Genomic DNA, 57,671 nt, shown 5'->3' on the forward strand with positions numbered 1-57,671 from the left:
CGGTAGTTCAGTTGGTTAGAATACCTGCCTGTCACGCAGGGGGTCGCGGGTTCGAGTCCCGTCCGTTCCGCCACTTATTAAGAGCCCTGAGCATTAGCTCAGGGCTTTTTCTTTGCCTGCATTTAATTATTGCTGAATCCGCAAAAATCCTCTGCATTTATCACTCTTTTTCTATAAAGAACTGATGGTCATAATCCTCTTAGTTAACGAACATAGTGATTAAAAAGAGGAATTCTATGACTATCCCTGCATTCGGTTTAGGTACTTTCCGCCTGAAAGACGACGTAGTTATCGCTTCCGTTAAAACGGCGCTAGAGCTGGGCTACCGTGCTGTCGACACTGCGCAAATCTATGATAATGAAGCGGCTGTTGGTCAGGCGATTGCTGAAAGCGGCGTACCGCGTAACGAGCTGTATATCACCACCAAGATCTGGATTGAAAATCTTAGCCAAGACAAATTGATCCCAAGCCTGAAAGAAAGCCTGAAGAAACTGCGTACAGATTATGTCGATCTGACGCTGATCCACTGGCCATCTCCGGGCGATGCGGTATCTGTTGAGGAGTTCATGCAGGCGCTGCTTGAAGCCAAACACCAGGGGTTGACTCGTGAAATTGGTATCTCAAACTTCACCATTCCGTTGATGGAAAAAGCCATTGCCGCAGTAGGCGCAGACAATATCGCGACCAACCAGATTGAGCTGTCTCCGTATCTGCAGAGCCGTAATGTGGTCGACTGGGCGAAGGCGCACGGTATCCACATCACCTCTTACATGACGCTGGCTTACGGTAAAGCACTGAAAGATGAAGTGATTGCGCGCATTGCCGCTAAACATAACGCAACCCCGGCGCAGGTTATTCTGGCATGGGCAATGGATGAAGGTTACTCCGTTATCCCTTCTTCTACCAGGCGTGAAAATCTGGCAAGCAACCTGCTGGCGCAGGACCTGCATCTGGATGCCGAAGATAAAAAAGCGATCGCGGCACTGGATTGCAACGATCGCCTGGTTAGCCCGGAAGGCCTCGCTCCTGCCTGGGATTAATTGCCCAATCCTTTGTACTCTTTAACCCTCTTTCACAGCTCCTTCGGGAGCTGTTCTTATATATTCACTTAAAAAATCTATAAATGCCCTAATACGTGTACTGACCGCACGATCGCTGTAGTAAACGGCGCTGAAAGGCATTTCTACTGGCAGACGCTTATCCGCCAGCAGTTCCACCAGTTCTCCCTGCGCGATCTCTTTATCAATCATATAATCTGAAAGACATGCGATACCGTTACCACTCAGACAAAGCTGTTTTAACGTTTCCCCACTGTTGGAAGAAATCCCACACTCGACCTCATGGAGCTGTCCGTCACTACAGGCAATCGGCCAGGTATTGAGTGAAACGGGTTCGGAAAATCCCAGACACAGATGCTGTTTTAACTGTTCGACGGTCTCTGGCTTGCCAAAACGGGCAATATAGTCCGGTGAAGCGATAATCTTACGATAGCTGGTAAATAACGGACGTGCACGCAGACTCGAGTCAGTCAGCGTACCTGCTCGTATCGCGACATCCACTTTTCGTTCAATAAGATTGATGAACGTTTCTGAGGAGACAAGAGACAATGTCATCTCGGGATACCGCTCACGGAACGGTTTGATCAGCGGCATCAGGAAATGCAGCATTACCGGCGTTGCCGCATCAATACGCAGCAGACCGCGCGGGGTGTTGCGCGACTCCATGATTTCTGTTTCTGCTGCTGCCATCTCTTGCAGTATCTGCTGCACACGCCTGAAGTAACGCTCTCCTTCTTCAGTGAGGCTCAGTTGTCGGGTCGTGCGATTAAGCAGACTTACGCCCAGCTTCATCTCCAGCTTTTTTACCGCCCGACTGACCGCGGAATTAGCCTGACCGAGCTGTTCTGCCGCCCGACTGAAGCTGCCGCTTTCCACAACGGCCACAAAAATCGCAAGTTCTTCTGAGGTTGCCTTCATTTTTGCACCTGACGCAAAATTATATTGAGATTTTGAATATTTTTGTTATTAAAGCATCCCGGCATACTGCGTGTCATCTGATTACTGATGTTACGGAGTTATTTATGCCTCTCGCTTTATTTGCACTAACAATAAGTGCCTTCGCTATAGGCACGACTGAGTTTGTGATTGTGGGCCTGGTGCCGACCATCGCTCAACAACTGGCGATCTCGTTACCTTCCGCCGGGATGCTGGTTTCAATCTATGCGCTGGGTGTGGCGATTGGTGCACCGGTACTGACCGCTCTGACTGGCAGCCTGCCACGCAAACAGTTGCTGGTTGCGCTGATGGTTCTGTTTACGGCGGGGAATTTGCTGGCATGGCAGGCACCCGGGTATATGACACTCATTGTCGCTCGTCTGCTGACAGGGCTGGCACACGGCGTATTCTTCTCGATTGGCTCTACTATCGCGACAAGTCTGGTGCCAAAAGAGAAAGCGGCTTCCGCCATCGCCATTATGTTCGGCGGCTTAACGGTGGCGCTGGTAACCGGCGTACCGCTGGGTACGTTTATCGGTCAGCACTTTGGCTGGCGTGAGACTTTCCTGGCAGTATCAATGTTAGGTGTGATTGCGCTGATTAGTAGCCAGCTACTGATCCCGGCTAACATTCCCGGTCGGGCTGCCGCCAGCATTCGCGACCAGGTGAAGGTGCTGACTCATCCTCGTCTGTTGCTGATTTACGCCGTTACGGCGCTGGGCTACGGCGGCGTGTTTACTGCATTTACCTTTCTGGCACCGATGATGCAGGATCTGGCCGGATTCTCCCCGGCAGCAGTAAGCTGGATCTTACTGGGTTACGGTGTATCAGTCGCTATCGGCAATATCTGGGGCGGTAAGTTGGCGGATAAGCATGGTGCGGTTCCGGCGTTGAAATTCATTTTCGCCGCGCTGTTTGTTCTATTGATGGTCTTCCAGGTGACAGCCTCCACGCAGTACGCCGCGCTGGCTACCATTCTGGTTATGGGGATCTTTGCCTTTGGTAACGTACCGGGGCTACAGGTCTACGTGGTACAGAAAGCGGAACAATTTACGCCTAATGCTGTTGATGTGGCCTCAGGGCTGAACATTGCGGCGTTTAACATCGGTATTGCACTGGGTTCAGTGATTGGCGGACAAACGGTCGAGCATTATGGTTTGGCGCAGACACCGTGGATTGGTGCACTCATTGTTCTGGTGGCTTTCCTGCTGATGGGGCTCAGCGGTCGTCTTGATAAGCCCACGCGCGTTGCTCTGGGGTAAATCACGGATGTAAGCGCCCACTTACAAAACAAACTGCAATTGTTCGTTGAAAGTGAGTGCTAAAATCCCTATAACAGAAGAACCAGTCCGGCTGCGGACTGGTTGACGTTACAGAGGTTTGAAAGTCTAAAGTGCGAAAAAACACCTATGCCATGCGTTATGTTGCCGGACAACCCGCCGAGCGGATTTTACCGCCGGGGTCGTTTGCGCATATTGGCCAGGCATTACCTGCAGGCGTACCGTTAAGCAGTGAAGATCGCATTCGCGTGCTGGTATGGAATATTTTTAAACAGCAGCGCGCAGAATGGCAGTCGGTGCTGAAGAATTTTGGCAAAGACGCGCATCTGGTGTTATTGCAGGAAGCACAAACCACGCCTGAACTGGTGCAGTTTGCGACCGCTAACTATCTTGCTGCCGACCAGGTTCCCGCCTTTGTGTTGCCTCAGCATCCCTCTGGCGTCATGACGCTCTCTGCTGCCCATCCTGTTTACTGTTGTCCATTGCGCGAGCGTGAGCCTATTTTACGGCTGGCGAAATCGGCTCTGGTAACGGTGTATCCGCTGCCTGACTCTCGGTTATTAATGGTGGTGAATATCCACGCGGTTAACTTTAGCCTTGGCGTTGATGTTTATAGTAAGCAGTTACTTCCCATTGGCGATCAGATTGCTCATCACAGCGGTCCGGTGATCATGGCCGGTGATTTTAATGCCTGGAGCCGCCGACGGATGAATGCGCTGTACCGCTTTGCGCGTGAAATGTCGCTGCGCCAGGTGCGCTTTACCGACGATCAGCGCCGCCGCGCGTTTGGTCGTCCTCTCGACTTTGTGTTCTATCGCGGTCTGAACGTGAGTGAAGCCTCTGTGCTGGTCACCCGCGCCTCCGACCACAACCCGCTACTCGTTGAATTCAGTCCCGGCAAACCTGAACAATAACGGTGTGTCAGGTCTGCCGTAGGGCAGGCCTGTGATGGTTGCCCTTCCTATTTCACAACAACCGAAGGACAACACAATGACAACACGCTCTCACCATGACAATGTCGAAAAACAGTTTGGCTCTCAGGCGAATGCCTACTTAACCAGTGCGGTGCACGCCTCTGGCCGTGACTTGCAACGTCTGGGGGAAAGGTTGTCGGCATTTCCGCGAGCCCACGTTTTGGATATGGGATGCGGAGCGGGGCATGCCAGCTTTGTGGCCGCGCAACACGTAAGGCAGGTGGTGGCGTATGATTTATCCTCGCAAATGCTTGAGGTGGTCGCTGAGGCGGCAAAAGGCAGAGGTCTGGATAATATCGCCACGCGGCAGGGATATGCCGAAAGTCTGCCATTTGAAGATAACGAATTTGACGTGGTGATTAGCCGTTATTCTGCGCATCACTGGAATGATGTCGGTCGCGCCCTGCGGGAAGTGAACCGCATTCTGAAGCCCGGCGGTGTGCTGATTGTGATGGATGTGATGTCGCCGGGCCATCCTGTGCGTGATATCTGGTTGCAAACTGTAGAAGCGTTACGCGATACCTCACACGTACGCAACTATTCCAGCGGAGAGTGGCTGTCGTTAATCAACGACGCTAACCTGATTGCCGATACTGTGTTAACCGATCGTCTGGCGCTGGAGTACAGTTCGTGGGTGGCGCGGATGCGCACGCCTGCAGCGTTGAGCGACGCGATTCGCGTATATCAACAAAGTGCTTCTGCACAAGTGAAAGCCTACTTTGCGTTACAGGAGGATGGCTCATTTACCAGCGACACGATAATGGTTGAGGCACATAAAGCGGGATAAATAAAAAAGGCACTGGGGGGAAACCAGTGCCTTCATTTCTACAATGCTATCAGGAGTCCGGCATGTCGTTGTTTTTCACAAACAACGTTAGCTGATCGCCAGGCTGTAGATTATTCGTATCGCTATTCCAGCGCATCACATCCTTGATGTTAACCCCGTGGCGTTTGGCAATGCTTGACAGCGAGTCGCCTTTACGCACACGATAGGTGATGCTATCGCTGTTGTTCGCCAGACGCTGTGCGCTGGTACCTGCGCCCACGGTCAGATTCTGGCCCACTTTCAGCGACGACCCGCGCAGATTATTCCACTGCTTAAGGTCATTGGTGCTCACGCCAAGACGTGAAGCGACGCCAGAAAGCGTATCGCCAGAGCGAACTTTGTAGCTACGGCTGTTCAGCGGCGTGTTATCCGCAACCAGCGTTGACTGCACGGCTGCAATTTCGCCTGAAGCCAGAGACTCACGCAGCTTCTCTGCATGCTTCTTTGGCACCATCACATATTGCGGGCCGCTAGCACCCAACGTGGAGCCTTTCACGCCTGCATTAAAGGTCTTCAGCTTGCTGACGGAAATCCCCGCCATATCCGCAACCTGAGCCATTTCAACCGGGCTACTCAGGCGAACACGCGCCAACGCGCGGCTTTCGTCTGTTGTTGGCAGACGCACGCCATAGCGTTTGCTGTTTTTGAGTATATCGCTCAATGCCAGCATTTTGGGCACGTATAGCTTCGTTTCCTGAGGCAATGGCAACGACCAGAAGTCAGTGGGTTTTCCACGGGCTTTGTTCGTTTTAATTGCCTTCATGACACGACCTTCACCGCTATTATAAGCAGCAACGGTCAGCAGCCAGTCGCCATCAAACATCTTGTTCAGACGCTGCATCATGTCCAGTGCGGCGGTGGTGGAAGCCACAACGTCGCGACGTGCATCATAATTGCGGGTCTGTTTTAAACCATAATTGCGCCCCGTGCTCGGAATGATCTGCCAAATACCTGCGGCATTGGCGCCAGACGTTGCGTGAGGATCAAAAGCGCTCTCCACTATGGGTAGTAGTACCAGTTCCATTGGCATGTTACGTTTCTTAACCTGCCCGGCTATCCAGTACATATACGGCTCTGCCCGTAAAGTTACATCGTGGAGATAGCTCTTATTGCGTAAATACTTCTGTTTCTGTTCGCGAATCCGGTTGTTTTCCGGAATTCCCATCTTTAGCTCGTCACCAATGAAAGCCCACAAATCTTGATCAGCAGCGATAGATGTTCCGTCGTCCATCCATCGCGCCTGACTTGTAAACTTTCCTGCTTCCCCTTGACCAGCTGCAGAAAGGCTCTGTGCGTGTTGTTGGACGTTACCAGTATTCTGGCACCCAACAAGCAGGACAGAGGCGAGTAATATCGCTTTTGCCTTCATGTGTGTGTCAATAGTTGCTTAAAAGACGACCGATCATAACGGCGAAGTTTTCAAAAGGCAACCCGGAATTGTCAGAACGTATCTTTCTTTGACCTTAACCAGGCAAAACGCTCTTCAGGTTGTTGCAATATTGTTTCTTTGTTGATTTCATCAATTAAATCAACATCTTCTGTTCTCAAAAAAAGATTAATTCGTCGCTCATTTTTCAGAATTACGGGTAGTGTCATTTGTTTTTTTACGCGTAACTCATTAACTTTACGATAATATTCATTTATGAACGAATCGTGCGGCAGAATGCTTAAAGCAAACTTCATATTTGCTAATGTGTATTCATGTGCGCAACAAATCAATGTGTCGTCAGGAAGTGAGTTTAGTTTTTTAAGTGATTGATACATTTGGGATGGGGTGCCTTCAAAAAGCCGGCCGCAGCCTCCAGAAAAGAGCGTGTCGCCACAAAACAGATAAGGATGACTAAAGTAACAGATATGTCCTAAAGTGTGACCCGGAGTGGCAATTACCGTAAATTCATGCCCCAAAACGAGTGCAATATCGCCATCTTCGACTATATGCGTCGTTCCCTTATCTTGCGTTTCAGCTGGTCCGTATACCACTATGTGTGGGAAATGTTGCAGTAGCTCTTTTACGCCGCCCACGTGATCCTGATGATGGTGGGTCAGCAGAATGGCTTCGGGAACCCAGTTATGTTCTGCAATGGCTTTCAGCACGGGAGCTGCTTCACCCGGGTCCACAATCAGACAATGTTTGTCATTATTCGACAGGACCCAGATGTAATTGTCCTGAAATGCAGGAATACTGTTAAGATTCATAGATTACCTCTCAATGCGTAACGGAAGGTTGTGATGAAACCGGCAAGGATCCCTCAAACTGTCGTAGCGCCCGTTAGCTGGGGTGATTTACCCTGGGGCGAACACTATCGTCAGGCGCTGGAGCATCAGCTTAACCCGTGGTTTGCAAAAATGTACGGATTTCATCTGCTTAAGATTGGTAATTTAAGCGCAGAAATCGATTCTGAAGCGTGCGCGGTTTCTCATCAGGTAAATGTTTCTTTGCAAGGCTCTCCCATACAGGTAACGGCCGATCCTTTACATCTTCCCTTTGCCGATAAGTCCGTAGATGTCTGTTTGTTAGCGCATACGCTACCGTGGTGTTCCGATCCGCATCGCCTACTGCGTGAAGCCGATCGCGTGCTGATTGATGACGGTTGGTTGATTTTGAGCGGCTTTAACCCGTTAAGCCTGATGGGACTGCGTAAGCTGGTACCCATATTGCGCAAGACATCACCCTATAACAGCCGGATGTTTACCCTCATGCGCCAGTTGGACTGGCTCTCATTGCTGAACTTTGAAGTGCTGCATTACAGCCGTTTTCATGTCCTGCCCTGGAACAAGAAGGGTGGGAAAATGTTAAGCGCCCATATTCCTGCACTGGGCTGTTTGCAACTGGTGGTTGCGCGTAAGCGAACCATTCCGCTTACGCTCAATCCGATGAAACAAAATAAAAGCAAAGCGCCTATCCGCCAGGCCGTTGGCGCTACCCGGCAATACCGTAAACCGGACGCTTAAGCCTCAGCCTGATATCCAATATCATCCTGAGAGGGACGCATGGCTGCGGCGCGCGCAAGCTCATCGCAGCGTTCGTTTTCCGGATGGCCCGCATGGCCTTTAACCCATTCCCATTTGATTTGATGCGGCCCCAATGCGGCATCAAGACGTTTCCACAGATCGACGTTCTTCACCGGTTTTTTATCTGCTGTTTTCCAGCCGCGCTTCTTCCAGTTGTGGATCCACTGCGTTATGCCCTGGCGCACATACTGGCTGTCCGTGCTGAGTATCACTTCACACTGTTCTTTCAGCGCTTCCAGCGCAACGATTGCCGCCATCAGCTCCATGCGATTATTGGTGGTGAGGTTGTAGCCTTCGCTAAAGGTTTTTTCGCGCCCGCGATAACGTAAAATCGCCCCATAACCACCTGGCCCTGGATTTCCCAGGCAAGAACCATCGGTGAAAATTTCTACCTGTTTAAGCATCTCTGGTAGACTTCCTGTTTTAGCAAATCGAAATCAAACGATAAGTCTGACATAAATGACCGTTATGAGCACTGGAATTACACGACAGATCGTCCTCGATACCGAAACCACCGGTATGAACCAGATTGGCGCCCACTACGAAGGCCACAAGATCATTGAGATCGGTGCGGTTGAAGTGGTCAATCGCCGCCTGACCGGAAATAACTTCCACGTTTATCTGAAGCCGGATCGGCTGGTGGATCCGGAAGCGTTTGGCGTACACGGAATCGCAGACGAATTCCTGCTTGATAAACCTACGTTTGCCGATGTAGCCGATGAGTTTCTCGACTACATTCGCGGCGCGGAACTGGTCATCCATAACGCATCGTTCGATATCGGCTTTATGGATTACGAATTCGCTAAGCTCAGGCGGGATATTCCGAAGACGAACGAATTCTGCAAAATAACCGATAGCCTGGCGCTGGCGAGGAAAATGTTTCCTGGCAAGCGAAACAGCCTTGATGCGTTGTGCTCGCGCTATGAGATAGACAACAGTAAACGAACCCTGCACGGCGCATTGCTCGATGCCCAGATTCTGGCCGACGTTTATCTGATGATGACCGGTGGGCAGACCACGATGGCGTTTTCAATGGAAGGTGATAGCCAGCAGCAGAATGACACGGGGATCCAGCGCATTGTCAGACCGTCCAGCAAACTACGCGTTGTTTTTGCCACTGATGAAGAGTTAGCGGCTCATGAGTCACGTCTTGACCTGGTGCAGAAGAAAGGCGGAAGTTGCCTCTGGCGGGCATAGTTTGTACGTTTACCTTAGGAAAATGGCCATTCGGGCGATTTTTGCAGCAAACGATTAAAAACGTGAGAAAAAGCGTTGACGAGGTGCGAGGCAATCCGTAATATTCGCTTCGTTCCCAAGCGGAACACAACGCGGAGTGGTAGTTCAGTTGGTTAGAATACCTGCCTGTCACGCAGGGGGTCGCGGGTTCGAGTCCCGTCCATTCCGCCACTATTCAGAAAGCCTGAATCAGAAATGATTCAGGCTTTCGTCGTTTCAGCCCGCAAAAAAATTCCATTATCATGCCTTATATCGACCGCGCCTGTGCTTTCGGGCGGGCAACACATCAGGTCATCCTTAACCCGACGCATATCCAGAAGGCGATCAACCCGCGAAGTGATTCATCACGCAGGCGAAGCGGGGTGAAAAGTTATCGCCGATAAGAACCGTTTCCTCATTCAGGTGTTTTAGCATATACAGCTTGTCAGCACGTTCGTAAGCGTCGAAGAAAAGATAATCGATGGCATCCGTTGCTTCATCATCCGGGGATTTTTCGCGTCCGTCGGGGGTGAGCATAAAAACGCCGGCGGTATGGCCGAGCGGACGGGCATAGCGAAAGAATAGTTTACGGTTAACAGCAAACTCGCCGTCATCACTTTTGAGTTTCCCTTGTACTGACAATGAGAGGTGCCCGGAGTTGTAGCTGGTAATCAGCATTATTCCGTGGAGTTCCTTTTTGGTATTTTGGATGTCGAGTATCGACGTGAATTCCGAAGAACAGGAAAAACTGATTTCTTGTTTTTTCGCATTCCCGATAATAATAAAAAAAGCGATAGCCGCCAGCCCAAGAATGGCAATTACGACTGACCATAGTAAAGGAGAGTGATCGCTTTCCTGCTTCATATCATTCCTCATGGTGGCGATACTGGCTGATGCAATGGTAATAGCCGAGGTTTAGCCCGCATTCAGCGGCAAACGACCACTCAACCAGATTATGGTTGCTCGCCCAGGTATTAAGGTACAGATCTTTTGGGTGCGAACAGTCGGGGTTGATACCTACGGACTTGAAAATATCCAGCGCTTTTTTTTCGGTTATGGTGTCAGTGAGAGCGTTTCCTAATATATGTACACGGCATTGCTCGTAGTCAATTGTTCGCAGGATCGCCGCGTCCGTCATGGCAATTTCATTGGGTATCCATGTTAACCACGCTGTCGCTACTACGGCGATGCCGGTAATTAACGCTGTTATCGCGACAGGCCACCGGTTTCGTTTCTTTTTGCTGGGCGTCGATGCAACATGGGCAATTCTGGTAGGCGCTTGTGCTTCTTCCAGTAGCTGAATATTGATATTGGCGTCGCCCATCCGAAATCCCATACGCGGAATGGTGACGATGAGTTCTGCAGGATGGCCCGTAGACGTTATTGCTTTGCGGAGAAATGAAATGTGCTGGTTGAGATTCGCATCCGTCGCTCTGGCGCCATTATGCTGGAAAACATTCAGCAGAATTTCATCGCGTGAGGATATCTCTTTACCATTTTGCAACAGATAGAGCAGTAATTGTGTTGCCGCATTGTTCAATGTGGCCATTTCACCAGATGCCAGGTCTTTTAGGGTATTTTTATGTGGTCTGAAAACTAAGCCATCACCAATAATTACGGATTTAATTTTGTTTATTGGTATATGAGAAATCACTGATGTCTCCTTTAAAGCAGGATATCTCGCATTCGAGTGGGGGAAGCAATAGCATAACATAATTCATTTATAAAAAATGGTTGTACCATAGATCGCTTTATTAATATTTATATAACAATCCTTTAATATCTCTTATAGACACCGCCAATCTCCTTCCCCTCATTCACTATCTTATTGTCATTACTCGCTTTTGATATCCAAATTCATTTTTACAAAACTTTCATAAATACATTTTGCCCATTATTTAGCATAAATAAAAAAATAGTTGATAGATAAAAACTCTATAAAACCTATTAATAATAGATATTAACACTGGATTTTGCGTGTTTTATGGTTATTTTTTAGGTAAACGATCGGTCCTCAGACAGTGTTACAACACGATTCCCTGAGTTTGATTAATACCGGATTTTTGCATTGTGTCATTTTTTCGTCGACTTAATATAAGCCCCGAAACAGCGTAAACACCTGTGGACGGTATTTCGGATGGAATACCAATGAAGTTCAAAATACGGGGTGGCTTGAGATGGATTGTTTGCAAGGATATGCACTACCGCCGCCTGCAGATCAGGGTTTCCCTTGCATAAATTGTTTGCGGAAATAGATCGTCGGAATAACCAAAAAACAGATATAAGGTTAAGTAGTAATATGAAAATGAAAAACGTGGCTGTGGCCTGTGCGCTGATGGCGGGAATGACTTTTACTGCATCTTCTGCTTTCGCTGCAAAAAATGTTGAACCGACTAACGGTAAAATTCACTTCACTGGTTCTCTGGTTAATTCCGCGTGCGGTCTGGCCCCAGAATCCAGCCCGGTGCAGGTAAATTTTGGCGAAATCCCAACTTCTCAGTTAAAAGACAACCAACGTGCTGGCGTTAAGCATGCCAAAATCGTTCTGCAGGGCTGTGATACGACCGTTGCAAAAACGGCTACCGTGACCTATACCCCGGCAACAATTGATTCCGATAACAACGCGCTGGCTGCGTTCACCTCGGGTACTGCAAAGGGCGCGGGCATTGGTATGGTTGACAGTGGCAACCAGGACGTGGAATGGGGCAAAGCGGCCTCTCAGGTCAACATTACCGATGGCGAAACCGACATTGATTTCGTCGCTTACCTGCAGGCAAACAACGCATCTGCAGCGGTAACGCCGGGTGATTTCGAATCCACCGTTAATTTCCAGATCGACTACCAGTAACGATCTGCTGCGGGCGCAATTATGCGCCTGCTTAACCCTTCCTGCGAATAACTGAAAGGAAATGCGGTGATGCCTGGATGGCGTATTTTACTGCTTTTTATCTTCATATCGCCTGCATGGGTTTTGGCTGACACCCATCGTCTTGTCAGTACGCCCGGCAAAATGCGCATGCGGGGAAATATTATTGAGGCTGCCTGTTATGTCGATCCACGCGACCGGTCGCTACTGGTTGAATTTGATGACCTCTCTGCCAGAGATATTTCCGGAAAACCTGAAAAAGTATCTGCGCATGATTTCAGCATTCATTTGCTGGGATGTTCATTAGGGGATTCTCAACACCCCGGGAATCTGTTCCAGCGCGCCAATATTACCTTTTCCGGCGCAGCGGATAATGACAATCCTGATTATCTGAGCGTGCAATCGGAAACTGAAAATTTAGCAATAGAAATATATGACGGCAAAGGACAGCAAATTCATCTGGGCAAGCCATCACCGGACTATCTGCTTAACCCAGGAAAAAACACGCTCAACTTTACGGCTTATTTGATCTCGCGCGACGGAAGAATGACATCCGGCGAATTTACTGCGGTCACGCATTTTGTTGTGAATTATCTCTGAGCTGCACTGCAATTCGGGTATCTGAAGGTTTGCGAACGAAAATGATCACGCTGAAAACAGATAAAAAACGTCTGGCGCTTTTTATTGCTCTGGTCTGTGCCTCTTCATTGGTTGAAGCGGATGAGGCCATTGAATTTAATACCGACGTGCTGGATGCCAGCGACAGGCACAATGTCGATTTGCAGCGTTTTTCCGAAGGCAACTTTGTGACTCCCGGAGAATATCTGCTGGATGTTCGTATTAACAGCCAGGAGATTCCTCAGCAGTCGATCCGTTATATCGTTGATCCTGCCAACCCGCATAAATCCATGGCGTGTCTGACGCCGCAACAACTCGAATTACTGGCGCTCAAGGAAGAGGCGCTAACCTATATTCATCCGATTAGCGCGACCTGCTATGACATTTCCCGTCTGCCGGGTGTGGTGCTGAATAATAGCGCAGGCGTGCTGGATATTACCGTGCCTCAGGCATGGATGAAATATACCGATCCTGACTGGACGCCGCCAGAACGCTGGGATAACGGCGTCGCGGGGCTGATTTTTGACTACAGCGTCTCGGGCCAGGCCACACATTACGAGCAGGGCGGGGATCGCTATCGCTCTCTGTCCGGCTATGGGCAGACAGGCTTTAACCTCGGCGCGTGGCGTTTTCGCGGCCAGTATCAGGCCAATTACGCTTCGGATGATAATCGTGGCCGTATCGACTGGGATCAGATTTATGCCTATCGCCCGTTACCGATGCAGGCTGCAAAACTAACGGTCGGCGAAATCTATCTGAATTCTCAGGTTTTTGATTCGGTGCGTTTCACCGGGGCGAACCTCGCCAGCGACGAGCGTATGCTGCCACCGAATTTGCAGGGCTACGCGCCCGAAGTGCACGGCATCGCCCGCAGTAATGCGAAGGTCACCGTCAGCCAGCAGGGCCGTGTTATCTATCAAACTACCGTTCCTGCGGGGCCATTCAACATTCAGGATCTGCACGGTTCGGTACGCGGCACACTGGATGTTCGCGTCGAAGAGCAGGATGGCAGCGTACAAACCTTTCAGGTTAATACGGCTGATATACCTTACCTGACGCGCCCGGGCTATGTTCGCTACAACGCCGCGGTCGGTAAGCCATCGCGCTATAACCATGATGTTCAGGGGCCTGCGTTTTATAGCGGTGATTTCTCCTGGGGGGTCAGCAATGCGTGGTCGCTGTACGGCGGTGCGTTGCTCACTGGCGATCGTTATAACGCCTGGTCGATGGGGATTGGTCGGGATTTGAGCTGGCTGGGTGCGCTGTCGGCGGATGCGACGCAATCCGTGAGTCGTGTGAAGCATCAGGATGAACAAAAAGGGATGTCCTTTAAGCTCAGCTATGCCAAAACCTTTGATGAGTACAACAGCGCCATCACCTTTGCCGGTTACCGCTTCTCACAGCGTAACTTCCGCACTTTTTCGCAGTTCCTCGACGAGCAGTATGAAAATAACAATAGCGCTGGCAGCGAAAAAGAGATGTACACCATCACCGGCAACAAAACCTTCTTTGCCGACGATCCGCATTTAGCGACCACGCTGTACCTGACCTATACCCACCAGAACTATTGGGATCGCGGTTCGCAGGATCGTTATGGGTTATCGATGGGACACAGTTTTTCGTTCGCTGGCATTCAGGGCGTCAGCGCCAACCTTGCGGCTTACCGCTCTGAGTATCAGGGCAAACGGGACGACAGCCTCTCGCTTTCAATTTCGGTGCCATGGAGCGATGGCCGCTCTATGGATTATGAATTGCAGAACAGCGGCAACCAGACCAGCCAGATGGTTTCGTATTCAGATAACCGCGACCGTAACAATCCATGGCGTTTGCGCACAGGGGTTTCCGGTGAAGGACACACGGCGTTTGATGGTTATTACAAGCACCGCAGCATGATGGCGGAACTGGAATCTAACGTCAGCTGGCAGCAATCACGCTATTTCTCCGTTGGCGGCACGATGCGCGGCGGCTTTACCGCGACGCGTCATGGCGCGGCGCTGCACAACAGCCAGGCGTCAATGAACACTGCCAGGGTGATGGTTGATACCGATGGTGTGGCGAATGTGCCGCTGAACGGCGAACAGGCGCACTCAAACCGCTTCGGTATTGCCGTGGTACCGGACGTTGTCAGTTATCACAGCTTTGATACCCGTATCGATGTGGACGCAATGGACGAGGACATTTCCGCGACCAAAGCCATCATCACCAACACCCTGACGGAGGGGGCGATTGGCTACCAGCGTTTTGCCGTGGCGCAGGGGCAAAAAATGATGGCGCTGCTGCGCCTGAAGGATGGTTCGGTACCGCCGTTTGGCGCCGAAGTGTTTAACGCCAACGGCGTCAGCGTCGCCATGGTGATGGAAAACGGCATGGCCTGGATTGCGGGTGTGAATCCGGCCGAGCGTCTCTCTGTTGCCTGGGCTGGCCGTGCGCAGTGTCACTTACAGGTGCCGCAACAAATCAACCCGGAAGGTAACGTGCTGTTGCCTTGTGAATAATTTCAATAACCTGAATGAATTTTGTCATGAATAATCAAGCTTTTTACTCCGTGCAGCGTTGGCTGAAACCCGTGGCCTGCGGCCTGCTTTTTATTGCAGAGATCAACGCCTCATGGGCAGGTATCGCGCTCGACCGTACCCGCATGATCATCACCGGTGATGCGCGATCTGTCAGTGCGAACTTAACCAATACCAGTCCGAGCATTCCATTCCTGGCCCAGTCGTGGGTGGAAGACGCCACCGGAACAAAAATTACTTCGCCGCTGATGGTCTTACCGCCGCTGCAACGAATTAACGGCGGGCAAAAGGGGATTGCCCGGGTGACGAAAACCAGCGGGATTAACGCTCTGCCCCAGGATCGCGAGAGCCTGTTCTACCTGAACGTTCGTGAAATTCCGCCAAAGCCGGATAAGCCGAATGTGCTGCAACTGGCGATGCAGTCGCGCATCAAATTGTTCTACCGTCCGACTGCTATCGTGCCGGAAACACCTGGCGCCGTGTGGCAAAACCAACTGGTCTTTCACAAACAGGGCCAGCGCTGGAGTGTGGACAACCCAACGCCTTATTTTGTCACCTTAATCGGCTTAAGCCGCAAGCCAGAAACGCAGGGCGGCGGCAGATTGACCGACTTCCCAGGCGTTATGGTTTCACCAAAATCCTCTCTCGATTTCAGCGTGAACGACGGCAGCGTCAGTCAGTTCAGCATGATGTACGTGAACGATTTTGGCGGCCATCCCGAACTGAAATTCAGCTGCACAGGCAATGTGTGTAAAGCATTGCCGATGGAGCAGCAGCCCCGGTAACAGGAATCGTAAATGAAAAAGATGCTTTGCGCCCTGCTGATGGCGGGTATGGCCTGCCAGGCTCAGGCTACCAGTGGTCGCCAGGATATGAGCAACGTGTCCGGCGAGTATGGCAACGTCCGCTTTCATGGCCGGGTCTACGTTTCGCCGTGCGTGCTGGATATGGCTTCACGCGATCAGACCATCAATCTTGGTGATATTTCCGCCAGTCGGTTTCGCCAGGGCGGCGATCGCAGCGAGCCGGTGCTGGTTACGCTGTATCTGAACGGCTGCTTAAAAGGTTCCGGCCACACCTTAAGGGATTTCCCCGGACAGACCAGCGAAATGCCTGAGCTGGCGCACAGCACGGTGGAACGCGGCGTTTCGATGACGCTGATGGCTGAAGGCGCACCGGAAAACAGCGATCTGGGTCGTATTCGCGGTGATGTGCGCGGCGCGGGCATTCGGTTACTGACCGAACGCAACCAGTTGCTTCACCTGAACCAACCGCAACGCATGTGGATCCTCAAACCGGGCGATAACGCGATCCACTTTCTGGCCGCGCTGGAATCTTTTGGTCCAGAGGTGACCGCCGGAGAATTTAACGGCCTGGTCAGACTTAAGCTGGAGTATCTATGAGCATATTGCGCAACACGCTACTGTGGACGGCCCTGGCTGGTTGTCCGCTGGCCGGGCAGGCATTCACACAGGGGGAAGGTGAGCCGCAGGGAGGATCGCCGCATCAGTACGATATTGAACTGAACTCGCTGGATGTCAGCAAAAACCACGTGGGCGGCAGAACGGAGCCGTTCCCGTGGAATCTGGGCAGTTGGTATGTAGTGGATTTTCACTGCGAACAGGCTGACATCTCCCGACAACCGATTTACTACACCACCACGACCACGATGCCGCCTTCCAATCAGGGGGCGAACCGTTTTCGTTTAAACGAGTATCTGGATGTGGAAGTACAGGTGTGGGTCGCCGGGCGTTATAACAACTACGTTCAGGCGCCTTTTACCAATTTTTCAAATCGTTACAACGATCATAGCTGCAAAAAGCGCAAAGGCTACGAACGGGCTACCAACATAGAAAGTGGTTCAAAAGGGAAAGTGACGTTTATTGTCACTAAACCCATTATTAATGGCATCAATATTACCTCCCAGTCGCTGGTGGAGGTTGCCGGGCGCCTGGGGGATGCTGGCCCTACGCCGACAACGCCTATTTCCCGCGTGGTGATTAAATCCGGGCTGATTACCGTACCGGACAAATGCACCTTCAATCGGGGAGACAAAATCAGCATTGAGTTTGGCGATCTGCCTGGATCCGCTACAAAGCTCAACGGCACCAACTACAGCAAGCCAATCCCTATACATGTGGTGTGTGAAGGCGGCAGCTTCGATCAGGGCGCGCTGAATATCGATCTTGGCGTGCAAACGACCACGGCCTCAGGCACGGCGGGATTTAACGGTAATCTCCTCGGCACGTTAAGCGGCGGACAAAAACGCGACGATCTCGGCATTATGCTTAAAGACGAGAGCGGCGGCGCCGTCGTGCCCAATCAATTCTACAACGTGAAGGGGTTTTACCAGAATCAGGGCGACTGGAATCTCACCGCCGCACCGGTGGCTAAGCCGGGCGTGGGAAGCGTTAAGGAAGGTGAGTTTGAAGCCTCAGCCACCGTTGTTGCGCAGTTTCAGTAGGGGGATGCCATGAGATTTACGGCGTTAATCGCCATCGGAGTGCTATTGCTTGGCGGCACGGCGCAGGCCGATACCAAACTGGTCGGCGGCGATATGTATTTTCACGGCACCATCAGAGCGCTGGCCTGCAGCCTGGTCCCCGGTGGCGACAAAATCGAGGTCGATTTCAAGCAAATCGCGACGCAGGATCTCTATCTCTCGGGGCGCAGTAAGCCAGAAAAATTCAGTATCCAGTTACGCGACTGCAACCCTGAGGTTTTTCGCGGGATCTCGGTTACCTTCAGCGGTCGTGAGGATGCGGAGCTGGCCGATCATCTGGCGCTGGATAGCAGTGAACAAGGCGGCGCGTCAGGGATCGGTATTGGGATGAGCGAAGAGGACGGCACGGCAATCCGCCTTGATGAGAGCACGTCAGTCAAAGAGATAACGGAAGGCTCGATGACGCTGAATTTTTTGGCGTGGGTCGCGGCGGAGCCATCGGCGATAAAAAATCAGTCTCTCGAATACGGTCCGTTCAGCGCCAGCGGGACCTGGATACTGAACTACCAGTAGCATGATGAACGCACTGAATCGTATTGCGCCGCTGCCTGCGCAAAAATTATTGCTCGGTATTAGTCTGTTTTTCTGGTGCGGGGCAATGCATCTCTACTGGCCGAATAACGGCGGCAGCGGTCTGTCGTTACCGCTTAATATCACTAGCTGGATCTACGCCGTTGTGCTGGTTGCATGCGCATCAGTGCTGGTGCCTCCTCAACGCTGGCGCATCACTGTACCTGCCACGGGGTTTACGATGGGGGCGCTCATTCTGACGCTGCTATGCCTGCTGACGCCTGATGTCTGGCAGTCCGAGGCCCTGCTGGTCGCGGGAGCCTTACTGGGAGGCGTTCTCGTCTATTTGGTGACGGTGCAAATTCCGCTTGCGGCACGATCTCTGACGACACTGCTGGCCTTGCTCTGGGGGGCGTGCGTCATCGAATGTCTGGCGTTTATGTATCAGTACTGGCATTGGCCGGGCGTTGATTACTGGGAGTTTGCCTGGCGGCGCAGCACGCGGCCCTACGGTATTTTTCAGCAGGTTAATCTGATGGCCAGCTTCACGGCCTGTGGCGTACTGCTGTCAGCCACGCTCTTTTTACGCCTGCGCGACGGGTATCGAATTGTCATCGGGGTTGGCCTGGTGATGATGGGATTTGTGCTGCATGAATCCCAGTCGCAAACCGGTTACCTATCTGTGGCGGTTGGTGAAGCGCTGCTGTTGATGGTTTTCCCGACGCAGCGCCGTCCGTTGTTGCTACTCCTGTTGCCGCTGGCGTCAGGCATGGCGGCGGGGTCGCTCGCCCGCCATTTTTTGTCCGTCGCTACGGTCGATCACTTCACCACTTCCCAGGTGCGCTGGACGGTGCTCAAAACGTCGCTGGCATTATTTGCCGAACGCCCGTGGACGGGGTGGGGCGTGGGCAGCTTTGCTTCTGTGTTTCTCGAACGCGCGGGGCCATTGGGGCTGAGCAGTATCTCGCATCCGCACAACGAACTGGTGTTATGGCTGGTGGAGGGCGGTCTGGTTGGGCTGGTGGGCGCGCTGTGTTTTATTGCGAGTGGTTTCTGGCTCTGGATGCATGGGAATCGTTGGCGTCGCGCCTGTCTGGTGGCGGCGCTGCCGGTGGTGATTCATATGCTGACGGAATACCCCGTCAGGCAATCAACGCCACACTGGTTACTGCTGATCCTGCTGCTTCGTTGCGCAGACCTCCCGTTAAAAGAGGCTCGCCTGACGCTTACGTCAACGTCGTTGTTGCGCGGACTGGCACTGATCTCGTTTTTAGCCTTCACACCATTGTTGCTTCTCTCGCTGCGCACGCAACAGCAACTGACGCTGGCGGAGCGGCAGTCAGCGCAGTGGCGTCTGGCTGAGCCGCTCCCTGTGGGAGGCTGGCTCCTTGCCACTCGCTACCGGTTTGATGTCCAGATGGGATATCTGCAACGCTATCAGCGCTCCCGGGATGCTCACTGGCTGGAAGCGGTCCGCCGCTGGGCGCCTGACTATGTGCGTGTTCACCCCGATCCGAACGTCTCTTTCACGCAAATCTTACTGGCGTTGCAGCAACGCGACCTGGTCGAGGCGCATCGTCTGGCGAGGCGCTTTTACCTGACGTATCCGAATGATCGCCGTATCCCGTGGCTGCAGGATGCACGACGTCCTTTTAATCAAAAAATGGAATGATATGAACAGACTCAGCGAACAGGCCCGCTATGTACCAGAGCTTCCCCGCAACGCCGAACTGCTGCGGATCACCGGGATCCGTTTGCAACGCATTCATTTTTTTGATGATCCATCGCTGGATGTCTGCGAGGTGTTAAGCCAGGTACGTACGCCGCTACCACTGGATCTTTTTTTCAAGCATCTTTCTATCACGGCAAAACAGCAGCTATTCCTGTGGCAAATGCGGCGGGTGTTGGCACTCTCAGGAAGCTTTTCGCTGAATTTATCCGTCAGGATGTTGACCTGCCTGCCATGGATTGCGCAGCTCGCCCGGCAGGCGCATCAGGGGCGGATTGTTATCGAGATTCAGGATCCAGGCACCATGATGCGCCTGGAAAAGGCAGAACAGCAGACCGTATGCATGGCCGTAAAAACCCTGATACGCCATGGTTTTCGCATGTGGCTGGATGACGTTTCACCCGAGCTATTTTTTGTCTGGCGGCTGTCTGGCATCCGTTTCGATGCCATCAAAATTGAAAGCGAAATGTTTCATCAGTTCAGGACATCAGAGTGGCAGTTGAGGGTACTGGTCAATCAATTTCGCGGGCTGGGAGACCGGGTTGTTGTCGAGGGAGTGGAAACGCCGCAGGATTATGCCATTTGCCGCATGAGCGGCGCAGACGCGGTGCAGGGATTTCTGTTTGAGCAGGAAGTTTTACCGAAAAGCCTGAACCATTGCTGATTCAGGCCCTGGTCATTACTCGCTCAGCGTCTGTGCGATATCTTTTTGCACCTGCTGGCGCTGTGCTGGGGTCAGCACTTTGTTCAGATCAAAATAGTATTTCACGCGATAATAACGTGCCTGTTGTTCGATGTTGCTGAACGCAGAAAGCTGTTTCTTGACGGCAGCTTCATCCCATTTCCCGGACTTGATGACGTCAATCAACGCGCCGTCTTTAACATCTTTCACCGAAATCTGGCTAACGTTGGTTTCAAGCTGCTGGTGCAGTTTTTTAATCTGCGCAACCTGGTCGGTGCTTAACTTAAGGTGCTGAACTATCGGATCCTGGGCGGGAGCCGGAACATTAGATGTCGTTGCTGCAAGCGTGCTAAAAGAAGCGCCAGCCACGGTAACTGCCAGCAAAGTCATGCGTATGAAGTTCTTCATTATTGAAATCCTGATAAGGGAATTATCGACATTGTCTGCCACTCGCTGGTTACGAGTGATTATCCTTTGCAGAATACGATGCCCGCCGCATGTCGCCACGCGAATTTGTTTTGCGGTTGGTTACGGAGTGAAACAATCCCGCCACGGAAAATGTTGTGCAGCGGGAGTGAAGGCGAGAGTTATAGCGTGAACGGGTCGGCGTCTTGCCAGGCGGGAAACTTCTCGCGATACTCGCGCAGCGCCGAGAGTGACAGTTCTGCGTCAATGCGTGTGGCCTGATGCGGCTCGGCGGTGGCAATAATCTCACCCTGCGGATTAATCACCCGGCTGTCACCGCGATAATGATGGCCGTTCCCGTCAGTGCCCACGCGGTTACATCCTGCTACATAAGCCTGGTTCTCAATCGCCCGTGCTGTGAGCAGAACCTGCCAGTGCAGCGAACGCGGCGCCGGCCAGTTGGCGACATACAATGCCAGGTCGTAATCGTTGCGGTTGCGCGACCACACTGGAAAACGCAGGTCATAACAGACCAACGGTAGAATACGCCAGCCGCGCCATTCAAAAATAACCCGCGCGTCACCTGCCTGGTAATACTGATGCTCATCCGCCATGCGGAACAGATGGCGCTTATCATAGAAATGGACATGACCTTCGGGTTCGACCAGTAAAAAGCGGTTGACCGGGCCGCGTTCAGACTGGAGAGCGGCGCTGCCTGCAATGAGGGCGTTGGTCTGCTGCGCCTTAGCGCGCATCCAGCTTACAACCTCTTCCTGCGCCAGCGATTTACTTGCCGCTTCCATGGCAAATCCACTGGTAAACATCTCGGGCAACACAATGACATCACGTCCTGTGACGGTTTCCAGTTGACGGTCGAAATGGCGCAGGTTGGCCGGGCCATCCATCCAGATCAGCGGTTGTTGCAGCAGAGTAATTTTCAAACCAGGCACGATCGAGGCTCCTCGTTGAACAACATTTTGACACTGTAACATGAGCTTTAACGAAAATGTGGCAATAAAAAGCCCCGCATTAAGCGGGGCCCGGCATTGTGCGTATGTCGTTATGCGGCTTCGACTTTACGCACCTTCTCTGGCAACTTTACCGGCTGAGTTGCCAGCTCCTCGGGTTCAAAGTCATCCACGTTGATGCTGCGCAGACGGCTCGCCTCGGCTTTCACCAGAATCGCGGCTTCGTCTTTATCAATCAGTCCTTTAGCCAGCGCATTGTGCGCCAGTTCATCCAGGCGGGTAAACGGCAGGTTCTTACCCAGCTCTTTGCAGATCCGCTGGTGGATAGGGTCAGCTGCAATCACATCCAGCAGAGCCTCTTCCAGCAAACCAACCGGGTTATGCTCGCTTGGCGTCAGGTATTGACCACGACCAAGACGAGAACGGGTGGCGCTTGGAACCTGCAAAATCTTCGCGACTTTATGATCCAATTTGTCTGACGGTGCATGGTAGTGGCGACCGGTAGGGAAGATAACCACATTCAGCAAGCCAGCGACCAGACGGTTCGGGAAGTTAATCAGCAGGTCGTCCATCGCCTGTTCCGCTTTGTACAACGCATCCTGAACGCCCCAGTGAACCAACGGCAGGTCGGCTTCATTACGGCCTTCATCGTCATAACGTTTCAGTACCGCGGAGGCCAGATACAGCTGACTTAACACATCGCCCAGACGCGCGGAGATACGTTCACGGCGCTTCAGGCTACCGCCCAGTACGGCCATGGATACATCTGAAAGCAGTGCCAGGTTGGCGCTCAGACGGTTCAGGTGCTGGTAGTAACGTTTGGTCGCATCGCCGGTTGGCGTGCTGCTGGTTAAGCCACGCGTCAGGCCAAGCCAGAAGCTGCGTACTTTGTTACTGCCGACGTGACCGATGTGTTTGAACAGCAGCTTATCGAACGCATTCACATCGTTACTCTGTGCCGCAGCCATCTCTTCCAGTACATACGGATGGCAGCGAATTGCACCCTGACCGAAGATCATCATGCTACGGGTCAGGATGTTAGCGCCTTCAACGGTAATGGCGATAGGCGCGCCCTGATAAGCACGGGCGAGGAAGTTGCTTTCGCCAAGCATAATGCCTTTACCGCCAGTGATATCCATGGCATCGATGATTGACTGCTGCCCACGGTGGGTACAGTGATACTTCACGATAGCCGACAGCACCGCCGGTTTTTCACCCAGCATAATACCGTAGGTAATCAGCGACGCCGCAGCATCCATCACGTAGGCGTTACCCGCAATACGCGCCAACGGCTCTTCAATACCTTCCATCTTGCCGATAGAGATTTTGAACTGGCGACGAATATGCGCATACGCGCCGGTTGCCATCGCGACGGATTTCACGCCGCCCGTCGAGTTAGACGGCAGGGTAATACCGCGTCCCACGGACAGACATTCCACCAGCATGCGCCAGCCCTGACCGGCCATTTTCGGACCACCGATGATGTAATCAATCGGTACGAACACATCTTTACCGAGGGTCGGACCGTTCTGGAACGGTACGTTCAGCGGGAAGTGGCGACGCCCAATTTGTACGCCCGGCGTTGAGGTTGGGATCAGCGCACAGGTAATACCGAGATCTTCTTCACCACCCAGCAGTTTTTCCGGGTCGGAAAGTTTAAATGCCAGACCCAGTACGGTAGCGATAGGGGCCAGCGTAATATAACGTTTGTTCCAGGTCAGGCGCATACCCAGCACCTGCTGGCCCTGCCAGTCGCCCATACAAACTACGCCGGTATCAGGGATAGCACCTGCGTCGGAGCCTGCTTCTGGGCTGGTCAGAGCAAAGCATGGGATCTCCTGACCACGAGCCAGGCGCGGCAGGTAATGATTTTTCTGCTCTTCGGTGCCGTAATGCTGCAGCAGTTCGCCTGGGCCTAACGAGTTAGGTACGCCAACGGTGATCGCCAGGATCCCGGATACGCCGGAGAGTTTCTGCAGAACGCGTGCCTGAGCATAGGCGGAGAATTCCAGCCCGCCGTACTCTTTCTTAATGATCATCGCGAAGAAGCGGTGTTCTTTCAGATACGCCCACAGTTCCGGGGGCAGATCCGCGAGTTCATGGGTTATCTGGAAGTCGTTCGCCATGCGACACGCTTCTTCCACCGGGCCGTCAATAAACGCTTGCTCTTCAGCAGTCAGATGCGGCTGAGGGTAGTTATGCAGTTTTTTCCAGTCTGGCTTGCCCTGGAACAGGTCGCCTTCCCACCAGGTCGTACCGGCATCAATCGCTTCTTTCTCGGTGCGCGACATCGGCGGCATGACTTTACGGAAACCGCGGAACACCGGCGCAGAGATCATGGATTTGCGCATCGGCGTAAAGTTAAACGGTACGAGGATAATGGCCAGAGGAACCAGCAGCCAGACTGACCACAGGCCAGCCACGCCAAGCGCAGCCGTCCAGGCGAGCAAAATTAAGCTGCTGAGGAATAAGCTCACGCGGTGATAAAACAGAACGCTGAGCAGAACAACCGTAGCGATAATACTCAAAATCATCATAACGAAAAGCTCCCTTGCTTGTAGGAGGTCTGACCACTTGTGATGATATGGTTGTAGTGGATGTAAATTCTTTTAGCAATGTGTTTACAAAATAATTACAACAAAGCTCACATTGTTGCCGTTTTAACCGGCACAAAAAATCAAAAGCCGCAGCCATTCCTGTGGCTTGTACTTCTCGCTGGTAGCGCTATCCGGTACACTGCATCTTGTCATTTACATTCATGCTGAAGGATATCCTCATGTACCAGGATCTTATTCGTAACGAACTGAGCGAAGCGGCGGAAACGCTGGCTAATTTTCTTAAAGATGACGCCAATATTCACGCCATTCAGCGCGCGGCGGTCCTGTTGGCAGACAGCTTTAAAGCCGGTGGTAAGGTACTTTCTTGCGGTAACGGCGGTTCCCATTGCGACGCGATGCACTTCGCCGAAGAGCTGACTGGACGCTATCGTGAAAACCGCCCTGGCTATCCGGCGATCGCTATCTCTGACGTCAGCCATATCTCCTGCGTTAGCAACGATTTCGGTTACGATTATGTGTTCTCGCGCTACGTTGAAGCCGTGGGCCGCGCGGGCGATGTCCTGTTAGGTATCTCTACTTCGGGTAACTCCGGTAACGTAATTAAAGCGATTGCCGCAGCGCGCGAGAAAGGGATGAAAGTGATCACCCTGACCGGGAAAGATGGCGGCAAAATGGCGGGCAGCGCAGATATCGAAATTCGCGTGCCGCACTTTGGCTACGCTGACCGTATTCAGGAAATTCATATCAAAGTGATCCATATCCTGATTCAACTGATCGAAAAAGAGATGGTTAAATAAGCCGATAATTTTTGCCGGTCTTATCGGGCCAGGAACTTGTAGGCCCGATAAGCGAAGCGCCATCGGGCATTGTGCCGGATGGCGACGCAAGCGTCTTATCCGGCCTACAAGCTGTGCTTTGCCGGTCTTGGCAGGCAATTAACCGTTTTAAGGTAGGTGATGTATGTGCGAACTGCTCGGGATGAGCGCCAATGTGCCAACCGATATCTGCTTTAGCTTCACCGGGCTGGTCCAGCGCGGCGGAGGCACCGGGCCGCACAAAGACGGCTGGGGTATTACGTTTTATGAAGGTAAGGGCTGCCGTACGTTTAAAGATCCGCAACCCAGCTTTAACTCGCCTATCGCCAAACTGGTACAAGACTATCCCATCAAATCCTGTTCCGTGATTGCCCATATTCGTCAGGCGAATCGCGGTGAAGTAGCACTGGAAAATACCCATCCCTTCACGCGTGAGCTGTGGGGACGTAACTGGACGTACGCCCATAACGGACAGCTCAGCGGCTATAAATCGCTGGAAACCGGTAATTTCCGCCCGGTTGGGGAAACCGACAGCGAAAAAGCCTTCTGCTGGCTGCTCCACAAGCTGACAGAGCGTTATCCGCGCACGCCTGGCAATATGACGGCAGTGTTTAAATATATTGCGATGCTGGCAGGAGAGTTGCGGGAGAAGGGCGTCTTCAACATGCTGTTGTCTGACGGGCGTTATGTGATGGCCTTCTGCTCGACCAATTTGTTTTGGATCACGCGCCGTGCGCCGTTTGGCGTAGCGACGCTGTTGGATCAGGATGTGGAAATCGATTTTAGCTCAGAGACCACACCCAACGATGTGGTCACCGTGATTGCCACTCAGCCGCTAACCGGCAATGAAACCTGGCAAAAGATTATGCCAGGCGAGTGGGCATTATTTTGTCTCGGGGAGCGTGTAGTTTGATGCCAGCTGCGGCTGAACCACTTCGTGACTCAACGGCTTGCTGATAACGTAACGGCCATCGACGACGGAAACGGTCGGTGGCTTACGCGTCTGTTCAAAGTAATCGTATCCCGGCTTTAGCTGCGACCAGAACTCTTTGTAATACGAGAACTTATGGCGCTGCATGTTGGCGTCGGTCATGCGGAACGGATAAATGCTAACCTGGACGCTGGACTGTCCAAACACCAGCGCGCCGGTGACAAACTGGAAAATCTCATCAATGCCGTTGTCGGTCATCGCGTAGCAGCCGACGGAAACGCAGGCGCCGTGGATCATCAGGTATTTACCTTCATAACCGTGGGCGCGGTCGTAGGCGTTAGGAAAACCAATGTTAATCGCTTTATAGAAGCGGCTATCCGGTTTCAGCTGTCCACGCTGTACGCTGTAAAATCCTTCCGGACTTTTGAAATCACCCTGACGCTGTTTCGGCCCTAAGCCGCCGGAATAATTGCAGATCTTATAGCTGTCGAGCAATTGATACTGTTCGCCCATCTTGACGTACAGATCCAGCGTGCGCTCTTCTTTGAAGATCTGGATATAGACGGGGGAGCCCATTAATTGCTGCTTATATTCTTTGCTGACAGGCGTAGTCGGGCTGCTGCTGCTCAGCAAACCGGCAAATGAAACGCACGGCAATAAAAGCATCGCAAGAAAAAATGCGATTTTACGCATACTGCTTATTCCTTGATAAAACGATTACACACGCCAGGACGGCAAAAAGAGTCCCCAAATCGGATAAATCTGGATCTGGAGCGCTCACATTATCACCCAGAGAGTTTTTCGCAAGTCTCTCGTGCGGCGTTTACACTTTAGATTTTCTTTATACGGAAAATTGTACTTAAAGGCAGTCAGACAGCGGCGTATTTTGCGCGTGAGCGCATTTCATTTAATCTTATGAGTGCAGAATTCCTAATGTATTGAATTTAAAAAATTAATAATTTAATAATCGAATATTAAAATGGAATACCCGGCAACAGCGGTAGACTGCGCCGAACGTGTTTAATTAGGTATTTTTGTTTTCATGTCTTTTGTCTCTGCACCCCGACGCTTTTTGCCGGGTCTGCTGTCTTTGTGTGTTGTGTTGTCCTCACCGTCTGTCGCCAAAGTTCAGCCCCTCTTATCTGACGCCCATTTAAGCTATGCGGCGCAAATGCGCATGCGTAACCGCGCCCGGCTGCTTAAGCAGTACCACGCGCAGGTAAAAAAGCAGGCAAGTTATGTGGTGGAAGGAAATGCGCAAAGTAAAAGCGCGCTGCGACAGCAGAACAGGACGCTGATTAAACAGCACCCGGAGTGGTTCCCGGGGCCGCTGAAAGCGAGCGATCATCGCTGGAAAGAGCTGGCTGAGAATGACCATTTTCTCAGTAGCGATCATCTGCATAACATGACCGAAGTGGCAATCCACCGTCTCGAGCAGCAGCTGGGTAAACCTTATTTGTGGGGCGGGACCAGCCCGGATCAGGGCTTTGACTGCAGCGGGCTGATTTTTTATGCCTACAACAAAATCCTGGCGGCAAAATTGCCGCGTACGGCGAATGAAATGTATCACTATCGGCGGGCGACCATCGTCGCCAATCGCGACCTTCGTCGTGGGGATTTATTGTTCTTTCATATTCACAGTCGGGATATTGCCGATCATATGGGCGTCTATTTGGGGCAGGGACAATTTATTGAATCGCCGCGTACGGGAGAAACCATTCGGGTGAGTAATTTATCCGATGACTTCTGGCAGGATCATTACCTCGGCGCCCGTCGTATTCTTACGGAAAATACCATTCTGTAATCAACAAGGCGGTGCAAATGACACCGCCTCGTCAGGGGTTAACTCAACGCCCCCATGATCTTTAACTCCAGCTCGTCCGGAACTTCGTTATAAGACAACACCTGCAAACCCGGAGCGAACAGGCGCGCATAGCGCGCGAGCAGAGGACGTAGCTGCGGTGCGACCAGCAGGACCGGCTCTTTACCCGCGGCTTTCATCTGTTCTTTAATCTGCGGCATATTGGTCTGGAATTGATTGAGCATATTCGGATCGACCGGTACGCTATCGAGCACCACTTTGCCGCTTTGCTGCGCCTGATTCACCACATTTGCCAGCAGATTCTCCAGCTCATTATTCAGGGTGTACACCGCCAGCTCATCTTTGCGTACAAACGGATGGGTAATGCTGCGACGAAGCGCCAGACGCACATCTGCCGTTAACAAAATATGATCTTTGGTGACGGCGCTACTGGCGACCAGAACGGTAGCAATAGTGACGATATCGCGCAGCGGCACACCTTCGACCAGCAGTGCCCGGTAAACCTTCAGGAGCTGGCTGTAATTCAGCGCCGCGCTCAGATCCTCCGCCAGACGGGGCGCCATCGAAGAGAGGCGGTTATGCAGTTGCGTAATATCGTCGTAGTTAAACAGGTCGGGAATATAGTTGCGAATGATCTTATTCACGTGCGTTGCAATAACGCTGGCGCTATCAATGACCTGATACCCCATATTTAGCGCTTTGGCTTTTTGCGCCGGGACAATCCACGTGACCGGCATACCGTAGGCCGGATCGTGACCTAAAACACCATCGATCTCACCGTAGGTTTCACTGGAAGGCAGCGCCATCAGCTTATCTGAGGGAATATCGGCCTCATCAGCCTTGATCCCGTTGATAAAAATGGCGTACTGGGTCGGTTTTAGACGGAAGTTTTCGCGAATGCGAATTTCCGGTAGCAACACGCCGTTCGTGTCTGAGATAACCTGCCGCACACCGCGAATACGTTGGGTGAGCGGATTCCCTTTAGATTTGTCCACCAGCGACACCAGCTTGTAGCCCAGGCTCAGGCTGATTGGCTCAATCAAGGGGATCGTTTCCCAACTGACCTGTTGCTCGGTGGTTTCAACGATAGTTTTGGTCAGCGTCTCAAGGTTTTTCTCTTCGGTCTCAGCCACCTTCGGGCGCTTGCTCATACGCCAGGCGGTGAACCCCAGCAGGGCGCTGAACACCAGGAATGGGAAATGCGGCATTCCCGGCACCACCGCCAGTACAAACATAATGCTGGTGGCGGTATAGAGCACGGAGGGGCTGGCCAGCAGCTGGCTTCGCACGTCAGTGGCAATATCGCCGCTGTCGCTCACGCGAGTAACGATAATCGCCGCCGCCGTTGACAGCAGCAGAGACGGGATCTGGGCGACCAGACCGTCACCGATGGTCATCAGTACGTATTGCTGGAATGCAGCTTCGGCGCTTAAATCGTATTTGAAAATACCGATACAGACGCCGCCGATCAGGTTAATGGCCAGGATCATCATCCCGGCGATGGCATCACCGCGCACGAACTTCGACGCACCGTCCATTGCGCCATAGAAATCCGCTTCGCCCGCCACGTCTTTACGTCGCGCCTGCGCCTGGGCCTGATTAATCAACCCTGCGTTCAGATCGGCGTCGATCGCCATCTGCTTACCGGGCATGGCGTCGAGGGTAAAGCGGGCCGAAACTTCGGAGATACGCTCGGCGCCCTTGGTCACCACGATAAAGTTGATCGTGAACAGCGTCAGTAAAGCTGACCGTGAAAACATCGTGGCAGCGCTGCATGGCCAGTCAATCTTTAACGGTGGCGGTATGGCGCCGTTAAACAAGCTGGGCAAGCAGCCGATAGCGCCGGGTGCGCAGAAGAAAAACGTCACGCGCAACAAACTCGATAAAACCGCCAATCCGCAGGAGACGGCGAAGATCACGGAAGAAAACGCGAAAAAGGCGTTAGACGTGAACGAGAAAACAACGTTACTGAAGCAAAAATCAGCCCGTGAATTGGGCGAGCTGGCGACCGACATTAATGTCATCGCCCGCAACGCGCATATGGAAACTAACCTCGAGATGGAGATTGTTCCTCAGGGGCTGCGCGTACTGATTAAAGATGACCAGAACCGCAATATGTTTGAACGCGGTAGCGCCAAAATTATGCCGTTCTTTAAATCTCTGCTGGTTGAGCTGGCTCCCGTGTTTGACTCGCTGGATAACAAGATAATCATCACCGGGCATACTGACGCGATGAGCTATAAGAGCAATATTTACAACAACTGGAACCTCTCCGGCGACCGCGCATTGTCGGCACGACGCGTGCTGGAAGATGCCGGAATGCCGCAGGATAAAGTTATGCAGGTCAGCGCGATGGCGGACCAAATGTTGCTGGATGCGAAAAACCCGGAAAGCGCCGGTAACCGTCGCATTGAGATCATGGTGTTGACGCAAAGCGCTTCCGATACGCTGTATCAATATTTCGGCCAGCAGGGAGAGAAGGTTGTGCAACCGCTGGTTGATAAGCTGGACAAGCAAAAGCAGGTGACTTCTTTACGTCAACAATCTGCTCCCGTCACTCATTAATTCTGTTCCCGTCCCCCACGCAACGTGGGGGCAAATTATCCCTCAGGAAGGCAATGTGATAGATGTAACCCATATTATTCCCTTGGATATTCATACTGATAACGTCACCGATGTGGCCTGTCAGGGCGCACATTTCGACAAGATTTCAGGTATCTGGTACACCGAACCCCATGAGCTAAACGGGGCGCTGCGTGACTATGTTTATGATACCGACAGTTTCAATATCGTCGCCCCGTACTATCTGGTGATTACCTCGAAGATGCACTGCTGGAGCTGCCACCAAATTACCCGTATTCATGGCGTGATGTTTACCCGCTTTATTAAGAAAAATCAGGATGGTCAGGGCTGGCAGTCGGTCAGGCGTAACAGCTTTTTGTTCCACATTAATTCTCTGCCTGAAGAGATAAAAAAGAACATCAAAGCCAGCAATTACTATCTCGATAAAAGTAAAACCACCGGGCTTCGTTACTGGATGAACCATTGTGAAATTTGTGGCGAACGTCTGGGCGATTACGAGCTTTTCTGCGTTGAGAATGATGCCTTTCGCCTGATGACAATCGAAAAACTGCTGCGGGCAAATATTCGCAAAGTAAATAAACTGTTTGTCAGTACGGCGGGCAATCCAGCGGAACATACGAAAACGGATATTGTGCGTTACCTGTGCGATGCGCGCTTCGTCATGAATGGTCCGGCGTAAGGTATAATCATACTTCTCACACCATAAAAATACTGTATACTTAAACAGTGTTGTGGGAGGCGAGTGATGCGCAAAATCATACATGTTGATATGGACTGCTTTTTCGCGGCGGTGGAAATGCGCGATAACCCCGCCCTGCGAGACATTCCCATTGCCATCGGCGGCAGCCGCGAGCGGCGGGGAGTTATCAGCACAGCCAATTACCCGGCGCGCAAATTTGGCGTACGTAGCGCGATGCCAACGGGAATGGCGTTAAAGCTGTGCCCGCATCTCACTTTATTGCCTGGTCGCTATGAGGCTTATAAAGAAGCTTCCCGGCAGATTCAGGCGATCTTCTCTCGCTATACCTCACTGATTGAACCTCTTTCGCTGGATGAAGCCTATCTGGATGTCACCGACAGTACCCACTGTCACGGTTCTGCTACGCTGATCGCCCAGGAGATCCGCCAGACGATTTTTAACGAGCTGCAGCTCACCGCCTCCGCCGGAATTGCGCCGGTTAAATTCCTGGCAAAAATTGCCTCCGATCTCAACAAGCCCAACGGGCAATATGTGATTACTCCTGCCGACGTTCCTGAATTTCTCAAAACGTTACCGTTAGGCAAAATTCCCGGCGTCGGCAAAGTCTCCGCCGCTAAGCTGGAAGCAATGGGATTACGTACCTGCGAGGATGTTCAAAAATACGACCTGGCAATGTTGCTCAAACGTTTTGGTAAGTTTGGTCGCGTGCTGTGGGAGCGTAGCCAGGGCATTGATGAGCGGGACGTCAACAACGACAGGCTGCGCAAATCCGTCGGCGTGGAGCGCACGCTGGCGGAAGATATTCACGAGTGGCCAGAGTGCGAGGCAATTATTGAGCGGCTGTATCCCGAACTGGAACGGCGTCTGGCAAAGGTAAAACCGGATCTCCTGATCGCTCGCCAGGGGATAAAACTCAAGTTTAATGATTTTCAGCAGACCACGCAGGAGCACGTCTGGCCGCGCTTAAATAAAGATGACTTGATTGCGACGGCGCGCAAAACCTGGGATGAACGTCGGGGAGGGCGTGGTGTGAGGCTGGTGGGATTACACGTCACGCTGCTGGATCCACAAATGGAAAGACAGCTACTGTTGGGGCTGTAACTCAGAACAATTACCGGATGACGGCATAAAAACTTTCTCAGGCCTACAAATTAGCGTGTAGGCCGGATAAGCGCAGCGCCATCCGGCATTTAGCGCAGAACCTTACTTCGCTGGAATAGACTTCAGCAGTTCAGTCAGAAGCGTCCAGTAGTGGCCGACGCTTTCAATATGAACCTGCTCATCCGGGGAGTGCGGACCCGTGATGGTTGGCCCAATGGAAACCATGTCCATTTCTGGATACGGTTTCTTGAACAGACCACATTCCAGACCGGCGTGGATAATCTGGATGTTCGGCGTTTTGTTGAACAGACGCTGATAGGTTTCGCGCACCAGGTGCATAACCGGGGAGTTAGCATCCGGCTGCCAGCCAGGATACGCGCCTTTGGCTTCCGTTTTGGCACCCGCGAGCTTGCCGAGTGAATCCAGCATGCTCACCACGTAGTCTTTACCGCTATCGATCAGCGAGCGAACCAGACAGTGGATCTGTACATTATCGTCAGTCATGGTGACCACACCGACGTTCAGGGAGGTTTCTACCACGCCTTTTGCTACGTCGGAATTGCGGATAACGCCGTTCGGGGTGGCGTTCAGCAGACGCACGAAGCTGTCGCGAGACTGAGCGGTCAGCGCGGCTTTATCTTGAGTCACGGCATCCAGCAGCAGAGCCAGGTTCTTCTCTTTGGCTTCCAGTTCGTTTTTCAGGATTTCCTGGTAAGTGCCGACCAGCGCTTTTAACGCATCAACTTTATCTGCAGCTACGGCGAGGGTAGCAAAGGCTTCACGCGGAATCGCGTTGCGCAGCGTACCGCCGTTGAAATCAACCAGACGCAGATCCAGCTCTTGGGCGTGACCCGCCAGGAAGCGGACCAGCAGCTTGTTGGCGTTACCAAGACCCACGTGGATTTCGCCGCCGGAGTGGCCGCCTTTCAGGCCTTTCAACGTCAGCTTAAAGCTCTGGAAGCCAGGCGGGATTGCTTCACGGGACAGCGGCAGGTTAGAGGTAAAGTCGATACCGCCTGCGCAACCCATGTAGATCTCACCTTCTTCTTCAGAGTCGGTGTTGATCAGAATATCTGCCTGCAGCCAGTTAGCCTGCAGACCAAACGCGCCATCCATACCCGCTTCTTCGGTCATGGTGAGCAGGACTTCTAACGGGCCGTGTACCACGTTGTCATCAGCCAGAACGGCCAGCGCAGACGCCATACCGATGCCGTTATCCGCACCCAGCGTGGTGCCACGGGCTTTTACCCATTCGCCGTCAATATAAGGCTGGATAGGATCTTTAGTGAAGTCGTGTACGGTGTCGTTGTTTTTCTGCGGGACCATATCCAGGTGCGCTTGCAGAACGACCGGCTTGCGATTTTCCATGCCTGCGGTAGCAGGTTTGCGAATCAGGATATTACCGACTTGATCGCGCTCGACGTGGAAACCTTTCTCCTGGGCCCAGCTCAGAATGTGTTCAGCGAGCTGCTCTTCATGGTAGGACGGATGAGGAATAGAACAGATTTTGGCAAAAATATCCCACAGCGGCTGCGGGGATAACTGAGACAGTTCAGACACGTTGAGTCTCCTTGGCGATGTCCTACAAAACTTGCTTGCAGGCCACGGGGTTAGCAGAATTAAAAACATCACAAGTCAGGCTTGCGCGATGCGATTGAGAATACCACTTTCTCCGCTGACGGCTAGCATAAAGCATGCAAAAAGAGGCGTGGATTCCGCGAAACACTGGTTTTTAGTGCTTCAGATCTCTATAATCTCGCGCAACCTATTTCCCCCTCGAACACTTTTTAAGCCGTAGATAAACAGGCTGGGACACTTCACATGAGCGAAAAATACGTCGTCACCTGGGACATGTTGCAGATCCATGCACGTAAACTGGCAAGCCGCCTGATGCCTTCTGAACAATGGAAAGGCATTATTGCCGTTAGCCGTGGTGGTCTGGTGCCGGGCGCATTGCTGGCGCGTGAATTGGGTATTCGTCATGTCGATACCGTATGCATCTCCAGCTACGATCACGACAACCAGCGCGAACTGAAAGTGCTGAAGCGTGCCGAAGGCGACGGTGAAGGTTTCATCGTCATTGATGACCTGGTTGACACCGGTGGTACTGCCGTTGCGATCCGCGAAATGTACCCTAAAGCGCATTTCGTTACTATTTTCGCTAAGCCGGCTGGCCGCCCGCTGGTGAATGATTATGTTGTTGATATCCCTCAGGATACCTGGATTGAGCAGCCGTGGGATATGGGCGTAGTGTTCGTCCCGCCGATCTCTGGTCGCTAATCTAAAAAGTTTTCAACGCCTGGCATCTGCCGGGCGTTGTTCTTTTTGCACTGTGTCAGGTTACACTATGCCTTAGTGAGTACTCATGGAGGCTGCAATCATGTCACAGGCTAACCTCAGCGAAGTCCTGTTTAAACCCCGCTTCAAACACCCTGAAACGTCAACGCTGGTTCGTCGTTTTAATCACGGCGCGCAGCCATCCGTACAATCCGCCCTGGATGGCAAAACCGTTCCACACTGGTATCGCATGGTGAATCGCCTGATGTGGATCTGGCGTGGCGTCGATCCGCGCGAAATACTCGAAGTCCAGGCTCGTATCGTCATGAGCGAAGCCGAACGCACGGATAAAGAGCTCTATGACACGGTCATCGGCTATCGCGGTGGAAACTGGATCTACGAGTGGGCGAAGCAGGCGATGGACTGGCAACAGAAAGCGTCTATGGAGGAGGATCCGCAGGTGAGTGGACGCCACTGGCTGCATGCTTCCACGTTGTACAACATTGCCGCGTATCCACACTTAAAAGGCGATGAGCTGGCAGAGCAGGCGCAGGCTCTGGCCAATCGCGCTTATGAAGAAGCTGCGCAGCGTCTGCCGGGCACGCTGCGTGAGATGGAGTTTGCCGTAACCGGCGGCGCGCCGATCACCGGTTTCCTGCATATGCCAAAAGGCGACGGTCCGTTCCCGACGGTGCTGATGTGCGGTGGCCTCGACTCCATGCAAACGGATTATTACAGTCTGTATGAGCGTTACTTTGCCCCGCGCGGTATTGCTATGCTGACGCTGGATATGCCGTCGGTCGGGTTCTCATCAAAATGGAAACTGACCCAGGATTCCAGCCTGCTGCACCAGCACGTATTAAAAGCGCTGCCGAATGTTCCATGGGTGGATCACACCCGCGTGGCGGCCTTCGGTTTCCGCTTTGGTGCTAACGTGGCGGTACGCCTGGCGTATCTGGAATCATCGCGTCTGAAGGCGGTTGCCTGTCTTGGTCCGGTAGTGCATGCGCTGCTAAGTGACCCACAACGTCAGGCAAGCGTACCGGAAATGTATCTTGACGTTCTGGCCAGTCGCCTCGGGATGCACGACGCATCCGATGAAGCGCTTCGCGTTGAGCTTAATCGCTATTCATTAAAAGTGCAGGGCCTGCTGGGTCGACGCTGCCCAACGCCAATGCTGTCGGGGTTCTGGAAAAACGATCCATTTAGCCCGGAAGAGGAGTCGCGTTTAATCACATCTTCATCTTCCGACGGTAAGCTGCTGGAGATTCCATTCAACCCGGTGTATCGCAATTTTGACAAAGGCCTGCAGGAAATCACTGGTTGGATCAATCAGAGATTGTGTTAAAAGTTTGCTAAATTTTATCGATTTGGTAAAACAGGTGCTTCACCTAAGGAGATCGTAATGACGTTACCGAGTGGGCATCCGAAAAGTAGATTGATCAAGAAATTCACCGCGCTTGGCCCGTACATCCGGGAAGGGCAGTGCGAAGATAATCGGTTTTTTTTCGATTGTCTGGCTGTTTGCGTCAATGTGAAACCCGCCCCTGAAAAACGCGAGTTTTGGGGCTGGTGGATGGAACTGGAGGCGCAGGAAAAACGCTTTACCTACAGCTATCAGTTTGGCTTGTTTGATAAAGACGGGAACTGGACGGCGGAGCCGGTGAAAGAGACTGAAGTGGTAGAGCGACTGGAATACACCTTACGTGAATTTCATGAAAAATTACGTGGGTTGTTAACCTCGCTGAATCTGGCGCTGGAGCCTGCTGACGATTTTAACGATGAGCCGGTTAAATTAACGGCGTAATGAACAGTAAAATGCCGGATGGCGGCGCAACCCCATCCGGCATTTTTTTATGCTATATCAGAACTGGTAGACCATACCGACAGCGACGATATCATCATCGTTGATGCCCAGCTTATTATCGCTATCGAGCTGGTTGATTTTATAGTCGACAAACGCGGACATATTTTTGTTGAAATAGTATGTTGCGCCCACGTCGATATAATTCACCAGATCCTCATTACCTACGCCTTCAATATCTTTACCTTTTGACAGCACATAACCCAGTGACGGACGCAGACCAAAGTCAAACTGGTACTGAACAACCGCTTCGAAGTTCTGTGTTTTATTGGCGAAGCCGCCGGAAATCGGCGTCATATTGCGTGTTTCAGAATAGAACGTCGCAATATAAATATCATTGGCATCATATTTTAAGCCGGTTGCCCAGGCTTCTGCTTTATCGCCTGTACCACGAGTTTGCAGATTCTGCTGGTTGGTACGATCGGAGTTGGTATAAGCGCCGCTGACCGCGAAATCGCTGCCGCCAAAGTCATAGGTAACGGAGGTACCAAAGCCGTCGCCGTTCTGTTTTTTCACATCGCGGTCCTGGTTTTTACCCTGGTATTGCAACGTGAGATCCAGACCATCCACGACGCCGAAGAAGTCGGTATTACGATAGGTCGCCAGGCCGCTGGCGCGTTTGGTCATAAAGTTATCGGTTTGTGCGGAGGAGTCACCGCCGAATTCGGGGAACATATCGGTCCACGCTTCCACGTCGTACAGCGCGCCGAGGTTACGACCGTAATCAAACGAGCCAAGATTTTTTAATTTCAGACCGGCGAAGGCCAGGCGAGTTTTTTGCTGGTTAGAGTCGCTTTCGGCTTTATTGCCGGCGAACTCTGCTTCCCAGCGGCCATATCCCGTCAGCTCATCATTAATTTGCGTTTCGCCTTTAAAACCTAAACGGATATAGCTCTGGTCGCCATCTTTGCTGTCATAATCCGTCATGTAATGCATGGCTTTTACTTTACCGTACAGGTCCAGTTTATTACCGTTCTTGTTATACACTTCCGCTGCCTGTACGGATGCCGACGCAACAATACCCATCACCACTAATGCCAGAGTGCTCTTTTTCATTTTCATTCCTGATTAAAAGTACGCGCTAATATTCACTGGGTGTGATCCCCGTTAAAAGACAGGAAGGTTTTTAACGTCTGGCAATGAACGTTTTATGACAAAGTAAGAATATTTTTAAAAAAGGATGTTTTTTTGTTTCTGTAATAAATGCGTCAAAATCTGCCGTTACGCTTGCTGATCCTGCGCAATAAAATTTCATGCTTTGTGCGCTGGTTGTTGGCAACCGGGGCCAGTCCTGCTAAAACGTTCGTTTGATATCATTTTCCCCAATTTTGAATGGCAGAGAATCATGAGTGACAGCCAGACGCTGGTGGTAAAACTTGGCACCAGTGTGTTAACGGGCGGATCGCGCCGCCTGAACCGCGCCCATATCGTAGAGCTGGTTCGCCAGTGCGCACAGCTCCATGCCGCAGGGCATCGTATTGTTATCGTTACCTCGGGCGCGATTGCCGCCGGACGTGAGCATCTTGGTTATCCTGAGCTCCCGGCAACGATAGCCTCGAAACAGCTGTTGGCGGCGGTAGGGCAGAGCCGACTGATTCAACTGTGGGAACAGCTTTTCTCGATTTACGGTATTCATATCGGCCAGATGCTGCTGACGCGTGCGGATATGGAAGACAGAGAGCGCTTCCTCAATGCCCGCGATACGCTACGCGCGCTGCTGGATAACAACATTGTTCCTGTCATTAATGAGAATGACGCCGTAGCGACCGCCGAGATTAAAGTCGGTGATAACGACAACCTATCTGCGCTGGCGGCGATTCTGGCCGGGGCCGATAAGCTGCTGCTGCTGACCGATCAGCAAGGGCTGTTCACCGCCGATCCACGCACCAACCCGCAGGCTGAGCTGATCAAAGATGTGCACGGTATTGATGATGCGCTGCGCGCCATTGCCGGAGATAGCGTTTCGGGTCTGGGAACCGGTGGCATGGGAACAAAACTGCAGGCTGCCGATGTCGCGTGCCGCGCCGGGATCGACACCATTATTGCCGCTGGCAGCAAGCCTGGCGTTATTGGCGATGTGATGGAAGGTGTTTCTGTCGGGACGCGTTTTCATGCTCAGGCCTCTCCGCTGGAAAACCGTAAACGCTGGATCTTCGGCGCACCGCCTGCCGGGGAAATTACCGTCGATGAGGGCGCGACCGCAGCGATTCTGGAACGCGGTAGCTCATTACTGCCAAAAGGCATTAAAAGCGTGACAGGCAACTTCTCTCGTGGTGAAGTGATCCGTATCTGTAATCTCGAAGGGCGCGATATTGCCCACGGTGTTACACGCTATAACAGCGATGCGCTGCGCCGTATTGCCGGACATCACTCACAACAGATCGACACCATCCTGGGCTACGAATACGGTCCGGTTGCTGTCCATCGCGACGATATGATCACCCGTTAAGGAACAGGCATATGCTGGAACAAATGGGCATTGCTGCCAAAGCTGCGTCATACAAGCTGGCGCTACTCTCCAGTCGTGAAAAAAATCGCGTACTGGAAACCATTGCTGATGAGCTGGAAGCGCAAACGGAAAGCATCCTCAGCGCGAACGTACAAGATGTTGAGCAGGCGCGAGTTAACGGCCTGAGCGAAGCTATGCTCGATCGCCTGGCGTTGACTCCTGCGCGTTTGAAAGCGATTGCTGACGATGTACGTCAGGTCTGTAATCTCGCCGACCCGGTCGGGCAGGTGATTGACGGTGGTCTGCTGGATAGCGGCCTGCGCCTTGAACGTCGTCGCGTTCCGCTGGGTGTGATTGGCGTGATTTATGAAGCGCGCCCAAACGTCACCGTTGATGTTGCTTCCCTGTGCCTGAAAACCGGTAATGCGGCAATTCTGCGCGGTGGGAAAGAGACGTACCGGACCAACGCCGCGACCGTGGCGGTGATCCAAAAGGCGCTGGAAGCCTGCGGTTTACCCGCAGCAGCGGTGCAGTCGATAGATAATCCGGACCGCGCGCTGGTCGCTGAAATGCTGCGTATGGATAAGTACATCGATATGCTGATCCCACGCGGTGGCGCGGGCCTGCATAAGCTGTGTCGTGAGCAGTCGACCATCCCAGTCATCACCGGCGGCATTGGCGTATGCCATATTTATGTTGATGATTCTGCTGAGATAGCCCCGGCGTTAAAGATTATCGTTAATGCCAAAACTCAGCGTCCAAGCACCTGTAACACCGTAGAAACTCTGCTGGTGCATCAGGATATCGCTGAGCGTTTCCTGCCTGCATTAAGCCAAAAGATGGCGGATAGCGGTGTTACGCTGCACGGTGACGAAATCGTGATGCAGGTACTGTGTGGCCCGGCCAAACGGGTGCCGCTGAAACCGGAAGAGCTGGATAACGAGTTTCTGTCTCTGGATCTGAACGTAGTGGTGGTCGAAAATATGGATGGCGCAATCGCCCATATTCGCGAACACGGCACCCAGCACTCGGATGCTATCCTGACGCGCACGCTCAGCAACGCCAACCGTTTCGTGAATGAAGTGGACTCTTCTGCCGTGTATGTGAATGCTTCCACCCGTTTTACCGATGGCGGTCAGTTCGGACTGGGGGCGGAAGTGGCAGTTAGCACGCAAAAACTGCACGCGCGTGGCCCAATGGGGCTGGAAGCACTGACCACATATAAGTGGATTGGCTTCGGTGACGACACGATCCGGGCGTAATTGAAAACGGGCGATGCCATAATAGTGCTCTTAATTTTAAAGCTATTAAGGCATCTCCCGCTTAATTCTAAACTTCACTTCGCTGCCGCATTTATTTTTCTATCCTACGTTTTAACATCATCCGCATCAGTCTGTTTTTGACCTATGCTCTCACCGGCGCCCGAAAGGCGACGTATCACAGAATTTTCCCTGCCAGCATGAATTTTCCTGGTCTGCCGTTCACGTATTGTTCCTATGGTTCGATCTATTAGAATCAGTCTCATTTTTTATGAGGAGTTGTTGCGTGAAATCGGATATTCACAAACATCGCATTCCTGTTGTGCCGCTCGGCAACCCGTTTCCCCCCCGCCATTGTTCGCTGTGTCCAAAGGGAGCGGCAATTGATCGTGATAATCAACACCGATTAATAGACAAAAGAAGAAGGTTTAAAGCAGGGGAGATACTCGCCCGGCAGGATGAATCCGCAAACATGCTTTTTGTTATTCACGAGGGATACTGCAAGTCCAGCGTGGAATGCGGTGATAACGATTTTATCAGTCGCTTTTATGTTCCGGGAGATATCATGGCGCTGGATGCTGTCGAAGGGGGGAAGTACCTGACAACGATTAAGGCGGCAACGGCTGCGGAGGTATGTCATATCGATATTGCGCGGTTGTTCAAAGTAGCAGAAAAGGATCCGTCGGTTGCTGCCGCAGTCATCAAGTTTCTCTGCAGGGACAATGGATTCATTGTTGAAAAACTGCGGCGCTATGCGAATAAACATGCTGAGGCCAGGATCGCTGCTTTTCTGGTAGAGTTTTACGAGATGCATTTACGTATTGGCAGGCCAGAAACGACGCTTCACTTGCCATTCTCCCGGGAGGAAATTGCCAGTTATCTCGACCTTAAAATTGAAACCGTTAGCCGGTCATTTAAATCTCTCGAACAACAAAATTTGATTACCCTACATCGGGTGCGAACGGTAACACTTAATAGTTATTTGGGATTAAAAGGTTTCAGCTAAATCTCTCCTGGTTGAACGTTATATAACTCTTGATATTCCAGGAATATTCTTTTTATATGGAAAATTCCTGGTTTTATTTTTGTGAAATAATTATCAATTCGAATACTAATCCTCCAGCTTAATGATTATTTTATAAGAATATTCCCCCTCATATGGATATTTCATGAGAATTTTCTTGTGAAGTTAAAAATTTAGCATAATTGCAACAAATAATAAGCATTATAGAGAAAATATGGAGGCGTTAATTATCTTTATGTTTTGTAAGGGTTTTGCTTAGGTGCTATTTGTATGATCTTTTTGATATTTATCAAAAACATAAAAAAGATGAATTGTTTGGTATTGCTTATTTGTGTGGGTGATAATTCTGAAACAAGGCGCATTTCAAGTAATTCTGTCTTAGGAAACTTCTTAGATAAATTTTTTTGTGGGAAAATTCTTAGTTTTTTGTAATTTTTGCGTTTCAGGGTTTGTTGAGATGTTACTTAATTCAAATGATAATTTTTTGGCGCGGCAATTCTGGCTCGCAATTAATGGAACCGCTGGAGTGACTTAAAAATAAGACTCGGTGGTGAGTTTGTTCTTAGGAGAAGATAAAAATGAAAAAATTATTATTAGTAACCTCTCTGGCTTCTGTATTTGTTGCAGCAAATGCAATGGCAGACGTTACTGCTTCTGCAACTGCCTCGTGGGACGCGACGGCAACAAAAGATACCACCAGTATGTTGGTTGTCACCCCGCTGAACTCTTTGACTTTCCAGTATGCTGAAGGTCTGAAAGCCTTCAACTCTCAGGACGGTGCTTTTGATGTGACTATTCAGGGTCAGGAAACGGCAACTGATTTTGAGCTGACTGCTCAGATCATTAGTAACACGCTGACCAACGCCAGTGGCGATGCGTCTACCCTGAACGTAGGGGTGGCATGGAATGGCACCGCGCTGACTAACTCATCAGATACTGTCCTGGTTAACTCCAGCTCGACTTCTGGTCTTGAAAGCCTGATGGCTGATGGCGCTTATAACGGTGCTGCTCGTGTCAGCGATCAATCCAACTTCAAATTCACCATCGCGTCAGCGACTTCTGATGGTAGCCAGGCAGTAACGGATTACTCTGCTCTGCCAGACGGCTATTGGACTGGAGATGTAAAAGTACAGTTTAATGCAACCTGGACGACTCCGTCTGCCTAAGTAATAAAAATTCGGGAGAATTTTTTCTCCCGAATTTATCAGGAATGGCGTCATGAAAAAATATTTACCGACAGCGATGTTGGTAGGGTTAGTAGTATCTTTTCCCGGATTGGCAATTAATGTGGGTGAAATCACATCGATAATGACTTCTGCTGAGAGTTCATTATCGAAAGAAATTACTAATACAACTGATGCAGCGCGTTATGTCAGTGTTTCGGTAAAACAATTGTCATCACCTTTGGCGGGGGGAGTCGAAATAAAACCTGTCAATTCCGGAGAGTTACTTTCTACACCTGCCAATCTTATTCTTCCTGGTCAGGCAAAGGATGTTTTTCGCTTCTTTTATAAAGGACCTGCAGATGATCTCGAACGTTATTATCGTCTGCAATGGATAGATGAGCCGGTCACCGAGATCGCGGAAACTCGGGCGAATAAAATGGCGGTTGCAACAGCGTCGGCTGAAATTGGCACTATTCTGGTGGTCGCGCCGCGAAAAGAGCGTTTTGAATATAGCCGAAATGGCGATGTTATTACCAATACTGGCAATGTTTCGTTTCGTGTGATCGCCTATGGCGCGTGTAAGGATAAGGCTCGCGATCAGGGACGAGGTTGTCGCGAACGTTATTACATTATGCCGGGTACGAAAATAAAATTACAGTTTACCGACATCAGCAATAGCCGTTCACGCATTGGTATTTGGCACGGTAAGCAGTTTATTACAGTGAAGTGATGGTCGATTGCAGCCATCTGTACGGGATAAATAAAAATACCGGAATGTAAGGATGCATATGACAACAACAAATATTGTCGGCGGTAGCATTTGTTTTTTTCTTGCGCTGACACCAGGATTTTCACATGCAGCCCCAGTAAAAGTGGGTAATTACGTTATTCCCAGCGCTTTCGCCCGTTCACTAAAGCAGGGAATGACGGTGCCGGTATATATTCGTTACAACGAGACTGACGAGAAAAGTCAGCAAAAAATTGCCGATGCGGTGATTTCACTTGTTGATGGCAATATTACAGTTAAAGCCCTGACTCTTGCTGAATTGCCTAATAATGCCGTGTTATCTGGAAAAACTCGTGCGTTGGTAGAAAAAATTCGTGATGTGAAATTTCACGATAACACCAATATCGAGTTATCGGACAATGCACGCCTGCAGCTCAACGTCTCTTCATTTCACCTGGAGATGATTGTCAGCAAAGATGCGTTAACTGAAGCGATTGTCGCACGCAGTAGCCTGCTTGGACCTTCCAGCGTGGAGTCTCTCTCTAACGTCCTGAACTATAACTTTGGTACCTACTACAACGATTATCATAATGGCAGCAGTACCCGCAGCTATCTGACGGTGGACAATACTACATCGCTGCGCGAGCACCATATCAACATTAACGGTTCGTTTTACGGCATCGGCGACAGCAACGGCACCAGTAAACTCTATCGTGCGATGTATGAGCGTGATTATGACGGTTATCGACTGGCGCTTGGGATGCTCGACACCTGGAATGTCCAGTCTATTGCCAGCCTGAATGCGCTGAATGGCGGGAAAATTTACGGTGTGAGCTACGGAAACAAAGGAAGTACGGTTGTTGAGAATACCGCGCTTTCACTCACGCCGATTACCGTATTTTTGCCAGCCGCTGGCGAGGTTCATGTCTTCCGTGATGGGCGTTTGCTCAGCGTCCAGAACTTTAATATGGGCAGTTATGAAATTGATACCAGTCGTTTTCCGTATGGAGTTTATGACGTCACGGTAGATATCGTGGTCAATGGCCGGACAATTAATAGTCGTATCAGCAGGGTTAATAAAATCTTTGCCCGCCAACAAGCTGCCGGGATTGATGAGCTCTCGTGGCAACTGTTTGGTGGCTCACTGGATTATGACCGTGTGAGTTATAAGCGAAATCATTATCAGGATTTGGGCAGCGAGCAGACCTGGATTGCCGGGGGGGCCGCATCGGTGACGCTGGCAATATTGTCGGGGCTGGGCCTGAAGTCCACGCTCTACGGTTTTGACAACAATGCGGTTAATGAAACGGATGTCACGCTCAATGTGAATGAATACGTAAGCATTGGCAATCAGACGCTGGTGGCGAACGATTCGTCATGGAGAAATATCAGTAACATCAACCTTAATGTACCTGAGGGATACGGTTCCCTTTGGGCATCTCGTGAAGACAGTAAAATTGGCGATCGTCTGCCCATGCAGGAGCGTGATAATTATTCCATTGGCGGGACTCTTAACCTCGGAAAGTTTATTCCTCATGGCGGCTCGCTCACCGTGAGTCAGACGGAGAATCGCTACTCGGGAAATAAATATCGTAATCTGGACTACAGCACGACCCTTTATTCAGGCAGGTATGCCACGGTTGGGTTGCGTGCAGGTATTCAGCGTTATTACTACAACAACCGGAATGACGATGGGCGGCAGGAACGTTATGTCAGTCTGGATTTATCGTTGCCGTTGGCATCCTGGTTGAGTATGGGCGTCTCCCGCGATCGCTATGGCAGTACTCAGGGTAATCTCAGCGCGCGCAAGCAGTATGCTGAGGGCCCGATTAAATCGGTCGGATTGTCGGCATCAACGCGTCTGAGTGGCGAACAGTATTACGACAATAATTATTCGGTAAACGGCAATTTGAGTTATGACACGAAATATAACGCCGGCACCGTATCGGTAACGCGTTCTGCTGACAACTCCACCAATATGAACTTCTCTTCCCAGGGTTCTCTGGCGTGGGCAGGTAAAGATTTTGGCCTGAGTAAAGAGCGGCAGCGGTCTGGCATCATTGTGAAAACAGATTTGACCGGCGAAGGGAAACTGGCTGCGAAGATTAATAACCGCAATTATCTTCTCAGCGGTAAATCAAATTTCATTGCACTGCCGCCCTATGCTCAGTACAAGCTGGAAATCCTTAATGATAAAAACTCTGAGGACAGCTTCGATATTGTTTCAGGACGCAAACAGGAGCTGACGCTATATCCGGGTAACGTGGGTGTTATCAACCCTGAAGTGAAAAGCATGGTCACCGTATTCGGGCGCATTCGTTATCCCGATGGACAGTTGGCTACAAATACCGATATCCATAACCACATCGGTAAAACGCGTACGGATGAAAAGGGTGAGTTTGCTATCGATATCGATAAAAAGTATCCGGTCATCACGTTAATTTCAGCCAATGGCAGTATATGCGAAGCCGATCTTGATTTGGAAAAAGCACGCGGCGCAGCGTGGGTTGGTGATGTGAAATGTGCAACGCAAACCACGATGGCGCAGAGGTAATAAAATGAAAGTATTAATTAAATTAGCTACTGTAATCTGTGCCGTAGGGAGTTTTTCACCTGTACCTGCTTTGGCGTTGAATGCAATCTCTTCCGGCTCAGTCAGTAATAACTATTTGTTTATCGAAAATGCCATTGATAGTGAATACTTTATTACCCCATCGGCACTTGATCCGCGTTTCAGCGGGTCAAACACGTGGATAAAATACGGTACCTCTCAGGTGAGTCTCGGGTATTTAGGTTTTGTCGGCTGGACTGCGCCTGGAAATTATTATCAGGACATGTGGATTGATAACTCCCCGATTAACGGGCCTTTCCGGGGAATCCGTTGTTATAGTGGTACCCAGTGCCCATCAACCGGGTTTATTGCCGGATTGGGCACTGACAAAAACGGTTTTTATCATGCGCAGGTCGGCTCTGTCGCAGGCGTTATTGGTGGCGCCTACGGATTCGCTTCCCTGACCGATACTGCTTATGAGTACTTCCGCAATGTGCCTACCGGTAGCAGCGAAACCTATGTGTTCAACCGCTGTTATACTTCTGTAAATTATGATTATTCTTCCGGGCAACGGTGCAAAGACCAATCGACAGGATCATGGAATTACGTCAATTACACGTTAACTAAACGCGGTCATCTGTCACTTGTCTCGACTAACGCATTTCAGGAGCTTTGGGTTGCCAGCGATGGTACGCCGAGCATCACCAAAGACTCTGGTTATTGCGAACTTGGCGTGGTGGGTGGTACTGACGGTGTGATTTGCAAAATGGTGAGTTATAACTTGCAACAAACGGCCAATCTGACCGGCTCCTTGACGTTTCGCGCTTTTGTCGACACGGCGATGCTTGGTTTTACGCCTGGAGCGGCCACCGTGAGATACTCCGGGAATGGTTCAAACTGGTATAACTATGGTACTTCAACTGCTTATTACAACGTTTTTACCACCTCTGGAGAATACATTTATATTTTTCTGTCAAAAGCATTTTTGAAGAAGCTTGTTGATTCAGGGATCAGCATTACTAACAGTCAGCCGTTTACCTTCGGCTTTTATAATGGCTTAACACCAGAGTCAGGACACTACCAGTTTACCCCTTCGCTACAGCTCAATATTGTGCCGAAGGAGTATGGGATCAGTATCGTCTCTTCGGACAACACAGCTTCTGCGAGCGGTAGTGGCACGATTGGCAATGCCGCTCCTATAGAAATGGATTACACCGTAACCGTCTCAGGCCCCCGTCAGGCCGACAGTATTACCGCGCAAGTTATTGGGGAAAGTACGACGATAAACAGTGTCCCTTACTGTCTGTTTACGTCTGCGCAAGGCGGGCTGTCCGTCCCAATTCCCGCTTTTCTGCAGTACAACAGTCAGTCGGGGGGCGTGGTGCAAAAACGAAATAGCTGCAGTGAAGCGGCAGTCAGTATGAGAGATGCGCAGTGGCAACAGACGCCCTGGGACGCAAATAACAATGACGATGGAAGCTATTATGCTACTGATTTGAAGTTGCTTTTCCCAATGAATGATTCACGTTCGATGTTAACCGTATCTGGCGCTGACTGGGAAGGTGTCGTCAGCGCCAGTGGAGAGATAAAAGTCACGGCGAATTGGGTGGGAGTAACGCCATGAACCGCCGCCGTCTGGCGCTTAGATGGGTATTTATTCTACTTTCCGGTCTGACAGCATTCTCTACACAGGCAGTCTACCTGGAGTCGACCATTTATGAGATGCCATCGGATAAATCATTTATCAGTAAACGAATCTATAACGATAGCCAGAAACAGAATTTATACAGTATTGGCGCAGTAAAAATTGATAAGCCGGGACCGGGAGGTGAAAACAGAAGTGCTATTGCTGAAGGCGAACTTCTGTTTACTCCGCTGAATTTTTCACTGGCTCCGCAGGCGAGTGAGTTTTTTAAGATTTTCTACCGTGGGCCGCAGGATGATAAAGAACGCTATTACCGAATTCTGTTTCGTGAAATGCCGATCACGCTGTTTACCGAACGTAATCAAGGGAAAGGCGGGCAGGCTCTCCCGGTGATCGCTATGGACACCATATTGGTTGTTCGCCCGAGAAACATAAATCTGGCTTACACCATTGATGAGGCTAACGGAACACTGAAAAACACCGGGAATACTTTTTTTAAAATCATCGTACACCAGGGGTGCAACTCAACCGATGATGAAGCCACCATGCGTTATGTATTGCCGGGTGAAACCTGGCGTAGTAGTGAGCTGAAAACAAAAAACCGAAAGTTTATCGTAGCGTTGCAGAAATACATCCCAGTAGGCCAGGGGTGCTTCAAACTCAATCAATAGTAAGCATTGAGTCTGATCCGATATGTCATGGTTAGATATCGAACCTATACTGTAACTATCTTTATACAATGCAGTAATCAGCTCGGCACAGATGAAACTTTGGTCATTTGTACTCCATGTCACGGTATTTAAGAGTCAGGTAGTATGAAAAGTATAATTAATGATCAGGTTGAGTACGATTCCACCAGAAAAAGCCTGAAACATCGCGATACTACAATAATCCTTTCGGCATCTACAGCGAGATTACTTGAGCTATTCATTGCCCATAAAAATCAACAACTCCACCGTGAGTTTATCATTGAAGAAGTATGGAAAAAGCATGGTATGGCCCCATCGGGTCATAGCCTTAATAAAAGTATCAGTATATTGCGAAAAGCATTTAGTGAGTTGGGGGCCGAAAATTCCATTGAAACGTTGCCCCGGCAGGGATTTTTGTTCCATGCTTCGGTCAATGATGAACAGTCATCTTTCAGTGGAGATGTACCTGTTCGTTCGGTAACAGAAACGGTGAACTCACCCGCAACACCGAAACGCAAAAACATTCTTCTGTTCATTTTATTGTTTGCCTTTCTTGGGAGCGCGGTTTTGATATTGCCAACTCTTAACTCAGGTACCACGAATTTTATCTATATCAGGGCAATAGGTGATTGTGAACTTTATACAGCCGATGACAATAATGCTGATAAAACGAAAGCGTTTTTATCTTCTGATATGTGGCGAAAAGTAAATGCGACCTGTCATGATGGCAAGAAAACAATAGTTTTTTATGATGACAATAATTTATCGGCAGGTAATGATCTTAAAGAGAATTTTTTGGGGATCTGTACGCTTGATAAAGGAGGGGCTGCCCGTGAATGCGAAAATTATATTTATTAGCGGGGCGATCTTTCTTGCTGTGATAACAGCATACTTTTTTTATCGCCATCAAGAACCTGAGACGCTGACCTGCTCTGCCAAGAATTACCTTCATCTGCAGGCGCAAACTCAGGGTGTAAAAATTGAAGGTGAAGTCCTGTTGGTTTTTCGTATTTCATCTGCTACCGAAGGGCGGGTATCCCAGGTAGGGAGCCTTAATATTCAGGGTAAGCACTATGCCGTAGATCGTAATGTTGTCCTGAATTTTATTGGCAAAGACCGCGACGGATATGTGCAGACTCGTCGCCTGGCTATTGTCAAAAATAAAAACGATAATGTTCCCGATGAAATTACCGAACTGCTTATGTCTCAACAGGATATTTTCTATTATAAGGTCATCCGTATCGCCGGGAATGTCTATGCGATAAGAGATCTGCGACGTACGCTCATGGTTTGTCGGGCAGCATGAATCGAGGTAATATGTTAGTATTTTGATTTTGGTAGTTGTATGTTTTGCTGTTAATAATATTTGTGGTCTTTTGTTTTGTCTTGTGGTGAAAATGAGTAAAAGGATTTGTACTGGTGAAAATTAGGAATTTTCCTTTTTCGATATTTAAAATGGATTTACCATTTAATGGGAATACGCATATGGATAATTGTGATTATAAACTCTGAAACTACGTGATATGACTTATGGATAAAGTTAATTCACGAACCGCCTTATAATTGCTGGAGGCTGAAGGTGTTGTATATTCTCTCGTGTATATAACGAGGGACCTGCTATGCCATAAATTTAAGTTGGTGGTAACTATGAATACGAAAAAGGTTTTTCTGCTCAGTTATGATATTTTTCTTTTCTCGGGAATAAAAGCGTGGCTGCCTAATTTGGTACTGGTTGATGCGCGATCATTTATTTCTGGTACCCAGTCAGTTATTCCACGATACCCGTCCTGTTTGCTGGTGATCGATAACCGGTTACCATTGCTACTGGTCAGAAAATGGTTTCAGAGAAATAGCACGCAGTTTATCAACATAAACTGTATTGTTCTTCGGATGAATGAAACTCGTTCTGTTAATCGAGGATATGAGGAGTATGCATTCATTAATGGAAGAGAATTATCTGATCAATTGATTTCTCAGCTCAGAGCCAATTTAATGGCACCCAATGAGGTTGTGGAGGTCACTAAAGGTTCGACGATGTTTACTTTTCATTTGACTGAATTTGAAGAGGAAATGTTGTATGCATCATTCACAAAAGAAAAATTGCACGATTTTTGTATTGCTAACTCACTAACAACTAAGTCAGTGTATCGATATCGGGAAAGGATAACCGCTCGACTGGGATTTTCTCATTTTAATGAAACCATTATTTTTTTAACCAGGAATAATTTATTGCATGAAGGTTACCCGACAAACAATCATTCTGGTGAGAATGTAATTTACGGCGATGCATATGATGTCTCAGATTCTGGCCGACTGAGTATGGCAATAAGGAATGAAGAAATCATTCCTTATTTTCAGCCCATCGTAAATATCAGTGGGGATGTCTGTGGTGTTGAGGTTTTAGCTCGATGGCCACAGGGCCATAATTATGCGATTTCTCAGCGTGAGTTTATACCTCTGGCTGAAAAAAGTGGCTTAATGAATGAGTTAACGAGCTATTTAATGACCACCGTTGCGCGTAATCTGGTCGACGGAAGCGAGGGTATAAATAAAACGCTATTCGTCTCCTTTAATGTCAGTCCATCAGGTTTAAGTAATCCCGTTTTTTATTGGGAATGCCTTAATTTTATGGAGATAACGCAAAGGCTACCGATAAAATTAATGATTGAAATAACCGAAAATCAGACTCTCACTATCACTCCAGCCATCAAAGAGCTGATACGATCGTTGCGAAACCGAGGGGTTCTGTTTGCTTTAGATGATTTTGGGACGGGATACGCTAACCTCTGCTATCTCAATGAGTTAGATCTGGATGTTATCAAAATTGATAAAACGTTCATCAAGGCTATTAAAGAAGCTGAGCAACATATCCCTATGCTCGAGTCAATCATTCATCTTTCCGGGCTCCTGGGATTACGCATGGTGGCGGAAGGCGTTGAATACGGCTATCAGCAGCAATGGTTGGGGAAAAATAATGTGGATTACCTGCAGGGCTATCAATTTTTACCGCCAGTGATGTTTGATGATTTTATGCGTTTTTACAAGCAGTCTGTAGGGCTGTTTGAATCAGCGTCGGATTCAACTTTTTCAGCGTAAACCTGTCGGGAACATCAGGGGCGGATGCCTCTGATGCCGGTATTTTTGCAGAGGTTGGTACTACAGATCCTGCCTGTCTGGTGAAGGCGAAAGCCTGTTGTGAATGAAGCATCGTTTGTTTATGTGTCTTTTACAGGGTATTTATAGCGGTATCAGCGTTAATCAAACCGCTTCCGAGGTTAGTCCATAGCCATGCGTCATTTCCTGCAAAAATTAAGAGTCTGGTTTCCGCCGCCATTCATCTTAGTACTTTTCCTCGTTGCCGATGCGTTGACGGCGAGCCCACGTTTCACATTTGGCGCGGTAAATATCGTGATAAGCGCATTACTGGCCAGCGTCAGTTTGTGGATGATACTGCATACCGCATGGCAGATGCGGATGAAACGTACGACCCTGAACCCGCTTCATGCAAATAAATCGACCACGCTGGTTACCGGCGGATGTTACGCCTGGAGTCGCAACCCGATCTACCTTGGTATGAGCGGGCTCCAGCTTGCCTTTGCTCTGTTCGTCGGCAGCCCGGCTGGCGTAGTGGCTGTACCGCTGTTTATGCTGGCGGTTGCCAAATTGCATATTGATTTTGAAGAGGAACAATTGCGAAAACACTTCGGGCTGGAATGGGATCGCTTTGAGCGGCAGGTTCGCCGCTGGCTATAGTCTTACCCGACCGGGTACAAGCATTCCTGTCACGACACGATTCGTGCGTTATTGAAACCGGATGATGCAAAATTAGGCGTTTGATTCACAAGGCCATTGACGCATCGCCCGGTTAGTTTTAACCTTCTACCCCGTGCTCACATTCGTGGACATGTCCTTTTCAGGGCCGATATAGCTCAGTTGGTAGAGCAGCGCATTCGTAATGCGAAGGTCGTAGGTTCGACTCCTATTATCGGCACCATTTCACATTTCTCCCGGGTTTACCGAAATCAACGTAAAGTCCGTATACTGCGGTTTCTGGCCCGTGTCTTATCTCCTGTTATCAACTGGACTCACCGGAATCAAGTCACCGTTGGGGGCATAAGTGGGGGCATTCTGTGTTCGGTTTAGGGAGATACCCCCATTGAAGGTTAATGCGTGACAGGTAGACGTTGTTAAACCCTGAGATAGGCCTATAAGCTCGCAGATAATGCTGGTTTGTATTTGGAGGTCGTTCTTTCTATTCTCGATAAGTGCACTGGTTTAGGTTATGGTAATAGTTTATGAGCGCTAAAATTGACTTTGAGTGCAAATCGGAGGAAATTTCGATTGTGAATAATTATACTTAATAACCAATTTTAAAAGAGGAGAAAATGAAAAAGGTTATTATTATCAATGGTGCGATGGGGGTTGGTAAGACGACAGTTTCAAGAGCTTTATGTGAAATCTTACCCTCTAATGTTTTTTTAGATGGTGACTGGTGTTGGGATAGCCACCCCTTTATAGTCAATGATGAAACGATTGAGTTGGTTAAAAAAAACATAACAACATTACTTAATAATTTTATTGGTTGTTCCGCCTATCAGTTCGTCGTTTTTTGTTGGGTACTGCACGACAAGCTACTGTTAAATGATATTTGTAGCAAGATAGATAAAGAATCATGCAATATACATATTTATACTCTTACTTGTTCTGAAACGGAGCTGCTGAAGAGATTAAATAAAGATATATCTTGTGGTGTTCGTAAAATCGATATTATACCGCGAGCACTTTCTCGGCTAAAGTCGTGTAACTTATTGGAAACGCAGAAAGTTGATGTCGAGGGCCAAACTGCAGAACAGGTAGCCGCTTCACTCAAAAAAATGATTATGAAATAATATGACAGGACCGCATTGTTGAAAATAACGTTGAGAACATGTCATCGCTGTAGACAATTGCTCTCAATTTTCATGATGTTACACAGACGACCCAACGCCACCTTCTTAAAATACGCGCAAGCCAGACGCAGAATATTGATACTGCTGCGCAGCTCGTAGTTTTTTCCCGCTCTGGCATCTTTCGAGTGCTCACGTTCATTGGTGTTTAGTCAGCCTGCCAGTCCCATTTCTCAATGAGTTTAATTTCCAGGATTCCCCCGACAAAGCCGGGGGTTACCAAATTTAATTATCAATTATCATAATTTAGTTAAGTTTGAATCCTCCGTTGAGGACAAGGGTTTTATCGCTCCCTCAAATATACCACGCGCATCTATAGCTGTCCCAGTATAATCAGTAAACACCCCATCGATACCAGCCTCATAAAAGTCAAGAAGTTCATTAATAGGTTGGTTATGGTAAATACCTGCCAAATACTGTTTTTCATTCCTGAAAGTAAATGAATGTACTAATAATCCTAATCTATGTGCATTAGCAATTACTTCATTAGGCTTAACTGAGTTCACTAACTTTATATCATTGCGATTACCTGTTTTTTTTGTGTTGAGAAATGTCGTGACTTCCATTTTCCATGGCCCAATCATATCAGCGTATGTAGCAATTTCTTTTAATCCTGCGGGTGTAAACATACTTCCAAAATAATCAGGGTTTCCTTCAATAGTCCAGCTGTATGGACGACCAGAGACAAACGTAAGATAGTTATTTGTATTATAAATAACTTTCCCTGTGTAATAATCTACATTATTTCCATCCATTAACTGAATAACCCTGGTCTTTAGCCCTTTAGACCTTAAATATTTTAGGCTTTGTGGATCAAAACTTTGTACTATAATTGGAGATTCTTTTGAGTTTAAGTTGTTTTTTTCAATGACTTTCAAGATAGAATCTTCGAATGGATGTGAACCTAATGTCCCACATCCATTTGCGATAGCCTGACCATTATTCCAGATCGGGTTTTTTGATTCAGGGTAAATACCAATTGTACGTCCTGTACGCTTTGTTTCTTCCTTGGCTATATCAATAACTTCCTGGAAAGTTAAAATTGGGAATTTACCATTTAAAGAAGATGGTCTATCAGTAGCAGCATCAAATGATGTACCACCTATCCAATCTTTTAATTCTTTAAGCGTAAAGTCACTAACAGCCCAATCATTAGTATGATCTTCACCGTCTACAATTAACGCTTTTAAGCGTGATTTATAATCGTTAGGATCAACTAAATCAGTCAAGTATTTATCCGGACCATGATCTTTAACTTCACGCTGCCATTTTATGTCTACATAACGTCCTGGAGTGGTTCTTTTCCTTTTAGCAACCTCTGGATTAGTTTTAGCAACTTCCTCAATATTTGTATTATCCTTCATCCAGGGATTATGACGTGCAATTAATTGACAATCCTTTGTCATGTGCAAATCAAGTTCAAGGTAATCAGCACCGTTTGTTGCTGCTGACTCATAAGAAGGTCGTGTCTCTTCTGGCATTATACCAGGATAACCACGATGTCCTATAACTATAATATTATGACCGATTTTTGTCTTATTAAATGCGATATCATCTTTAGTAGTAACCTCTTGTGCCAATAGCATTTTAGGTAACAATGCCATCATTAAAATGCTTAAAATTTCCTTTTTCATAAATATTATGCCTTATATATTGTTAAATGCCTTTTGGTGCCAATAATTCGGCTTCTTTTTTTTGAATTTCTAAATGATGCCTTTTCTCAATCAGCATGGTCCACGCAAGTAAAATGATTGCAATGATACAACCTATTATCATTGTTAAAAAACCGCCATTCCAACCAAAATGGTCAACCATTATACCAACTATAGCGTTTGCAGCAGTAGAACCCCCTAAATAACCGAACAGGCCTGTAAACCCTGCCGCGGTACCTGCAGCTTTCTTAGGAACAAGTTCTAACGCATGTAAACCAATCAACATTACAGGCCCATAAATTAAAAAACCTTCTGCTGTAATACACGCAACATCTATTCCATAATGGCCTGGAGGATTAAGCCAGTAAATAATAGTACAGATAAGTACTAAAATCATAAATACTACTCCAGCAGCTCCCCTATTTGTTTTAAAGATTTTATCTGATACCCAACCACAAATTATAGTGCCCGGGATGCCTGCATATTCAAAGTATGCATAGGCCAGAGATGATTGCGTTACCGTAAAATGTTTAACTTCCTGTAAGTAGGCGGGTGACCAGTTTAGTATTCCATACCGCATCAGATAAACGAAAATATTTGCCAGTGCAATCAACCATAATGCTTTATTTTTCAGAACATAAGTGACGAAAATCTCCTTGGCACTGAACTCTTCCTCATCTCTTTTAGCATCGTAATCTTCAGGGTATTCGTTTTTCCATTCCTCTACCGAAGGCAATCCACAGGACTGCGGGGTATCACGTACCAGTGTGAAAGCAATAATTGACAATACAATGGCCGCAAATGCGGGAAGGTAAATAGCAGATCGCCAATCTTTTAACCACCACATACCTAAAATAAATAGCAGAGAAGGTACGGCACCACCAACATTATGTGCACAGTTCCACACAGCGACAATTCGTCCTCGCTCCTTCTTCGTCCACCAGTGAACCATAACTCGTCCACAGGGCGGCCATCCCATTCCCTGCAGCCAGCCATTAATAAACAGCAAAATAAACATAACTGTCACGCTTGACATGGCCCAAGGGACAAATCCCATAAATAACATGACAAGCCCGGACAACAGCAACCCGAAAGGAAGGAATATTCTGGCATTGGCCCGGTCAGAAATGTTGCCCATAAAAAATTTCGACAGTCCGTATGCTATCCCTACCGCAGATAGCGCAATTCCCACATCGGCATGCGAAAATCCCTGCTGAATAAGATGTGGCTCAGCCAATGCAAAATTATTGCGTACGAAGTAATAACCAGCATAACCAAGAAAGATACCAATAAACAGTTGAAAGCGCATTTGTTTATATTCGCCATCAATTTTCTTATCGGGGATTTTTTCTTTGTGCTTAGGTGGTTCAAATAATTTCCACATAATTGATGCTCCATCAAAAAATCACTGATTTCTCTAACGACTCCCAATTGACACCATAGTCTTGTAATAATGCGTAATGCTCAGAAAAATGATTTGCCTTGTCTCAAGACGATAGAATGCATGACAGGAAAAGCAATTCATTCATATCCAGAAACATAAAGTTCCCGGGTAAGAAATATTCCCCTGCCATAGATTAGAAGTCGAGACTTAATACTGCAGGTAGACCTTATAGCATGCAATATGTGCTATGTTGTGACCACATTCACATTACATTATTAATTTCGAAATTAACTACAAAAATAAATTAAGTCCTGGTGTGAATTTAATCAGTTAAATCAATCAATTAAATCATAACTTGATGTCAATACTCTAATTCGGAATTTCAATATTTAAATGTATGTACAATTTTCACCGTGATACAAAATGTAATATCAAAAGTGAAATAATTTATTTCGACTGTAAGTTGTGTAAGTACCTATATCTGTGTTCATTGGAGTTGCTTGATTTAGGATGGGGAGATCATTAACGTTGAACTTTTCCCTGTGCAGGTTGTTGCCTTTGTGATCCGCCACAGACAGAATTTGTTATGTAATGTTGTCGGCTCTGGGCTGTTCAATGACAACGATTGCGCAGTACCAGATTATTAGTGAAACGCCTGCTCTTTGCCATATATGGGATTACCCTAATAAAGGTAAACTGCCTTCTGAAAATAGAGCCCGCAGGCATCTCAGTTCTATGCAATTCACATAACTTACTCGTCTTTTGACCGACAACGTTCATCTTACAACTGTGAGTATCGTTACCTTTGTCATGTAACGATTACCACGTTTCACCCCTCGTGTCGTATTCATGTCTTTTCATCTTAGGGGAAGGATTTAATCCGCTGTTTGGTTCTAAGTTTTTTGAACATGTCTTGCGTGCAGTCGTAGAGCAGCAACTTTTTATAAGGGATCACCTGGGCTGAAATAGTGATCTCGTTAAGTATCCCCGTAGACAGAACTGCTGAGTAATGCATCCGTCCGGGTACTGCCGCATAATAGATAGACGCGAGCTTATTGCCATCCGGATCACATACTTAGGTACTACTGTAGTAGCCCTGACCATACTGCGGGCCCATGCCCCGGCGCGCCTTCATCTTTGTTGCCCAGGCTTAGTGCGAGTAGGTACAACTGCTTAGTATGCTAGACGGAATGCGCTTTCAGCGCCACCAACGTGCCGTTACCAGCTCTGGCAGGTTGTCAATCAAAGGGGCAGCCGATGCACAGGCCAACGGAGTGGTTGCCGTTGAACGTTCCTCACGGCACACCTTCTTCATCACGCCAGGCCTGCGGTTGCCCAAGTAGTTTTATTCTGATTAATAAACATACAATTGATGGCGAGAGGACTTAGGGGGGGGAACGATTTTTGAGCACTGGTGAAATCAAGACTCGAAT

At 49.5% G+C, this 57,671-nt stretch carries 51 protein-coding genes, 2 tRNA genes and 2 pseudogenes; 39 read left to right on the forward strand and 16 right to left on the reverse strand.

Annotated elements, in window-relative coordinates; genetic code table 11:
- Window positions 1-236: 236 nt before the first annotated feature.
- Window positions 237-1,040 (forward strand): 2,5-didehydrogluconate reductase DkgB, encoded by an 804-nt coding sequence (gene dkgB, locus OGV94_RS14465; RefSeq protein ID WP_043015218.1) that lies wholly within the window; start codon window positions 237-239, stop codon window positions 1,038-1,040.
- Between the two features lie 21 nt (window positions 1,041-1,061).
- Here the strand turns inward: dkgB and yafC are convergent, their stop codons facing one another.
- Window positions 1,062-1,976 (reverse strand): DNA-binding transcriptional regulator YafC, encoded by a 915-nt coding sequence (gene yafC, locus OGV94_RS14470; protein ID WP_043015219.1) that lies wholly within the window; start codon window positions 1,974-1,976, stop codon window positions 1,062-1,064.
- Between the two features lie 104 nt (window positions 1,977-2,080).
- Between yafC and OGV94_RS14475 the strand changes: the two genes are divergently transcribed.
- The 3 genes from OGV94_RS14475 (at window position 2,081) to OGV94_RS14485 (ending at window position 5,035) form a co-directional block, all read left to right on the forward strand.
- Complete coding sequence (locus tag OGV94_RS14475; protein WP_043017844.1) at window positions 2,081-3,256, forward strand: MFS transporter; 1,176 nt, start codon at window positions 2,081-2,083, stop codon at window positions 3,254-3,256.
- Window positions 3,257-3,387: 131 nt separating this feature from the next.
- On the forward strand, window positions 3,388-4,188 hold the full coding sequence (locus tag OGV94_RS14480) for an endonuclease/exonuclease/phosphatase family protein (RefSeq protein ID WP_008783770.1): 801 nt from the start codon (window positions 3,388-3,390) through the stop codon (window positions 4,186-4,188).
- A gap of 76 nt (window positions 4,189-4,264) precedes the next feature.
- A complete protein-coding gene (locus OGV94_RS14485; protein WP_286523627.1) occupies window positions 4,265-5,035 on the forward strand; it encodes a class I SAM-dependent methyltransferase in 771 nt (256 codons plus the stop codon).
- A 49-nt stretch (window positions 5,036-5,084) separates the two neighbouring features.
- On the opposite strand, the gene mltD is transcribed toward OGV94_RS14485, so the two are convergent.
- Window positions 5,085-6,443 carry a murein transglycosylase D gene (mltD, locus tag OGV94_RS14490; protein WP_043015221.1) on the reverse strand — a complete coding sequence of 453 codons (1,359 nt, stop codon included), beginning with the start codon at window positions 6,441-6,443 and terminating at the stop codon, window positions 5,085-5,087.
- A gap of 71 nt (window positions 6,444-6,514) precedes the next feature.
- Complete coding sequence (gene gloB / locus OGV94_RS14495; protein WP_181230751.1) at window positions 6,515-7,270, reverse strand: hydroxyacylglutathione hydrolase; 756 nt, start codon at window positions 7,268-7,270, stop codon at window positions 6,515-6,517.
- Between the two features lie 33 nt (window positions 7,271-7,303).
- Here gloB and OGV94_RS14500 point away from each other — a divergent pair, with 33 nt between their 5' ends.
- Entirely contained in the window at window positions 7,304-8,026 is a 723-nt protein-coding gene (locus OGV94_RS14500; protein ID WP_043015223.1) for a class I SAM-dependent methyltransferase, read from the forward strand.
- Here OGV94_RS14500 and rnhA read toward each other — a convergent pair.
- Window positions 8,023-8,490, reverse strand: coding sequence for a ribonuclease HI (gene rnhA, locus OGV94_RS14505; protein ID WP_043015224.1), 468 nt, complete (start codon window positions 8,488-8,490; stop codon window positions 8,023-8,025). The two genes, OGV94_RS14500 and rnhA, sit on opposite strands and share 4 nt — an antisense overlap.
- A gap of 64 nt (window positions 8,491-8,554) precedes the next feature.
- Between rnhA and dnaQ the strand changes: the two genes are divergently transcribed.
- Window positions 8,555-9,283, forward strand: a complete 729-nt coding sequence (dnaQ, locus tag OGV94_RS14510) for a DNA polymerase III subunit epsilon (RefSeq protein ID WP_087051711.1) — start codon at window positions 8,555-8,557, stop codon at window positions 9,281-9,283.
- A gap of 133 nt (window positions 9,284-9,416) precedes the next feature.
- A tRNA-Asp gene (locus OGV94_RS14515) sits at window positions 9,417-9,493 on the forward strand.
- Window positions 9,494-9,646: 153 nt separating this feature from the next.
- Here OGV94_RS14515 and OGV94_RS14520 read toward each other — a convergent pair.
- Together OGV94_RS14520 and OGV94_RS14525 are read right to left on the reverse strand one after the other, a co-directional pair.
- Window positions 9,647-10,165 carry a FidL-like protein gene (locus OGV94_RS14520; protein WP_043015226.1) on the reverse strand — a complete coding sequence of 173 codons (519 nt, stop codon included), beginning with the start codon at window positions 10,163-10,165 and terminating at the stop codon, window positions 9,647-9,649.
- A 1-nt stretch (window position 10,166) separates the two neighbouring features.
- Window positions 10,167-10,850, reverse strand: a complete 684-nt coding sequence (locus OGV94_RS14525) for a winged helix-turn-helix domain-containing protein (protein WP_223306669.1) — start codon at window positions 10,848-10,850, stop codon at window positions 10,167-10,169.
- Between the two features lie 750 nt (window positions 10,851-11,600).
- Between OGV94_RS14525 and OGV94_RS14530 the strand changes: the two genes are divergently transcribed.
- The 9 genes from OGV94_RS14530 to OGV94_RS14570 all read left to right on the forward strand — a co-directional run bounded on the left by OGV94_RS14530 (window position 11,601) and on the right by OGV94_RS14570 (window position 20,704).
- Window positions 11,601-12,149: a fimbrial protein gene (locus OGV94_RS14530; RefSeq protein ID WP_006685982.1), complete on the forward strand. Its 549-nt coding sequence runs from the start codon at window positions 11,601-11,603 to the stop codon at window positions 12,147-12,149.
- A gap of 69 nt (window positions 12,150-12,218) precedes the next feature.
- Window positions 12,219-12,767: a fimbrial protein gene (locus OGV94_RS14535; protein ID WP_043015228.1), complete on the forward strand. Its 549-nt coding sequence runs from the start codon at window positions 12,219-12,221 to the stop codon at window positions 12,765-12,767.
- 41 nt (window positions 12,768-12,808) lie between these two features.
- Window positions 12,809-15,280 carry a fimbria/pilus outer membrane usher protein gene (locus tag OGV94_RS14540; RefSeq protein ID WP_047406040.1) on the forward strand — a complete coding sequence of 824 codons (2,472 nt, stop codon included), beginning with the start codon at window positions 12,809-12,811 and terminating at the stop codon, window positions 15,278-15,280.
- 26 nt (window positions 15,281-15,306) lie between these two features.
- A complete protein-coding gene (locus OGV94_RS14545; RefSeq protein ID WP_043015230.1) occupies window positions 15,307-16,083 on the forward strand; it encodes a fimbrial biogenesis chaperone in 777 nt (258 codons plus the stop codon).
- 12 nt (window positions 16,084-16,095) lie between these two features.
- Window positions 16,096-16,701 carry a fimbrial protein gene (locus OGV94_RS14550; protein WP_043015231.1) on the forward strand — a complete coding sequence of 202 codons (606 nt, stop codon included), beginning with the start codon at window positions 16,096-16,098 and terminating at the stop codon, window positions 16,699-16,701.
- The gene (locus tag OGV94_RS14555; RefSeq protein WP_080625699.1) at window positions 16,698-17,762 is read left to right on the forward strand and encodes a fimbrial protein; all 1,065 of its coding nucleotides are present in this window, start codon (window positions 16,698-16,700) and stop codon (window positions 17,760-17,762) included. Before OGV94_RS14550 ends, OGV94_RS14555 begins: the two co-directional genes overlap by 4 nt.
- A 9-nt stretch (window positions 17,763-17,771) precedes the next feature.
- Window positions 17,772-18,314 carry a fimbrial protein gene (locus OGV94_RS14560; RefSeq protein ID WP_080625698.1) on the forward strand — a complete coding sequence of 181 codons (543 nt, stop codon included), beginning with the start codon at window positions 17,772-17,774 and terminating at the stop codon, window positions 18,312-18,314.
- 1 nt (window position 18,315) lies between these two features.
- A complete protein-coding gene (locus OGV94_RS14565; protein ID WP_080625697.1) occupies window positions 18,316-19,983 on the forward strand; it encodes a PglL family O-oligosaccharyltransferase in 1,668 nt (555 codons plus the stop codon).
- Between the two features lies 1 nt (window position 19,984).
- Window positions 19,985-20,704 (forward strand): EAL domain-containing protein, encoded by a 720-nt coding sequence (locus OGV94_RS14570; protein ID WP_080625696.1) that lies wholly within the window; start codon window positions 19,985-19,987, stop codon window positions 20,702-20,704.
- A 15-nt stretch (window positions 20,705-20,719) separates the two neighbouring features.
- Here OGV94_RS14570 and OGV94_RS14575 read toward each other — a convergent pair whose 3' ends face one another.
- The 3 genes from OGV94_RS14575 to fadE all read right to left on the reverse strand — a co-directional run bounded on the left by OGV94_RS14575 (window position 20,720) and on the right by fadE (window position 24,632).
- On the reverse strand, window positions 20,720-21,130 hold the full coding sequence (locus OGV94_RS14575; protein ID WP_075145166.1) for a Spy/CpxP family protein refolding chaperone: 411 nt from the start codon (window positions 21,128-21,130) through the stop codon (window positions 20,720-20,722).
- Window positions 21,131-21,309: 179 nt separating this feature from the next.
- On the reverse strand, window positions 21,310-22,077 hold the full coding sequence (locus tag OGV94_RS14580) for an amidohydrolase (RefSeq protein ID WP_043015237.1): 768 nt from the start codon (window positions 22,075-22,077) through the stop codon (window positions 21,310-21,312).
- A 110-nt stretch (window positions 22,078-22,187) separates the two neighbouring features.
- On the reverse strand, window positions 22,188-24,632 hold the full coding sequence (gene fadE, locus OGV94_RS14585; RefSeq protein WP_043015238.1) for an acyl-CoA dehydrogenase FadE: 2,445 nt from the start codon (window positions 24,630-24,632) through the stop codon (window positions 22,188-22,190).
- A gap of 239 nt (window positions 24,633-24,871) precedes the next feature.
- Between fadE and lpcA the strand changes: the two genes are divergently transcribed.
- Entirely contained in the window at window positions 24,872-25,450 is a 579-nt protein-coding gene (gene lpcA / locus OGV94_RS14590) for a D-sedoheptulose 7-phosphate isomerase (RefSeq protein ID WP_043015239.1), read from the forward strand.
- A gap of 163 nt (window positions 25,451-25,613) precedes the next feature.
- Window positions 25,614-26,381, forward strand: coding sequence for a class II glutamine amidotransferase (locus tag OGV94_RS14595; protein ID WP_003031388.1), 768 nt, complete (start codon window positions 25,614-25,616; stop codon window positions 26,379-26,381).
- Here OGV94_RS14595 and dpaA read toward each other — a convergent pair.
- Complete coding sequence (gene dpaA / locus OGV94_RS14600; RefSeq protein WP_043015241.1) at window positions 26,352-27,092, reverse strand: peptidoglycan meso-diaminopimelic acid protein amidase; 741 nt, start codon at window positions 27,090-27,092, stop codon at window positions 26,352-26,354. The genes OGV94_RS14595 and dpaA overlap by 30 nt on opposite strands.
- A gap of 349 nt (window positions 27,093-27,441) precedes the next feature.
- Between dpaA and OGV94_RS14605 the strand changes: the two genes are divergently transcribed.
- Window positions 27,442-28,203, forward strand: a complete 762-nt coding sequence (locus OGV94_RS14605) for a C40 family peptidase (RefSeq protein WP_043015242.1) — start codon at window positions 27,442-27,444, stop codon at window positions 28,201-28,203.
- A 38-nt stretch (window positions 28,204-28,241) separates the two neighbouring features.
- On the opposite strand, the pseudogene OGV94_RS14610 reads toward OGV94_RS14605, so the two are convergent.
- Window positions 28,242-29,960, reverse strand: a pseudogene (locus OGV94_RS14610) (flagellar biosynthesis protein FlhA); the annotation flags it as partial.
- Here OGV94_RS14610 and lafU point away from each other — a divergent pair.
- The 3 genes from lafU (at window position 29,872) to dinB (ending at window position 32,605) form a co-directional block, all read left to right on the forward strand.
- Window positions 29,872-30,786, forward strand: coding sequence for a putative lateral flagellar export/assembly protein LafU (lafU, locus tag OGV94_RS14615; RefSeq protein ID WP_200001725.1), 915 nt, complete (start codon window positions 29,872-29,874; stop codon window positions 30,784-30,786). The pseudogene OGV94_RS14610 and the gene lafU overlap by 89 nt on opposite strands.
- Before the next feature lie 55 nt (window positions 30,787-30,841).
- Window positions 30,842-31,483, forward strand: coding sequence for a DNA primase (locus tag OGV94_RS14620; protein WP_286523632.1), 642 nt, complete (start codon window positions 30,842-30,844; stop codon window positions 31,481-31,483).
- 66 nt (window positions 31,484-31,549) lie between these two features.
- Window positions 31,550-32,605, forward strand: coding sequence for a DNA polymerase IV (dinB, locus tag OGV94_RS14625; protein ID WP_043015284.1), 1,056 nt, complete (start codon window positions 31,550-31,552; stop codon window positions 32,603-32,605).
- A gap of 102 nt (window positions 32,606-32,707) precedes the next feature.
- Here the strand turns inward: dinB and pepD are convergent, their stop codons facing one another.
- Window positions 32,708-34,165: a cytosol nonspecific dipeptidase gene (gene pepD, locus OGV94_RS14630; RefSeq protein ID WP_286523634.1), complete on the reverse strand. Its 1,458-nt coding sequence runs from the start codon at window positions 34,163-34,165 to the stop codon at window positions 32,708-32,710.
- A 261-nt stretch (window positions 34,166-34,426) separates the two neighbouring features.
- Between pepD and gpt the strand changes: the two genes are divergently transcribed.
- From gpt to crl, 3 genes are all read left to right on the forward strand, one after another.
- The gene (gpt, locus tag OGV94_RS14635; RefSeq protein ID WP_003031380.1) at window positions 34,427-34,885 is read left to right on the forward strand and encodes a xanthine phosphoribosyltransferase; all 459 of its coding nucleotides are present in this window, start codon (window positions 34,427-34,429) and stop codon (window positions 34,883-34,885) included.
- Between the two features lie 100 nt (window positions 34,886-34,985).
- Window positions 34,986-36,230, forward strand: coding sequence for an esterase FrsA (gene frsA / locus OGV94_RS14640; protein WP_043015288.1), 1,245 nt, complete (start codon window positions 34,986-34,988; stop codon window positions 36,228-36,230).
- Window positions 36,231-36,287: 57 nt separating this feature from the next.
- A complete protein-coding gene (crl, locus tag OGV94_RS14645) occupies window positions 36,288-36,689 on the forward strand; it encodes a sigma factor-binding protein Crl (protein ID WP_087051686.1) in 402 nt (133 codons plus the stop codon).
- Between the two features lie 57 nt (window positions 36,690-36,746).
- Here crl and phoE read toward each other — a convergent pair whose 3' ends face one another.
- On the reverse strand, window positions 36,747-37,802 hold the full coding sequence (phoE, locus tag OGV94_RS14650) for a phosphoporin PhoE (protein ID WP_042310379.1): 1,056 nt from the start codon (window positions 37,800-37,802) through the stop codon (window positions 36,747-36,749).
- Between the two features lie 289 nt (window positions 37,803-38,091).
- Here phoE and proB point away from each other — a divergent pair, with 289 nt between their 5' ends.
- The 14 genes from proB (at window position 38,092) to OGV94_RS14720 (ending at window position 53,145) form a co-directional block, all read left to right on the forward strand.
- Window positions 38,092-39,195, forward strand: coding sequence for a glutamate 5-kinase (gene proB, locus OGV94_RS14655; RefSeq protein ID WP_003031373.1), 1,104 nt, complete (start codon window positions 38,092-38,094; stop codon window positions 39,193-39,195).
- A gap of 11 nt (window positions 39,196-39,206) precedes the next feature.
- Window positions 39,207-40,457 carry a glutamate-5-semialdehyde dehydrogenase gene (gene proA / locus OGV94_RS14660; RefSeq protein ID WP_080625685.1) on the forward strand — a complete coding sequence of 417 codons (1,251 nt, stop codon included), beginning with the start codon at window positions 39,207-39,209 and terminating at the stop codon, window positions 40,455-40,457.
- Between the two features lie 283 nt (window positions 40,458-40,740).
- The gene (locus tag OGV94_RS14665; RefSeq protein ID WP_047413243.1) at window positions 40,741-41,460 is read left to right on the forward strand and encodes a Crp/Fnr family transcriptional regulator; all 720 of its coding nucleotides are present in this window, start codon (window positions 40,741-40,743) and stop codon (window positions 41,458-41,460) included.
- 596 nt (window positions 41,461-42,056) lie between these two features.
- Entirely contained in the window at window positions 42,057-42,644 is a 588-nt protein-coding gene (gene ecpA / locus OGV94_RS14670; protein ID WP_003031365.1) for a common pilus major fimbrillin subunit EcpA, read from the forward strand.
- A 52-nt stretch (window positions 42,645-42,696) separates the two neighbouring features.
- Entirely contained in the window at window positions 42,697-43,374 is a 678-nt protein-coding gene (locus OGV94_RS14675) for an EcpB family pilus assembly chaperone (RefSeq protein ID WP_286523638.1), read from the forward strand.
- Window positions 43,375-43,432: 58 nt separating this feature from the next.
- On the forward strand, window positions 43,433-45,925 hold the full coding sequence (locus tag OGV94_RS14680; protein ID WP_286523640.1) for a CS1-pili formation C-terminal domain-containing protein: 2,493 nt from the start codon (window positions 43,433-43,435) through the stop codon (window positions 45,923-45,925).
- Window positions 45,926-45,929: 4 nt separating this feature from the next.
- Window positions 45,930-47,546 (forward strand): fimbrial adhesin EcpD family protein, encoded by a 1,617-nt coding sequence (locus OGV94_RS14685; protein ID WP_043015293.1) that lies wholly within the window; start codon window positions 45,930-45,932, stop codon window positions 47,544-47,546.
- Complete coding sequence (locus OGV94_RS14690) at window positions 47,543-48,238, forward strand: fimbrial biogenesis chaperone (RefSeq protein WP_043015294.1); 696 nt, start codon at window positions 47,543-47,545, stop codon at window positions 48,236-48,238. Before OGV94_RS14685 ends, OGV94_RS14690 begins: the two co-directional genes overlap by 4 nt.
- Window positions 48,239-48,382: 144 nt before the next feature.
- Complete coding sequence (locus OGV94_RS14695; protein ID WP_286523642.1) at window positions 48,383-49,114, forward strand: winged helix-turn-helix domain-containing protein; 732 nt, start codon at window positions 48,383-48,385, stop codon at window positions 49,112-49,114.
- Window positions 49,089-49,562 carry a FidL-like protein gene (locus OGV94_RS14700; protein ID WP_047413239.1) on the forward strand — a complete coding sequence of 158 codons (474 nt, stop codon included), beginning with the start codon at window positions 49,089-49,091 and terminating at the stop codon, window positions 49,560-49,562. The genes OGV94_RS14695 and OGV94_RS14700 overlap by 26 nt, the downstream gene beginning before the upstream one ends.
- Before the next feature lie 341 nt (window positions 49,563-49,903).
- The gene (locus tag OGV94_RS14705; RefSeq protein ID WP_043015297.1) at window positions 49,904-51,352 is read left to right on the forward strand and encodes an EAL domain-containing protein; all 1,449 of its coding nucleotides are present in this window, start codon (window positions 49,904-49,906) and stop codon (window positions 51,350-51,352) included.
- A gap of 192 nt (window positions 51,353-51,544) precedes the next feature.
- Entirely contained in the window at window positions 51,545-52,009 is a 465-nt protein-coding gene (locus OGV94_RS14710) for a methyltransferase family protein (RefSeq protein WP_043015298.1), read from the forward strand.
- A 165-nt stretch (window positions 52,010-52,174) separates the two neighbouring features.
- Window positions 52,175-52,250, forward strand: a tRNA-Thr gene (locus tag OGV94_RS14715).
- A 391-nt stretch (window positions 52,251-52,641) separates the two neighbouring features.
- Window positions 52,642-53,145: an ATP-binding protein gene (locus OGV94_RS14720; RefSeq protein ID WP_043015299.1), complete on the forward strand. Its 504-nt coding sequence runs from the start codon at window positions 52,642-52,644 to the stop codon at window positions 53,143-53,145.
- Between the two features lie 296 nt (window positions 53,146-53,441).
- Here the strand turns inward: OGV94_RS14720 and OGV94_RS14725 are convergent, their stop codons facing one another.
- The 3 genes and pseudogenes from OGV94_RS14725 to OGV94_RS14735 all read right to left on the reverse strand — a co-directional run.
- Complete coding sequence (locus OGV94_RS14725) at window positions 53,442-54,836, reverse strand: glycerophosphodiester phosphodiesterase family protein (protein ID WP_286523645.1); 1,395 nt, start codon at window positions 54,834-54,836, stop codon at window positions 53,442-53,444.
- Between the two features lie 22 nt (window positions 54,837-54,858).
- Window positions 54,859-56,238, reverse strand: a complete 1,380-nt coding sequence (glpT, locus tag OGV94_RS14730) for a glycerol-3-phosphate transporter (RefSeq protein WP_047413236.1) — start codon at window positions 56,236-56,238, stop codon at window positions 54,859-54,861.
- Between the two features lie 1,075 nt (window positions 56,239-57,313).
- Window positions 57,314-57,581: pseudogene (locus OGV94_RS14735) on the reverse strand (VOC family protein); the annotation flags it as partial.
- Between the last annotated feature and the right edge of the window lie 90 nt (window positions 57,582-57,671).

The organism is Citrobacter sp. Ce006 (assembly GCF_030336535.1).
GTDB classification, from domain to species: domain Bacteria; phylum Pseudomonadota; class Gammaproteobacteria; order Enterobacterales; family Enterobacteriaceae; genus Citrobacter; species Citrobacter europaeus.

Excerpts from the sequence above, each read along its gene's own strand:
- dkgB (WP_043015218.1), top strand. The coding sequence starts at position 237 with ATGACTATCCCTGCATTCGGTTTAGGTACTTTCCGCCTGAAAGACGAC.
- yafC (WP_043015219.1), bottom strand. The coding sequence starts at position 1,976 with ATGAAGGCAACCTCAGAAGAACTTGCGATTTTTGTGGCCGTTGTGGAA.
- OGV94_RS14475 (WP_043017844.1), top strand. The coding sequence starts at position 2,081 with ATGCCTCTCGCTTTATTTGCACTAACAATAAGTGCCTTCGCTATAGGC.
- OGV94_RS14485 (WP_286523627.1), top strand. The coding sequence starts at position 4,265 with ATGACAACACGCTCTCACCATGACAATGTCGAAAAACAGTTTGGCTCT.
- mltD (WP_043015221.1), bottom strand. The coding sequence starts at position 6,443 with ATGAAGGCAAAAGCGATATTACTCGCCTCTGTCCTGCTTGTTGGGTGC.
- gloB (WP_181230751.1), bottom strand. The coding sequence starts at position 7,270 with ATGAATCTTAACAGTATTCCTGCATTTCAGGACAATTACATCTGGGTC.
- OGV94_RS14500 (WP_043015223.1), top strand. The coding sequence starts at position 7,304 with ATGAAACCGGCAAGGATCCCTCAAACTGTCGTAGCGCCCGTTAGCTGG.
- rnhA (WP_043015224.1), bottom strand. The coding sequence starts at position 8,490 with ATGCTTAAACAGGTAGAAATTTTCACCGATGGTTCTTGCCTGGGAAAT.
- dnaQ (WP_087051711.1), top strand. The coding sequence starts at position 8,555 with ATGAGCACTGGAATTACACGACAGATCGTCCTCGATACCGAAACCACC.
- OGV94_RS14520 (WP_043015226.1), bottom strand. The coding sequence starts at position 10,165 with ATGAAGCAGGAAAGCGATCACTCTCCTTTACTATGGTCAGTCGTAATT.
- OGV94_RS14525 (WP_223306669.1), bottom strand. The coding sequence starts at position 10,850 with ATGGCCACATTGAACAATGCGGCAACACAATTACTGCTCTATCTGTTG.
- OGV94_RS14530 (WP_006685982.1), top strand. The coding sequence starts at position 11,601 with ATGAAAATGAAAAACGTGGCTGTGGCCTGTGCGCTGATGGCGGGAATG.
- OGV94_RS14535 (WP_043015228.1), top strand. The coding sequence starts at position 12,219 with ATGCCTGGATGGCGTATTTTACTGCTTTTTATCTTCATATCGCCTGCA.
- OGV94_RS14540 (WP_047406040.1), top strand. The coding sequence starts at position 12,809 with ATGATCACGCTGAAAACAGATAAAAAACGTCTGGCGCTTTTTATTGCT.
- OGV94_RS14545 (WP_043015230.1), top strand. The coding sequence starts at position 15,307 with ATGAATAATCAAGCTTTTTACTCCGTGCAGCGTTGGCTGAAACCCGTG.
- OGV94_RS14550 (WP_043015231.1), top strand. The coding sequence starts at position 16,096 with ATGAAAAAGATGCTTTGCGCCCTGCTGATGGCGGGTATGGCCTGCCAG.
- OGV94_RS14555 (WP_080625699.1), top strand. The coding sequence starts at position 16,698 with ATGAGCATATTGCGCAACACGCTACTGTGGACGGCCCTGGCTGGTTGT.
- OGV94_RS14560 (WP_080625698.1), top strand. The coding sequence starts at position 17,772 with ATGAGATTTACGGCGTTAATCGCCATCGGAGTGCTATTGCTTGGCGGC.
- OGV94_RS14565 (WP_080625697.1), top strand. The coding sequence starts at position 18,316 with ATGATGAACGCACTGAATCGTATTGCGCCGCTGCCTGCGCAAAAATTA.
- OGV94_RS14570 (WP_080625696.1), top strand. The coding sequence starts at position 19,985 with ATGAACAGACTCAGCGAACAGGCCCGCTATGTACCAGAGCTTCCCCGC.
- OGV94_RS14575 (WP_075145166.1), bottom strand. The coding sequence starts at position 21,130 with ATGAAGAACTTCATACGCATGACTTTGCTGGCAGTTACCGTGGCTGGC.
- fadE (WP_043015238.1), bottom strand. The coding sequence starts at position 24,632 with ATGATGATTTTGAGTATTATCGCTACGGTTGTTCTGCTCAGCGTTCTG.
- lpcA (WP_043015239.1), top strand. The coding sequence starts at position 24,872 with ATGTACCAGGATCTTATTCGTAACGAACTGAGCGAAGCGGCGGAAACG.
- OGV94_RS14595 (WP_003031388.1), top strand. The coding sequence starts at position 25,614 with ATGTGCGAACTGCTCGGGATGAGCGCCAATGTGCCAACCGATATCTGC.
- dpaA (WP_043015241.1), bottom strand. The coding sequence starts at position 27,092 with ATGCGTAAAATCGCATTTTTTCTTGCGATGCTTTTATTGCCGTGCGTT.
- OGV94_RS14605 (WP_043015242.1), top strand. The coding sequence starts at position 27,442 with ATGTCTTTTGTCTCTGCACCCCGACGCTTTTTGCCGGGTCTGCTGTCT.
- lafU (WP_200001725.1), top strand. The coding sequence starts at position 29,872 with ATGGCGTCGAGGGTAAAGCGGGCCGAAACTTCGGAGATACGCTCGGCG.
- dinB (WP_043015284.1), top strand. The coding sequence starts at position 31,550 with ATGCGCAAAATCATACATGTTGATATGGACTGCTTTTTCGCGGCGGTG.
- gpt (WP_003031380.1), top strand. The coding sequence starts at position 34,427 with ATGAGCGAAAAATACGTCGTCACCTGGGACATGTTGCAGATCCATGCA.
- frsA (WP_043015288.1), top strand. The coding sequence starts at position 34,986 with ATGTCACAGGCTAACCTCAGCGAAGTCCTGTTTAAACCCCGCTTCAAA.
- crl (WP_087051686.1), top strand. The coding sequence starts at position 36,288 with ATGACGTTACCGAGTGGGCATCCGAAAAGTAGATTGATCAAGAAATTC.
- phoE (WP_042310379.1), bottom strand. The coding sequence starts at position 37,802 with ATGAAAAAGAGCACTCTGGCATTAGTGGTGATGGGTATTGTTGCGTCG.
- proB (WP_003031373.1), top strand. The coding sequence starts at position 38,092 with ATGAGTGACAGCCAGACGCTGGTGGTAAAACTTGGCACCAGTGTGTTA.
- proA (WP_080625685.1), top strand. The coding sequence starts at position 39,207 with ATGCTGGAACAAATGGGCATTGCTGCCAAAGCTGCGTCATACAAGCTG.
- ecpA (WP_003031365.1), top strand. The coding sequence starts at position 42,057 with ATGAAAAAATTATTATTAGTAACCTCTCTGGCTTCTGTATTTGTTGCA.
- OGV94_RS14675 (WP_286523638.1), top strand. The coding sequence starts at position 42,697 with ATGAAAAAATATTTACCGACAGCGATGTTGGTAGGGTTAGTAGTATCT.
- OGV94_RS14680 (WP_286523640.1), top strand. The coding sequence starts at position 43,433 with ATGACAACAACAAATATTGTCGGCGGTAGCATTTGTTTTTTTCTTGCG.
- OGV94_RS14685 (WP_043015293.1), top strand. The coding sequence starts at position 45,930 with ATGAAAGTATTAATTAAATTAGCTACTGTAATCTGTGCCGTAGGGAGT.
- OGV94_RS14690 (WP_043015294.1), top strand. The coding sequence starts at position 47,543 with ATGAACCGCCGCCGTCTGGCGCTTAGATGGGTATTTATTCTACTTTCC.
- OGV94_RS14695 (WP_286523642.1), top strand. The coding sequence starts at position 48,383 with ATGAAAAGTATAATTAATGATCAGGTTGAGTACGATTCCACCAGAAAA.
- OGV94_RS14705 (WP_043015297.1), top strand. The coding sequence starts at position 49,904 with ATGAATACGAAAAAGGTTTTTCTGCTCAGTTATGATATTTTTCTTTTC.
- OGV94_RS14710 (WP_043015298.1), top strand. The coding sequence starts at position 51,545 with ATGCGTCATTTCCTGCAAAAATTAAGAGTCTGGTTTCCGCCGCCATTC.
- OGV94_RS14720 (WP_043015299.1), top strand. The coding sequence starts at position 52,642 with ATGAAAAAGGTTATTATTATCAATGGTGCGATGGGGGTTGGTAAGACG.
- OGV94_RS14725 (WP_286523645.1), bottom strand. The coding sequence starts at position 54,836 with ATGAAAAAGGAAATTTTAAGCATTTTAATGATGGCATTGTTACCTAAA.
- glpT (WP_047413236.1), bottom strand. The coding sequence starts at position 56,238 with ATGTGGAAATTATTTGAACCACCTAAGCACAAAGAAAAAATCCCCGAT.